47 protein-coding genes (2 of these 47 only partly in view) are annotated in these 57,671 nt (G+C 50.3%); 40 read left to right on the forward strand and 7 right to left on the reverse strand.

The genetic code is table 11. From position 1 onward, the window contains the following. The 9 genes from NSB25_RS05340 to NSB25_RS05380 all read left to right on the forward strand — a co-directional run. Positions 1-1,670, forward strand: partial view of an ABC transporter ATP-binding protein gene (locus NSB25_RS05340; RefSeq protein ID WP_103238389.1) — the 3' portion only. The gene continues 67 nt to the left of window position 1, outside the view; the window shows 1,670 of its 1,737 coding nt (coding positions 68-1,737); its start codon lies off the left edge, out of view; its stop codon occupies positions 1,668-1,670. 341 nt (positions 1,671-2,011) lie between these two features. Next, on the forward strand, positions 2,012-3,964 hold the full coding sequence (locus NSB25_RS05345) for an ABC transporter ATP-binding protein (protein ID WP_103238390.1): 1,953 nt from the start codon (positions 2,012-2,014) through the stop codon (positions 3,962-3,964). A 274-nt stretch (positions 3,965-4,238) separates the two neighbouring features. Beyond that, positions 4,239-5,765 (forward strand): carboxylesterase/lipase family protein, encoded by a 1,527-nt coding sequence (locus NSB25_RS05350; protein WP_103238391.1) that lies wholly within the window; start codon positions 4,239-4,241, stop codon positions 5,763-5,765. After that, positions 5,762-7,531 carry a sensor histidine kinase gene (locus NSB25_RS05355; protein WP_103238392.1) on the forward strand — a complete coding sequence of 590 codons (1,770 nt, stop codon included), beginning with the start codon at positions 5,762-5,764 and terminating at the stop codon, positions 7,529-7,531. Before NSB25_RS05350 ends, NSB25_RS05355 begins: the two co-directional genes overlap by 4 nt. A 203-nt stretch (positions 7,532-7,734) precedes the next feature. Continuing rightward, positions 7,735-8,556, forward strand: coding sequence for a response regulator (locus NSB25_RS05360; RefSeq protein WP_103238393.1), 822 nt, complete (start codon positions 7,735-7,737; stop codon positions 8,554-8,556). Positions 8,557-8,575: 19 nt separating this feature from the next. Further along, complete coding sequence (locus NSB25_RS05365) at positions 8,576-9,253, forward strand: helix-turn-helix transcriptional regulator (protein WP_103238394.1); 678 nt, start codon at positions 8,576-8,578, stop codon at positions 9,251-9,253. A 167-nt stretch (positions 9,254-9,420) separates the two neighbouring features. After that, positions 9,421-11,202, forward strand: a complete 1,782-nt coding sequence (locus tag NSB25_RS05370) for an extracellular solute-binding protein (protein ID WP_103238395.1) — start codon at positions 9,421-9,423, stop codon at positions 11,200-11,202. Between the two features lie 63 nt (positions 11,203-11,265). Further along, positions 11,266-12,186, forward strand: a complete 921-nt coding sequence (locus tag NSB25_RS05375) for an ABC transporter permease (RefSeq protein ID WP_103238396.1) — start codon at positions 11,266-11,268, stop codon at positions 12,184-12,186. Positions 12,187-12,199: 13 nt separating this feature from the next. Further along, positions 12,200-13,117 (forward strand): carbohydrate ABC transporter permease, encoded by a 918-nt coding sequence (locus NSB25_RS05380; protein WP_103238397.1) that lies wholly within the window; start codon positions 12,200-12,202, stop codon positions 13,115-13,117. A 15-nt stretch (positions 13,118-13,132) separates the two neighbouring features. Here the strand turns inward: NSB25_RS05380 and NSB25_RS05385 are convergent, their stop codons facing one another. Then, the gene (locus NSB25_RS05385) at positions 13,133-14,083 is read right to left on the reverse strand and encodes an AraC family transcriptional regulator (RefSeq protein ID WP_103238398.1); all 951 of its coding nucleotides are present in this window, start codon (positions 14,081-14,083) and stop codon (positions 13,133-13,135) included. A 324-nt stretch (positions 14,084-14,407) separates the two neighbouring features. Between NSB25_RS05385 and NSB25_RS05390 the strand changes: the two genes are divergently transcribed. The 7 genes from NSB25_RS05390 (at position 14,408) to NSB25_RS05420 (ending at position 25,035) form a co-directional block, all read left to right on the forward strand. After that, entirely contained in the window at positions 14,408-15,574 is a 1,167-nt protein-coding gene (locus tag NSB25_RS05390) for a glycosyl hydrolase family 8 (RefSeq protein ID WP_103238399.1), read from the forward strand. A 21-nt stretch (positions 15,575-15,595) separates the two neighbouring features. Further along, positions 15,596-17,281, forward strand: coding sequence for an SGNH/GDSL hydrolase family protein (locus NSB25_RS05395; protein WP_242982305.1), 1,686 nt, complete (start codon positions 15,596-15,598; stop codon positions 17,279-17,281). Between the two features lie 292 nt (positions 17,282-17,573). Continuing rightward, positions 17,574-18,971, forward strand: a complete 1,398-nt coding sequence (locus NSB25_RS05400; RefSeq protein ID WP_103238401.1) for a family 43 glycosylhydrolase — start codon at positions 17,574-17,576, stop codon at positions 18,969-18,971. Between the two features lie 128 nt (positions 18,972-19,099). After that, positions 19,100-19,900, forward strand: a complete 801-nt coding sequence (locus tag NSB25_RS05405) for an alpha/beta hydrolase (RefSeq protein WP_103238402.1) — start codon at positions 19,100-19,102, stop codon at positions 19,898-19,900. Positions 19,901-20,030: 130 nt separating this feature from the next. After that, on the forward strand, positions 20,031-20,876 hold the full coding sequence (locus tag NSB25_RS05410) for an alpha/beta hydrolase (RefSeq protein WP_172454957.1): 846 nt from the start codon (positions 20,031-20,033) through the stop codon (positions 20,874-20,876). Between the two features lie 178 nt (positions 20,877-21,054). After that, entirely contained in the window at positions 21,055-22,791 is a 1,737-nt protein-coding gene (locus tag NSB25_RS05415) for a family 43 glycosylhydrolase (protein WP_103238404.1), read from the forward strand. Positions 22,792-22,884: 93 nt separating this feature from the next. Continuing rightward, complete coding sequence (locus NSB25_RS05420; protein WP_103238405.1) at positions 22,885-25,035, forward strand: glycoside hydrolase family 3 C-terminal domain-containing protein; 2,151 nt, start codon at positions 22,885-22,887, stop codon at positions 25,033-25,035. A gap of 247 nt (positions 25,036-25,282) precedes the next feature. Here the strand turns inward: NSB25_RS05420 and NSB25_RS05425 are convergent, their stop codons facing one another. Continuing rightward, on the reverse strand, positions 25,283-25,438 hold the full coding sequence (locus tag NSB25_RS05425; protein WP_172454958.1) for a DUF6483 family protein: 156 nt from the start codon (positions 25,436-25,438) through the stop codon (positions 25,283-25,285). A 514-nt stretch (positions 25,439-25,952) separates the two neighbouring features. Between NSB25_RS05425 and NSB25_RS05430 the strand changes: the two genes are divergently transcribed. From NSB25_RS05430 to NSB25_RS05455, 6 genes are all read left to right on the forward strand, one after another. Next, positions 25,953-27,878, forward strand: coding sequence for a DUF6020 family protein (locus tag NSB25_RS05430; protein WP_103238406.1), 1,926 nt, complete (start codon positions 25,953-25,955; stop codon positions 27,876-27,878). A gap of 25 nt (positions 27,879-27,903) precedes the next feature. Then, positions 27,904-28,941 (forward strand): acyltransferase family protein, encoded by a 1,038-nt coding sequence (locus NSB25_RS05435; protein WP_172454959.1) that lies wholly within the window; start codon positions 27,904-27,906, stop codon positions 28,939-28,941. 163 nt (positions 28,942-29,104) lie between these two features. Further along, the gene (locus NSB25_RS05440; RefSeq protein ID WP_103238408.1) at positions 29,105-29,746 is read left to right on the forward strand and encodes an SGNH/GDSL hydrolase family protein; all 642 of its coding nucleotides are present in this window, start codon (positions 29,105-29,107) and stop codon (positions 29,744-29,746) included. Positions 29,747-29,787: 41 nt separating this feature from the next. Beyond that, the gene (locus tag NSB25_RS05445) at positions 29,788-30,447 is read left to right on the forward strand and encodes a DUF4867 family protein (RefSeq protein WP_103238409.1); all 660 of its coding nucleotides are present in this window, start codon (positions 29,788-29,790) and stop codon (positions 30,445-30,447) included. Between the two features lie 187 nt (positions 30,448-30,634). Continuing rightward, positions 30,635-32,092 carry a xylulokinase gene (gene xylB / locus NSB25_RS05450; RefSeq protein ID WP_103238410.1) on the forward strand — a complete coding sequence of 486 codons (1,458 nt, stop codon included), beginning with the start codon at positions 30,635-30,637 and terminating at the stop codon, positions 32,090-32,092. Between the two features lie 308 nt (positions 32,093-32,400). Next, positions 32,401-34,122 carry an AAA family ATPase gene (locus tag NSB25_RS05455; RefSeq protein ID WP_103238411.1) on the forward strand — a complete coding sequence of 574 codons (1,722 nt, stop codon included), beginning with the start codon at positions 32,401-32,403 and terminating at the stop codon, positions 34,120-34,122. Positions 34,123-34,291: 169 nt separating this feature from the next. Here the strand turns inward: NSB25_RS05455 and NSB25_RS05460 are convergent, their stop codons facing one another. The 3 genes from NSB25_RS05460 to NSB25_RS05470 all read right to left on the reverse strand — a co-directional run bounded on the left by NSB25_RS05460 (position 34,292) and on the right by NSB25_RS05470 (position 36,639). Beyond that, positions 34,292-35,035 carry an amino acid ABC transporter ATP-binding protein gene (locus tag NSB25_RS05460; protein ID WP_103238412.1) on the reverse strand — a complete coding sequence of 248 codons (744 nt, stop codon included), beginning with the start codon at positions 35,033-35,035 and terminating at the stop codon, positions 34,292-34,294. Beyond that, complete coding sequence (locus NSB25_RS05465) at positions 35,025-35,681, reverse strand: amino acid ABC transporter permease (protein ID WP_242982312.1); 657 nt, start codon at positions 35,679-35,681, stop codon at positions 35,025-35,027. The genes NSB25_RS05460 and NSB25_RS05465 overlap by 11 nt, the downstream gene beginning before the upstream one ends. Positions 35,682-35,838: 157 nt before the next feature. After that, entirely contained in the window at positions 35,839-36,639 is an 801-nt protein-coding gene (locus tag NSB25_RS05470) for an ABC transporter substrate-binding protein (RefSeq protein ID WP_103238414.1), read from the reverse strand. Between the two features lie 274 nt (positions 36,640-36,913). Between NSB25_RS05470 and NSB25_RS05475 the strand changes: the two genes are divergently transcribed. Further along, positions 36,914-37,444 (forward strand): GNAT family N-acetyltransferase, encoded by a 531-nt coding sequence (locus tag NSB25_RS05475; RefSeq protein WP_242982306.1) that lies wholly within the window; start codon positions 36,914-36,916, stop codon positions 37,442-37,444. 84 nt (positions 37,445-37,528) lie between these two features. Here NSB25_RS05475 and NSB25_RS05480 read toward each other — a convergent pair whose 3' ends face one another. Beyond that, positions 37,529-37,834: a DUF3892 domain-containing protein gene (locus tag NSB25_RS05480; protein ID WP_103238416.1), complete on the reverse strand. Its 306-nt coding sequence runs from the start codon at positions 37,832-37,834 to the stop codon at positions 37,529-37,531. Between the two features lie 61 nt (positions 37,835-37,895). Between NSB25_RS05480 and NSB25_RS05485 the strand changes: the two genes are divergently transcribed. From NSB25_RS05485 to NSB25_RS05515, 7 genes are all read left to right on the forward strand, one after another. Beyond that, on the forward strand, positions 37,896-38,831 hold the full coding sequence (locus NSB25_RS05485) for a helix-turn-helix domain-containing protein (RefSeq protein ID WP_103238417.1): 936 nt from the start codon (positions 37,896-37,898) through the stop codon (positions 38,829-38,831). A 158-nt stretch (positions 38,832-38,989) separates the two neighbouring features. After that, positions 38,990-39,961: a sugar phosphate isomerase/epimerase family protein gene (locus tag NSB25_RS05490; protein ID WP_103238418.1), complete on the forward strand. Its 972-nt coding sequence runs from the start codon at positions 38,990-38,992 to the stop codon at positions 39,959-39,961. Between the two features lie 68 nt (positions 39,962-40,029). After that, on the forward strand, positions 40,030-41,076 hold the full coding sequence (locus NSB25_RS05495) for a Gfo/Idh/MocA family protein (RefSeq protein WP_103238419.1): 1,047 nt from the start codon (positions 40,030-40,032) through the stop codon (positions 41,074-41,076). A 32-nt stretch (positions 41,077-41,108) separates the two neighbouring features. Beyond that, on the forward strand, positions 41,109-42,182 hold the full coding sequence (locus NSB25_RS05500) for a Gfo/Idh/MocA family protein (RefSeq protein ID WP_103238420.1): 1,074 nt from the start codon (positions 41,109-41,111) through the stop codon (positions 42,180-42,182). Positions 42,183-42,257: 75 nt separating this feature from the next. Then, positions 42,258-43,034, forward strand: a complete 777-nt coding sequence (locus tag NSB25_RS05505; RefSeq protein WP_257479232.1) for a sugar phosphate isomerase/epimerase family protein — start codon at positions 42,258-42,260, stop codon at positions 43,032-43,034. Positions 43,035-43,167: 133 nt separating this feature from the next. Then, positions 43,168-45,711 (forward strand): DUF4125 family protein, encoded by a 2,544-nt coding sequence (locus NSB25_RS05510; protein WP_146039981.1) that lies wholly within the window; start codon positions 43,168-43,170, stop codon positions 45,709-45,711. 198 nt (positions 45,712-45,909) lie between these two features. Continuing rightward, a complete protein-coding gene (locus NSB25_RS05515) occupies positions 45,910-46,167 on the forward strand; it encodes a hypothetical protein (protein ID WP_103238423.1) in 258 nt (85 codons plus the stop codon). A gap of 3 nt (positions 46,168-46,170) precedes the next feature. Here the strand turns inward: NSB25_RS05515 and ymfI are convergent, their stop codons facing one another. Then, on the reverse strand, positions 46,171-46,902 hold the full coding sequence (gene ymfI, locus NSB25_RS05520) for an elongation factor P 5-aminopentanone reductase (RefSeq protein ID WP_103238424.1): 732 nt from the start codon (positions 46,900-46,902) through the stop codon (positions 46,171-46,173). A 123-nt stretch (positions 46,903-47,025) separates the two neighbouring features. On the opposite strand from ymfI, the gene NSB25_RS05525 reads away from it, so the two are divergent. The 10 genes from NSB25_RS05525 to NSB25_RS05570 form a co-directional block, all read left to right on the forward strand. Beyond that, a complete protein-coding gene (locus NSB25_RS05525) occupies positions 47,026-47,934 on the forward strand; it encodes an NAD(P)/FAD-dependent oxidoreductase (protein WP_172454960.1) in 909 nt (302 codons plus the stop codon). 275 nt (positions 47,935-48,209) lie between these two features. Further along, positions 48,210-49,397: a C40 family peptidase gene (locus NSB25_RS05530; protein ID WP_103238425.1), complete on the forward strand. Its 1,188-nt coding sequence runs from the start codon at positions 48,210-48,212 to the stop codon at positions 49,395-49,397. 251 nt (positions 49,398-49,648) lie between these two features. Continuing rightward, complete coding sequence (locus NSB25_RS05535) at positions 49,649-50,260, forward strand: response regulator transcription factor (RefSeq protein WP_103238494.1); 612 nt, start codon at positions 49,649-49,651, stop codon at positions 50,258-50,260. Beyond that, positions 50,257-51,444 carry a sensor histidine kinase gene (locus tag NSB25_RS29385; protein ID WP_103238426.1) on the forward strand — a complete coding sequence of 396 codons (1,188 nt, stop codon included), beginning with the start codon at positions 50,257-50,259 and terminating at the stop codon, positions 51,442-51,444. The genes NSB25_RS05535 and NSB25_RS29385 overlap by 4 nt, the downstream gene beginning before the upstream one ends. Positions 51,445-51,542: 98 nt before the next feature. Next, positions 51,543-52,307 carry an ABC transporter ATP-binding protein gene (locus NSB25_RS05545; protein ID WP_103238427.1) on the forward strand — a complete coding sequence of 255 codons (765 nt, stop codon included), beginning with the start codon at positions 51,543-51,545 and terminating at the stop codon, positions 52,305-52,307. Continuing rightward, positions 52,297-54,270 carry an ABC transporter permease gene (locus NSB25_RS05550; RefSeq protein WP_103238428.1) on the forward strand — a complete coding sequence of 658 codons (1,974 nt, stop codon included), beginning with the start codon at positions 52,297-52,299 and terminating at the stop codon, positions 54,268-54,270. Before NSB25_RS05545 ends, NSB25_RS05550 begins: the two co-directional genes overlap by 11 nt. Positions 54,271-54,380: 110 nt before the next feature. Further along, positions 54,381-55,079: an HAD family hydrolase gene (locus NSB25_RS05555; RefSeq protein ID WP_172454961.1), complete on the forward strand. Its 699-nt coding sequence runs from the start codon at positions 54,381-54,383 to the stop codon at positions 55,077-55,079. A 646-nt stretch (positions 55,080-55,725) separates the two neighbouring features. Next, positions 55,726-56,331 carry an ABC transporter ATP-binding protein gene (locus tag NSB25_RS05560; RefSeq protein WP_103238429.1) on the forward strand — a complete coding sequence of 202 codons (606 nt, stop codon included), beginning with the start codon at positions 55,726-55,728 and terminating at the stop codon, positions 56,329-56,331. Then, complete coding sequence (locus NSB25_RS05565; RefSeq protein ID WP_103238430.1) at positions 56,322-57,530, forward strand: ABC transporter ATP-binding protein; 1,209 nt, start codon at positions 56,322-56,324, stop codon at positions 57,528-57,530. Before NSB25_RS05560 ends, NSB25_RS05565 begins: the two co-directional genes overlap by 10 nt. 13 nt (positions 57,531-57,543) lie before the next feature. Continuing rightward, on the forward strand, positions 57,544-57,671 hold the beginning of the coding sequence (locus NSB25_RS05570; protein WP_103238431.1) for an ABC transporter ATP-binding protein. The gene runs 1,648 nt beyond the window's last position; only the first 128 of its 1,776 coding nucleotides appear in the window; its start codon is at positions 57,544-57,546; its stop codon lies beyond the right edge, outside the window.

Consider the following 57,671-nt stretch of genomic DNA (forward strand, 5'->3'; position numbering starts at 1 on the left):
TGATCGGGGAAGTAATTATGGAAACCATTATTCCGCTGCTTATGGCGTCTATCATTGATAACGGCGTAACTGCGGGCAACATGAACCACATTTATCTGATTGGCGCCCTGATGGTGGGAACGGCGGTGCTGAGTCTCGCATTTGGTATCCTGGGAGGACAGTTCGGATCCCGGGCCTCCACCGGTTTTGCCAGAAATCTGAGAAAGGCCATGTATGAAAACATTCAGACGTTCAGCTTTTCCAATATTGACAAGTTCAGTACCTCGGGACTGGTGACCAGGCTGACCACAGATGTGACGAACATGCAGAATGCATATCAGATGATTCTGCGTATGTGCATGAGAGCGCCGGCCAGTCTGATCTGTGCCATGGGCATGTCCTTTATTATCAGCCCCCGCCTTGCCAGCGTATATCTGGTGGCGGTACTGCTGCTGGCGGTTGTGCTGGGACTGATTGTGACACAGGCAACAAAGCATTTTACACAGGCATTTCCGAAGTACGATGCCCTGAATGAAAGTGTACAGGAGAACGTATCGGCAATCCGGGTGGTGAAGGCTTACGTGAGAGAAGAGTATGAGGTGGAGAAATTCAGGAAGGCCAGCGGCAATCTCTATAAAATATTCTGCAAGGCGGAGAGCATTGTTATCTGGAATAATCCGGTGATGAATTTTACCGTGTATGCCTGTATCCTGACCATCAGCTGGCTGGGAGCCCACATGATTGTACAGGATACGCTGACTACAGGGCAGCTGATGAATATGCTGACTTACTGTATGAACATACTGATGAGCCTGATGATGCTGTCCATGATTTTCGTCATGATAACCATGTCGCTGGCCAGCGCCAGGCGTATCTGCGAGGTGCTGGAGGAGAAGGCTGACCTTGGCAATCCGGAAGACCCGGTGAAGGAAGTCAGGGACGGAAGCATTACTTTTGATCATGTTTCCTTCAGCTACAAAAAGGAAGCCTCGGACCCGGTTCTGAAGGATATCAATCTGGAGATCAAATCAGGCGAGACTGTCGGCATTATCGGCGGCACCGGAAGTGCCAAGTCCAGTCTGGTGAATCTGGTGAGCAGGCTGTATGACGTGACGGAAGGGAAGCTGTCAGTAGGCGGCGTGAATGTGAAGGACTATGACACGGAAAGCCTGCGGAACCAGGTGGCGGTGGTGCTTCAGAATAATGTGCTTTTCTCCGGAACGATTCTGGAGAACCTGCGCTGGGGAGACAGGGATGCCACGGAGGAAGAATGCAGACATGCCTGCGAGATGGCCTGTGCCGACGAATTTATTCAGAGGATGCCGAAGGGGTATAACACATACATAGAGCAGGGCGGTACCAATGTGTCCGGGGGACAGAAGCAGAGACTGTGTATTGCCAGGGCGCTTCTGAAGAAGCCCAAAGTATTGATACTGGATGATTCCACCAGTGCGGTGGACACAGCCACGGATGCGAAAATCAGGAAGGCTTTTGCCGAGGTCATTCCCGGCACCACAAAGTTAATTATCGCTCAGAGAATTTCCAGCGTGGAGCATGCCGACAGAATCATCGTCATGAACGAGGGACAGGTGGATGGTTTCGGCACCCATGAGGAACTGCTGGAAAACAATGAGATTTATCGTGAAGTCTATGAAGCACAGACCAGCGGCAGCGGTGACTTTGACGAGTAGGCAACAGATGCGGAACTATACACTTTAGAGCCGTCGCACAGCGACTTAAAACAGCATCAGCCCAACCAGTGCCCCAGAGAAATTACGGACGCAAGGATTTGCGGCCGGAAATTCTCTGCCAATGATCTGGGCACAGGATGGGCAGATGCGGAACTAAAATAAGTAGACAACAGATGCGGAACTATACACTTTAGAGCCGTCGCACAGCGATTTAAAACAGCATCAGCCGATCCAGTGCCCCAGAGAAATTACGGACGCAAGGATTTGCGGCCGGAAATTCTCTGCCGGGGATCCGGGTACAGGATGGGCTGATGCGGAACTAAAATAGGAGGTATATAACAATGGCTGAAGAGAGAAACAGCAGAACAGATAGAGGTCCCGGCCCGGGGCATGGGCCGGGCGGACCCAGAGGCCGGGGACCCAGGCCTAAAGTAGAGAATCCCGGTAAGATATTCAAACGGATTATGCGCTATACCCTGAAAGATTACGCCCTGGGCTGGGTGGTGGTGGTGATCTGCATTTTTGCGGCCGTATACAGCAGGCTTCAGGGAACCATGTTCATGCGGACACTGATTGATGACTATATTCTGCCCCTGATTGGACGTGAGAATCCGGAGTTTGACGCTCTGAAAGCAGCAATTCTGCGCGTGGCCGTATTCTATGGCATAGGGGTGGCGGCCGCCTATATTCAGGCCAGGGTCCTGATTAATATAGGGCAGGGAACCCTGAGAAACATCAGAAATGATCTGTTTGAGAAGATGGAGGCTCTTCCCATCAAATATTTTGACACCCATGCCCACGGTGATATCATGTCCATCTACACCAACGACGTGGATACGCTGCGGCAGATGGTCAGCGAGAGTATTCCGCAGATGTTCAACAGTGTCATCACAGTGGTGAGTGTCTTCGGCTGTATGCTGGTTCTGGATATTCCGCTGACCATAGTGACACTTCTGATGGTAGGGCTGATGCTTTTTTCCACGAAGAAAATCGGAGCCCAGAGCAGCCGTTATTTTAAGGCACAGCAGAAGGCCATCGGGGCGCTGAACGGCTGTGTGGAGGAGACTATGACAGGGCAGAAGGTGGTAAAGGTATTCTGTCATGAACAGGAGAGTATGGACCAGTTCAACGCCCTGAACGATCAGCTTTTTGAAAGCGCCTATCAGGCCAACCGTTTTGCCAATATTATGATGCCGGTCAATGCGCAGCTGGGGAATCTGAGCTATGTGGTCTGTGCCGTGGTAGGCGGTGTGCTTACCATTACCGGCATATCCGGCCTGACGCTGGGCGGACTGGCCAGCTTCCTGAACTTTAACAAATCCTTCAACATGCCCATCAACCAGGTGAGCATGCAGTTTAACAGCATCATTATGGCATTGGCAGGCGCGGACAGAGTGTTTAAGCTTATGGATGAGAAGCCAGAGGTGGATGAGGGCTATGTGGAGCTGGTGAACGCTGTGAGAAAGTCGGATGGAGAGCTGGCGGAAAGCAGAGAGAGAACAGGACTCTGGGCGTGGAAGCATTATCACAAAGCGGATGACACGACTACATATGTGGAGCTGACAGGGGATGTGGTGTTCGATCAGGTGGACTTCGGTTACAATGACGACAAGATGATTCTCCATGATATCGTGCTCCACGCGGAGCCCGGGCAGAAGATTGCTTTTGTGGGTGCCACAGGTGCGGGGAAGACTACCATCACCAACCTGATTAACAGATTCTATGATATTCAGGATGGGAAGATACGATATGATGCCATTAATGTAAATAAAATCAAAAAGGCGGATCTGCGGCGCTCCCTGGGCATTGTGCTTCAGGACACGCATCTGTTCACGGGAACGGTTATGGAGAATATCCGCTACGGCAAGATGGATGCCACAGATGCGGAGGTGAAGAAGGCGGCGGTGCTGGCCAACGCTCACGGCTTTATCCGGCGTCTTCCGGAGGGTTATGATACCATGCTTTACGGGGATGGGGCGAACTTAAGCCAGGGACAGCGGCAGCTGCTGGCCATTGCCAGAGCGGCTATTGCAGACCCGCCGGTACTGATTCTGGATGAAGCCACCAGCTCCATCGACACCAGAACGGAGAAGCTGGTGCAGCAGGGCATGGACGCGCTGATGAAGGGACGTACTAATTTCGTCATTGCCCACAGGCTTTCCACTGTCAGGAACAGCGACTGTATCATTGTGCTGGAGCAGGGCCGCATTATTGAGCGGGGTACTCACGATGAACTGATTGAGCAGAAGGGAAAATATTATCAGCTTTACACAGGCAATGCAGTTGCGGTATAATATGCACATACTCATGGCAGAGAACGGACGAATGGCCATCCATAGCATGTGCGGGCTGTGCACATACTATAATAAACGCAAAGGGCCGGGTTTCCTGCCGGGCATGGAGCCGGTCCTTTTACAGAATGAATGCTATGACGATTGAGCAACATGCAGTGCAGCAGAAAAGAAAGTTATGTACCGGAGAAAGCTGTGGCTCAGAACAGATGTGCAGAGAATATAGCAACATCAGAAAATAACAGCGAAAAGCTAAGAGAAAGAGAGGGTGTTACATATGCTCAGGAAAGTGAAGACGGAAAACGGCTGGGTCAGAGGCATAGAGGCAGCGGATCCCAGAATTACGGCATTTAAAGGGATTCCCTTTGCGGCTCCGCCCACGGGGGAGAACAGATGGCGTGCGCCGCAGCCGGCGGCAGACTGGGAGGGCGTCAGGGAGGCATACCGTTTTGCTCCTATTGCGGTACAGGACACCCCGGGGCTGGGGGACGATATCTACTGCCGCGAATGGCATGTGGACCCGGAGATTGCCATGGGGGAAGACTGCCTGTATCTGAACGTGTGGACAAGTGCGAAGCAGCCGGAGGAGAAGCAGCCAGTGCTGGTGTGGTTCTATGGCGGCGCTCTCCAGTGGGGGTATCCTGCGGAGATGGAATTCGACGGAGAACGGCTTGCGCGGAGAGGCGTAATTGTGGTAACCGTCAATTACCGGATTAACGTGTTCGGATTCCTGTCACATCCCCAGCTGACCAGGGAACAGCCGGATGCCCCGGCCAATTTCGGCAGTCTGGACCAGCAGGCCGGCATTAAGTGGGTAATACGCAATATTGCGGCCTTCGGGGGAGATCCGGAGAATATCACCATTGCGGGACAGTCCGCGGGAGGCGGAAGTGTCTTAAGCCAGATGGCATGTCCCGGCAATAAGGGCCTGTTCCAGAAGGCCATGATTATGAGCGCCATGATCAGAAGTCCTTACAATGAAGGAAGAATGGGTAAGGCGCAGGATATGAAGGCAGCGGAGGAAAACGGCAGCAGATTTTTTGAATTTCTCGGGGTGGATTCTCTGGAGGAGGCAAGGAAGCTGGATGCCATATTTATCCGTGACAAATATGCCGAATATGCCAGGACCTGTCCGAGAATGGGCGTGGTGGCAGACCAGCAGTTCTGTATGGGAGATCCCCTGAGACTGTTCATGGAAGGAAAATGTGTGCCGGTTACCGTTATGGCCGGCAACACTGCGGATGAATTCCCCAATTTTCTGACCGCGTCTTCGGAAGAAGAGCTGACAGAGAAGGCAAAAGCCTGCTTCGGAGACAGGGCGGATGAGTTTCTGGCTTTCCCGGAAGCCAGGCAGCAGGATGGCCAGGGACATTATGCCCGGATAAGCGGCATAGAATGTACGGCAAAGAGCCTGTTCCGTTACCGTGAGAATGACGGAAAGGACTGCTATTACTACTGCTTTACACCTGATATTCCAGGATGGGATAACCCGGGCACATTCCACTCCGTGGATCTGTGGTTTTTCTTTGAGACACTGGCAAAATGCTGGAGGCCGTTTGTGGGAAGGCATTATGACCTGGCCAGACAGATGTGTAATTACTGGGCTAATTTTATCAAAACGGGGAATCCCAACGGTGCGGATGCGGACGGAACACCCATGCCGGAGTGGCGGCCTTATAATGAGGAGGAACCCTGCGCCATGAAATTTACCGCAGGCGGCCCTGTGGCCCTGAAGTCCGAAGAGACACCGTTTAAAGCGTTCCTGATGGAATTCGTCAGAGACAGCATTTCCGTTTCCAAATGATCAGGCGCTATACCTTTCTACAGAAAATATTGATTCTGTTTCTGGGTGGTGTAATGATTCCCATGCTGATTCTGAATGTGGTGTATTATCGGCAGACAGAAGTCAATATACAGGAAGAAATGCTGGAAAAAATCAACGAAGCCCTGGACGATAAAGCAGAAAAAATAGCAGGTGCGTTGTCCGGGGTACTGTCACTGGCAGGCAATTATTACAATAATGAAATGTTGTACCGATATCTGGACTTAGAATATGGCGGAGATTTGGAATATCTGATTCAGTATCAGGAAGAATTGCGCAGAATCTTTACGGACAGCAGTATCTATCTGTATCAGGTGAAGAATGTTATGGCCTACACAGACAATAATACTTTGTTCAACAGTTCGTTTATCAGGAAAATAACGAACCCGGAGGACGGGACATTGGGGGAGAATCTTTCTTACCTCAATGTCCTGCCTATGGGCACGGATGGCAATGCCTGGTTTCGGGTCGCCCATGAAGATGTGAGATTTCAGAAGGTCTATGACAGCAGGAGTATCAGCATTCTTTACCATTTGAATCATTACAGACAATATTCCGAATACCGGAAGCTGCTGCGGATTAACCTTGACCTGGAACGTATGGAAGAAATCCTGCTGGAGAGCAATCTGTTTGACAATATGCTGCTTACCGACAGTAACGGGAGAGTGTTCGCAGCTGCGAAGCAGTACAGTAATAAAGGAGAAATGGAGATTTTTGCCGCCGCTGAAGAAGAAAAGGACGGCAGAATGGTTCTGCGCAGGAAGATTCAGGACTTTCCTGTAATATTGTATGGGATTTATGATACGAAAATGATTTCTGAAGAATTCAGACAGAGCAGGCGGCTTTCCGGGAGTATTTCCCTGGTGTGTATGTTGTTTGCTCTTGTTTGCGTGTGCGCGGTGGCGGGGAGCATTAACAGGAGACTGCGCAGACTGGTGGCGCAGTCAGAAGAAATTGCCAGGGGAAATTTTGTCCGAACCGAACTGGCGGAGGCAGGCAGGGATGAATTTACGATTCTGGAGAAAAGTCTGAATCACATGAGCGCACAGCTGCAGGAGCTGATTGAGAAGGAATATGAAGCCCGGATTTCTCAGGCGGAGCTGGAAAAAGAGACAAATCAGGCGAAGCTGCTGGCACTTCAGGCCCAGGTAAATCCGCATTTTATGTTCAATGCCCTGGAGAGTATCCGGCTGAAGGCAATGATCAAGGGTGAGCGGGAGACGGCGGGCATGATTAAGTACATGGCGAAAATGTTCCGGAATATTCTGGACTGGCAGGATAATATCATAACCATCAAAGAGGAGATCGGATTTCTGGACGAATTTTTCCATATTCAAAATTATCGGTTCGAGGATGAATTTTCCTATGAAATCAATGTGACTGATCAGGCATATGAATGCCTGATTCCTAAAATGACGCTGCAGCCGCTGGCAGAAAATGCCTGTGTTCATGGGGTGGAAGCGGTCTCGTCAAACAGAAGAGTGCGGGTGGAGGCTTCCGTGGAGAAAGAGTGGCTGAAGCTGCGGGTGGAAGACAATGGCGGGGGCATGTCCCCGGAAAAGCTTAGAGAACTGAAAGCAATGCTCAAGGGAGAAGCGGAGGCGGGGAAAAGCGTGGGTTTGTGGAATATTTACCGCCGCCTGGTTCTGTATTACCAGGAGAATTTCCGTTTTGATATTGACAGCGTTGTCGGGGAAGGAACGACCTGTACCATCCGGATACCGGTGAAATATGCGAACAGTGACTAAAACCATAAATTTACGATATGCAATTGTCATGTGCGGCAATTTGGGCCGATCGCGCAGCGACTATAATCAGTCTCGAAACGCACCATGCCCGGGAGAATTTTCAGATGTCTATTATACAGCTGAAAATTACTCCCCTGAAGGGCATGGAAGAGAAGAGACGGGACTGGAGTGCAGTTACGGAACTGGAATAGGAGAATTTTGCTATGTTTCCTCTTATGATTGTAGATGACGAGAAGGCGATTCGGGAGTATCTGCCGGCGCTTATAGATTTTGAAGCCTATGGATTTAAAATATGTGCCACGGCAAGAAACGGACAGGATGCCCTGGAAAAATGGGCACATTGCCGGCCGAAGGTGATTTTCCTGGATGTGTGTATGCCGGTGATGGACGGGCTGGCCTTTCTGCAGGAGCTGAAAAAGCAGGATGAGGATATGCCCTATATTGTGATGCTGTCGGGATACAGTGACTTTGAATATGCCAGGACGGCAATCCGATACGGTGTCAGGGCCTATCTCACAAAGCCTGTGGAGGAGGAAGAGGTGTGCTCTATTTTGCAGGAGCTTGCCGCTGCCCTGAGGGAAAGGGGAAAGCAGACGAAAAAGGAGGATATCCGGGAGCAGGTGAGGGCTGTAATACAGCTGTATCACAGCGGTGACGGAGACCGGACGCCTTTTGAGGAATGCCGTATGATGCATTGTGTGGTGCTGAACGACAGCGGAGCGCAGGAGGAGGCTTACGGGGCGGTGAGGGAGATCATTGAAGAGAGACTGTACGGCGGAGAGAGCGCTTTCTGCAGGAGCCGCGGCAGTGTTCTGAGCTATCTGATTTCGCCGAAAGCGCTGGAGGAATATCAGCACAGCGTTACTTTGCTGGGACGGCATCTTCTGCACAATCTGAAAAAGGCAGGGATAGAATGTGCTTTGCTTTTTGACGAAAATCTGTTCAGAAAAGGAGAGGGCAGTTTCCGGAATGATTTCGACCTGCATCTGTATCAGATGATGACGGAAGTATTCTGGGGGGGGTAATTCTCTGCAGAGTAATCCGATGCCGGAGGCGGATACAGCGGACGGAAGGCTGGACAGGGAAGAAAAATATCTGGAACAGATAAAGCGGGCAATGACAGACCGAAATCACACCCTTCTCAGGGAGACATATGACAGTATGACGGAAGCGGTGAAGAACAGGAGGCTGAATCTGATTTTCCTGCAGGAGATCAGCTACAGAATTTACTATATGCTGATGGATTTAATCCCGGGAGACAGAGGGGAGGGCGTATGCCTGGAAGCCCTGGATTGGAGAAATCAGACCTGCTTCAACCGCTTTGAGGATTGGAGCAGACTGCTGTGGGAGCAGATTGAAGGGGTGTTTTCCCATGTGGAAGGGCAGGAGGAGCGAAACCAGGGAATCACGGTGAAGGTGATTGCCTATGCCAGACAGCATTTTCGGGAACCCATTACTTTAAAGGAGGTGGCAGAGCGCTTTTTCATAAGTTCTTCCTATCTGGGAAGAAGCTTTCAGAAAGCCACGGGAGTTCCGTTTAAGCAGTATGTAAATGAGCTGAGAATCGAGGAAGCCAAACGGCTGCTGCGGCAGACTGACAGGCTGATTTATGAGATTGCGGAGGAGACAGGATTTGCAGAGAGTAAATATTTTATAGCCAGATTTACGGCCATGGTGGGGATGTCTCCCATGGAATATCGGAAAATGTCGGAGAAGGGATAGAGCAATATCTGTCGAAAGAGCAATATCTGCGCAGTCACAGGTGTAAAAAATGGAATATCCGGGATAGTTTTGGGAATGAAAGAGTACCTTCCTTTTTGTACAATAAGGATATAAAAAGTAAGGATTGACGTTTTTATGTGTCAAATCCTGGAGAGGAAGGTAATTTTATGAAAATGAAAAAGTTGTGTGCAATGCTGCTGGCTTCCAGTATGATTCTGACTCTTGCGGCATGCGGTTCCGACAGAGGGACAGAACAATCCGGTCAGGACAGTTCCGCGCAGGAGTCTTCCGGCGGGCAGTCGCAGACACCGGAAAGTCCGGCGGAATCCGGCAGTGAGAGCGGAGCGGAGGACAGTCAGGGAGGGCAGACCGGCTTGGTTCCCATGGAGGACGCTGATGATCCCATCACCTATACGTTCTTTGTCCGTGACCCCGGTCAGGCACCTGCGGATGACAATCCTGTGATTCAGAAGATTACAGAGCTTACGGGTGTCACTCTTAAATTCGAATTCCTGGTTGGCGATCTGGACCAGAAGCTGGGTACCATGATTGCGGGCGGCGATTATCCGGATGTGATTTTTGCCGGTGATGCGGCTACCAAGCTGATGGACGCAGGCGCGTTTATTCCGCTGGAAGAGGAGATTCCGAAATATCCAAACCTGAACGCCATGTACGGAGATGTGCTGAAATATCTGACCCAGGCGGACGGACATGTGTATAATATGGAAATTTACGGAACATTCCTGAACGATGTGACGGAGGTGGCACCTCCCTTTGAGTGCGCTATTGGCTTCTACATTCAGAAGGCCGTGCTGGAGGAGGCAGGATATCCGGAGATTCACACGCTGGATGAGTATTTCCAGGTCATTGAAGATTATATGGAGAAGCATCCCGACATTGACGGTGTGAAGACCAGCGGCTTTGAGATTCTGGGAGATGGATGGCGTAACTGGGCCCTGCTGAATCCTGCACAGAACCTGCTGGGGGCAGGTAACGAGGGGGCAATTTTTGTAGATCAGCAGACCTTTGAGACCTCTTTCTATCAGATCAGCGATACTGCTCACGACTTTTACAAGAAACTGAACGAAGAATATCTGAAGGGTGTCATTGTGCCTGAGACGCTGACCCAGAGCTATGATGAATATATCTCCAAGATTACAACGGGCTCTGTACTGGGCTTCTATGACCAGAACTGGAACTTCGGAAGCGCACAGAATCTGCTGAAGGCGGACGGTAAATTTGAACGTACCTATGTATGCCTGCCGATTACAAATCCCGGCGTGAAGGACGGTTATCTGGATAAATCCAATGGAATCCCCACTGCCACCAACGGTGTGGGCATTACCATCAACTGTGAGAATCCGGAGCGTCTGCTGAGATTCTTTGACTGGATATGCCAGAGAGAAGTACAGGATTATCTCCAGTGGGGAGAGGAAGGTGTTGACTGGAACTATACAGAAGACGGCGGAAAGGTCCTGACGGCCGAGAGACGTGCCATCGTATATGACACCGCCAGAAATCGTGACGAAACCGGACATACCCTGTGGAATTACTGCCCGAAGTGGCAGGGGATCTATAAGGCGGACAATATGCCCTGCGGAGCAGGTGAGTCACCGGATGAATATCTGGCATCTCAGTCCGATTATGACAGACAGTTCCTGGAGGCGTATGGAATCAAATATCCTGCGGAACTATTCTCGGATCCCATTATACGTCCTCAGTATTATCCTGTGTGGGCCATGAATCTGGAGGACGGAAGTCCTGCGGCGGTTGCCAGCACGAAGATTACGGATGTGACCATGAAATGTTATCCCAGACTGATTCTGGCAAAGGATGAGGCGGAATACGAATCCCTGTGGGCGGATTTCCTGAAGGAGTTCAATGCCATCGATCTGGAAGCTTATCAGACGGAAGTGGACAGACAGATTGCGGAGAAGATGGGAAGATAAGTTCAGGATAATGGGAGGGCGTGAGTCCCTCCCATTGCCGGTTTTGGGAAGAGAGGTCGCGGGATGAGCAAATTTCAGAAAACATTGAAAAAAGCCGCAGGGCAGAAAATGCTGTATATCATGATTGTGCCCTGCATGATTTATACTTTTATTTTTTCTTATTATCCGCTGAGCGGATGGATTATGGCATTTCAGAATTATAAGCCTGCAAAAGGATATTTCAAGTCTCCTTTCGTGGGATTTGACCAGTTTATGTTCCTCTTTAAAGATGTGGAATTCTGGCGGAGTGTGCGCAATACACTGGCCATGTCTCTGATGAATCTGATATTCAGTTTTGTCTTTGCCATTGTGTTCGCACTTCTGCTCAATGAGATTAAGTCTCTGGGAATGAAGCGTATTACGCAGACTGTGTCATATCTGCCGCATTTCCTGAGCTGGATTATCGTCTGTTCACTGGTGTCCAACGCGCTGTCCACCAGTGACGGTATGCTGAACAATGCACTGATGGCTCTGGGTTTTATTGATAAGCCGGTTCTGTGGCTGGGTGACCAGAAGTATTTCTGGTGGGTGACCACTTTCTCCAGTGTATGGAAGGAGACAGGATGGAATTCTATCATTTATATAGCGGCCATCTCCGGTATCGATCAGGCCCTCTATGAGGCGGCGGAGCTGGACGGCGCCGGCCGTTTCCAGAAGATGTGGCATGTGACGCTGCCGGGAATCAAGTCCACCATTGTAGTGCTGCTGATTATGAATCTGGGCTGGGTGTTGAATGCCAGCTTCGAAGTTCCCTATATTCTGGGCAACGGTCTGCTGCAGGATGTGTCCCAGACCATTGACATTTTCGTTCTGAAATATGGTATGAGTATCGGCAACTATTCCCTGGCCACGGCGGCAGGTATCTTTAAATCCGTCATTTCCTTAGGCCTGGTGTTTGGAACCAATGCCATTGCCAATAAGCTGGGCGAAAACAGTCTGATGTGAGGAGGGAGAGCAGATGAGAAATTTTTGGAGTATAAGAATTGGAAGGTTCAGGCTCGGCGATATCTTTTTCCATGTAATCAACGGCATTATCATGGTGTTTGTAATTGTTATCATGCTGTATCCCTTCTGGAATACCATAGCAGTATCCTTTAATGATGCCCAGGATACTCTGCGGGGCGGCATTACATTCTGGCCCAGAGTGTTTTCCACATACAGTTACAAGTCTGTCTTTAAAAACAAGCTGATGGGAACCGCAGCGGTGAACTCCGTGCTTCGTACCGCGCTGTCCACCATACTGGGGGTACTGGTGGGATCCCTGATTGCCTATGTGCTGTCCCGGAAGGAGCTGGTTGGCAGAAAGGCGATTACCGTCTACTTCCTGGTGACCATGTACATTTCCGCCGGCCTGATTCCCAATTACTTTCTGATCAAGAACCTGGGGATGCTGAATAAATTTGCAGTCTATGTAATACCGGGACTGGTGAGTGTATACAACATTATCGTGATTAAGTCCTTTATACAGTCTCTGCCGGAGAGCCTCACGGAGGCGGCCATGGTGGACGGCGCCGGACATTTCCGATGCTACTGGCAGATTGTGCTGCCCTGCTGCAAGCCCGTTCTGGCCACGGTAGCGCTCTGGTGTGCCGTGGGTGCATGGAACCAGTGGTTTGATACCTTTTTGTACGCTTCGGGAGCCGATCACCTCACCACGCTGCAGTATGAGATGATGAAGCTGCTTTCTTCGGCCATGCAGTCCGGAAGGGATTTGTCCAGTATCTATGGAGAAGGACAACAGATGGCCAATACGGTTACACCCACATCCATTCGGGCGGCGGTGACCATTGTGGCCTCTGTGCCTATACTGATCGTGTATCCCTTCCTGCAGAAATATTTCGTGAAGGGTGTGACATTGGGGGCTACCAAGGAGTAAGTGCAGCGTTATGGTTCAGGTACCGTGTCCGTAGAGACTGCGGTATCTGGAGGGGGAACATTCCCGATATCTGCGGAAAGTTCTGTTGAAGGTAGAGACATTTGCATATCCGCAGGCGGCCGCCACCTCCGAGACAGGGATAGAGGTATCCTTCAGGAGAACCTCGGCCGCCTGAATCCGCAGAAAGCTTAAATAGTCATAGAAAGTCTGACCGGTCTGCTGTTTGAAGATTCTGGTAAAGTAGAATTTGGACAGAAGCGTCTGTCGGGCGGCTTCTTCCAGGGTAATACTTTCCGCGTAATGGTGCTGCAGATATTCCAGCAGACGGATTATTTTTTCTGAAGGCGTACCGGTTCTGGGGCGGACCGGTGCCTGGCCGGGAGCGGGGCTCTGTCCGGTGCGATAATCTGTATAATGAGCGTAAAAATTCATCAGACAGGCATAGATCAGGAGCAGTTTTGAAGGACTGGCCCCCCAGTAATGAGCTGCTGTCTGCATGATCAGAGAGATTTCCGTCTCGTATATTTCCGGACAGGTGTCCGCGGTAATCAGTACCGGCCTGGACAAAAGCGCGCGGGTGCGGAGAAAATCTCCGAACTGGCTGAAGAGAGTCAGCTCCAGAAGGAAGATGAATCTGGAACCGGCGGAGGGCGCTTCGATGGAATGCAGCTCTCCCGGAGGAATCAGCAGAATGTCGCCGGGCTGCAGACGATAGGAAACATTCTGAACAGTCACGAGAAATTCTTCCTCCAGAGGGATGATGATTTCCTGCGCGTCGTGCCAGTGGGTGGTAAAACTGCCGTTCTGGGTATTGTACCAGAATCGGAGAGTGGTTTTGTCCACATAGGGAGTGAGCTCATATTCTTCCATTGTATCATTGTGGGTGAAGCCGGGAAATTCGTCCGGCTGTATCTGATAAGCCTTTTTCTGATCTTCGGTCAGAGCAAATAATTTTCTGGGATTCATATTAGTACCCTGCCTTTCTGTAGTCTGTATATGCTCCCTTCTGCCGGTTGTATGAAAATAAAGCTGTGATATGGAAACTTAAAGTTTAAAAGTCAAAGTTTTTTTCACAGATACTTGTTTTTCTGCTGTATTTATTATATCATATTCATAGAAAAGCACGCAAACAAAACAGAAGGGAAACAGAGACAGGGCATGAGAGAATGCTGTTTTTTATTTCAGTTTTGCTAAAACGATATAGCTTATTTAGCATGAAACGCTGCAGGGCGCTGCGCAGGCAGGCTTCAGAGCGTTCAGAGAAATAACGGTGATAGAAAGGAGAAAAGAATGGGAGCGTTTGACACAGGTGAGTACCGCAATATATTTGCGGAAATCGGAAAGAGCGAAGAAGAAATTGAAGCAAAGCTTCGGGACGCGGTGAATACCTTCTTCTATGGAAGCGAGGAGGAACGCATTTATCATCCGGTTGGAGAGGACATGGGGTATCTGGAGGATACCGGGAATCATGACGCCAGAACGGAGGGAATGTCCTACGGAATGATGATGTGCGTTCAGCTGGACATGAAGGAGGAGTTCGACCGCATCTGGAAATGGTCTAAAACGTACATGTACATGGAAGAAGGAGAAAACGAGGGATACTTTGCCTGGAGCTGTAAGGTGAACGGGGAGAAAAACGCTCACGGGCCTGCGCCGGACGGAGAGGAGTATTATGCCATGGCGCTGTTCTTCGCTTCTCACAGATGGGGAGACGGTGAGGGGATTTATGCTTATTCCCGGGAGGCCCAAAACATTTTGAAAGCCTGTGTACATAAGGGAGAAAACGGCAGGCCGGGAGCAGCCATGTGGAACCGGGAGAATAAGCAGATTCTGTTTGTGCCTGGCAGCCCTTTTACGGATCCTTCCTATCATCTGCCTCATTACTATGAACTGTTCGCGCTCTGGGCGGACGAGGAGGACAGGGAGTTCTGGAAGCAGGCGGCCCGGGCCAGCAGAGAGTACCTGGTGAAGGCCTGTCATCCTGTGACGGGACTGAATCCGGAGTACGGAGAATTTGATGGAAGTCCCATGAACAGGAAAATGCCCTGGGGGCATACACACGGGCAGTTCTACAGCGATGCCTACAGGACTGCGGCGAATATCGGTCTGGACTGTGCCTGGTTCGGGAAAGACGAGGGACATTACGCAGCGCCCCTTCGGATGATGCGTTTCCTGGGGACAGATCTGGAGGCGGCAAGATGTGTGTTTGAGGTGGACGGCACGCCGGTGGACAGAACGGTACTGCATCCGGTGGGGCTGCTTGCCACGACTGCACAGGGCGCGCTGACGGTAGAAAAGGACGATTCCACAGACCCTGAAAGCGACTGGAATGTGGCGAGGCGATGGGTGGAATGGTTCTGGAATCAGCCGCTGCGCAAAGGCGGCAGAAGGTATTACGACAACTGTCTGTACCTGTTTGCTCTGCTGGCGCTCAGTGGAAAGTATAGAATTTATTAAAATATGCGGAATTGGAATTATATGAGAGAGAGACAACAGTTTTATATTGTTCGGAACAAGGAAATTGTCAGCAGATTTTTCCCGCCTGTGGGTAAGAACGTTCAGTTCCTTTTTATGGACAGTGAAAGGCTTGCAGGCAGCGCGCGCATTGTGGGAAATGTTACAGATGAGAATATGCTGAAGCTGCTGGCCACGGCGGAGGGATTCCGCAGACTGGTGTACGGCATGGGAATCTCGGTGGAAATGACAGAGGGAAAGAGCGACACAGTGGATTTTGTCTTTCGGATGTCGGCAGAAGATGCCGGGCAGTCCGGAACAGAGCTCAGAATTCCGCTGCCTGTGGACGGAACGGAAAAAAGGGTGTGTCTGGCGGACTTCCAATGGTCGGAGAAGGATGACAGGCCAGGAATGATGGGATTTGAATTCCCGGTGGAGGGAGATCTGGCCAGGGCGACGGTGAGGCTCTATCTTCAGGATGGCTATGAGGCCCCGGAGGAAATCGCAGAGGGGACGGCGGATCTGGAATCAGAGGCATATGCTGAAATGCTGCGGAAATCCCTGATGCAGACAGGGAATCCTGCCAGGCTGCAGAAAGCATTGGAAAAGGCCAGGCGGGGTGAGCCTGTGACCATGGCCTTTATCGGCGGCTCCATTACCGAGGGAGCAGGAGCGATTCCGAATCACACGGGATGCTATGCATTTAAGACGTTTCAGCGGTTCTGTGAGCTGGCCGGAAAGAGCACAGAGGAAAATGTGCACTACATAAAAGCCGGCGTGGGAGGAACGCCTTCCGAGCTGGGAATGATACGGTATGAGCGGGATGTGCTTCGAAACGGCAGCGTGGAGCCGGATATTGTGGTGGTGGAATTTGCGGTGAACGATGCGGATGACGAGACCGGAGGAGCCTGCTATGACTCTCTGGTGAGAAAGATATTGTCGGCGGAGAACAGACCGGCCGTGATCCTGCTGTTTGCGGTATTTGACGACGACTGGAATCTGCAGGAGAGACTGTTCCCTGTGGGGAAAGCCTATGATCTGCCCATGGTGAGTGTAAAAAATGCTGTGGTGGAACAATTTTACCTGGGTCCGAATCAGGGAAAAGTACTCAGCAGGAATCAGTTTTTTGCAGACTGTTATCACCCTGCAAGCCTGGGACATACGGTTATGGCGGACTGTATTGATTATATGATGCGGGCAGTCGACAGACTTCCCGCCCGGGAGGATACTCTGGAGCTGAAGGAGATGACGCCTCCTCTGGGCGGAGACTTTGAGAGGGTGAAACTGTTCGACAGGGAAAAAGAGGAAGAGGGGATAAAGGTGAACTGCGGAAGCTTCTGTCACAGGGACGAGGAGCTGCAGTTTGTGCCTATGGACAGAGATGTGACCTGGACAAAACTGTTTCCCTTTAACTGGATGCACAGAGCCGGGGAGGAAGGCGGCGGGGAGGCCTTTGCCATGGACATTACCTGCAGCGCCCTGGTGCTGATCTACAAGGATACCCCCAATCCGGCCGCCGGCCGGGCGGAAGTCCGTGTGGACGGGGAGAAGGTGCTCACGGCGGATTCCCATGCAAATAACTGGAACCACTGCCACCCGCTGATCTGCTTCCGCGGCAGAGAGTGCAGACAATACCATGTGGAGATATCCATGGAGCCGGGATGCGAAGAAAAAGAATTTACAATCCTGGGCTTTGGATATGTGAGATAGCATCTGCGGAACTAAGATAATAAAAATAAAAAACAGCAGTGTTCCCGAACAGTGCCCGGAAGAATTTACGGACGCCAAAGCGGCCGGAAGTTCTCTGCGGGAAAAGGGGCTGGAAGGGCATCATAGCGCGAAGAACACGCGCATTGCGGAACTAAGATAATAAAAATAAAAAAACAGCAGTATGCCCTTCCAGCCCCCAGAGAAATTACGGACGCTGAAGCGGCCGGAAGTTCTCTGTGGGAAAAGGGGCTGGAAGGGCATCTGCGGAACTATAATAAGGAGGACAAAAGGAATGAAGAAACAGGCATTTAACCCCTACCTGCCGTCATGGGAGTACATACCGGACGGCGAACCCCATGTCTATGGAGACAGAGTGTACGTTTACGGGTCCCATGATTTTTACAACGGATATGTATTCTGTATGGGAGACTATGTATGCTGGTCGGCTCCGCTGGACGATCTGGGGAACTGGCGCTATGAGGGGGTGATCTATCCCAGGAATGAGGACCCGCTGAACAAAGAGGGCAAGGCGTGTCTCTATGCGCCGGATGTGACTCAGGGACCGGACGGAAGATATTATCTCTACTATGTGCTGGATAAGCAGCATATCGTCTCCGTGGCCGTGTGTGACACTCCTGCGGGAAGATATGAATTTTACGGTTATGTCCATTATCCGGACGGCACTTATCTGGGAGATAAGGAAGGAGATGAGCCGCAGTTTGACCCGGCGGTTCTGACGGAAGGAAATGTGACTTATCTGTATACCGGTTTCTGCGGCAGATGGGATAAGGACCGTTCCGGGGCCATGGCGGTGGTGCTGGATGCGGATATGCTGACCGTGCTGGAGTCTCCTCTGTGTGTGGTGCCGGGATATTCCCATGCTGCAGGAAGCGGATATGAAGGACATTCCTTCTTCGAAGCACCGTCTATCCGGAAGATCGGGGACACCTACTATTTTGTCTACTCATCCGAAGTGATGCACGAGCTGTGCTATGCCACCAGCAAGAAGCCCAGAGAAGGATTCGTCTATAGAGGCGTTCTGGTGAGCAACTGCGATCTGCATATCGACAGTGACAAGCCGGCGGATATGCCCATGGCTTACGGGGCCAACAATCACGGCGGCCTGGTGGAAATGAACGGCGAGTGGTATATTTTCTATCATCGTCACACCAACGGCACCTGGTACAGCAGACAGGGCTGTGTGGAGAAACTGACCCTGGCCGGGGACGGAAGCTTTGCACAGGTGGAGCTGACTTCCTGCGGTTTAAACGGCGGACCCCTGGTGGGAAAAGGAGAGTATCCTGCCTATATCGCCTGCAGACTGTTCACAGATGAGCCCATGGGGCATGTGGGCGGCGACAAGCAGCCCAGAGTGATGCAGGACGGCAGAGACGGCGACGAAGAGCCGGGATACATTGGAAATATCATGAATTCGGCCACCGCAGGATTCAAGTACTTTGACATGCAGGGCGTGAAGAAGATACGCATCACGGTGCGGGGATACGCCAATGGCAACTTTGAGGTGCGGACGAAATGGGACGGCGAGGTTCTGGCTCAGATTCCGGTGGTGTACACCAATGTATGGGAGACCTATGAGGCGGATATTGCCATGCCGGACGGCGTACAGGCGCTGTATCTGACCTATCGCGGCCAGGGCAAGGCGGCACTGCTGTCGTTTGAACTGGTGTAAGGTCAGCCCCCGGAGAAATTACGGACGCCGACAGCGGCCGGAAATTCTCTGCGTGAAAAAGGGCTGGCCGGGGAAATAGCGCGAAGAACACGCGCTTTGCGGAACTTTAATTAGGAGATAAATTAACTATGGCATACATCAACATAGAGTATTTTTCAGACTGTCTGAAACGGCAGACAACGGTAAAAGTAATTCTGCCCAATGACGGCATGACCCAGGGCAATCCCCATTATGATCGCCCCATGAAGACTCTGTATCTGCTCCACGGTTACACGGGAATCGGCGAGGACTGGATCTGGAACAGTCAGGTCATGGAATACGCCGGGCGCTACAACCTGTGCGTTGTGCTGCCCAACGGGGAGAACAGCTTTTTCCTGGACGGTGTGGAGACCGGACGCAAATACGCTTCCTTCGTGGGGAAAGAACTGCCGGCCTATCTGCAGAAGACTTTCGGCCTGTCTGCCGCGCCGGAGGACAATTTCACCGGCGGACTGTCCATGGGCGGTTTCGGAGCCCTTCATACGGCTCTGGCTTTTCCGGAGAATTTCGGCAAGGCAGTGGGGCTGTCATCCGCGCTGATATCCTATAGAATTGCAGAGATGAAGCCGGGAATGGACAATGCGGCGGCCAATTATGAGTACTATCGTCTGATGTTCGGCGATCCGGATAAGTTCAATGAGAGCGGCAACAATCCGGAGGAGCTGGTGCGGCGGATTCAGAAGACGGGTGGGAAAGTGCCCGGAATTTATATGGCCTGCGGCACGGAGGATTTTCTGTTGAGTTCAAACCGAACCTTTGCAGATTTCCTGCGGGAGAGAAATGTAGATTTCATTTATCACGAGAGTACCGGGATTCATGACTTCCGATTCTGGAATCAATATCTGGAGCCGGCCATTCGGTGGCTGGTGACGGGTTCTGAGGAAGCGTGAGCTTTTTTCGACAGAGAAAGGTCTCTGTCTGAGGAAGGTACCCGGCAGTAAGAGGCAGAAGCAGTTCTGCAGATTTTAGAGTAAGTAAATGGAACATTGGAATAAGAAAGTGAAAAGAGGAGAAACGAAAATGGAATATATTTATGAAATGCCGGCGGAGATGACAGTGGAAAATGCGCAGCACGGCGAGGTCAGAAGATTTGAGTATGATACACAGACCTATGACAGGGATAACAGCCGGCCCATGCACAAGGGGGCCTGGGTATATCTGCCCTATGGCTACAGCGAGACGCAGAAGTACAATGTGCTGTACCTGCTGCACGGCGGCGGTGTAAACGAGGACTGGTGGTTTAAGACATTCCCGGACACTGTGACCATACTGGACAATATGATCGCGAAGAAAATCTGTGATCCCTGTATCATTGTGACGCCCACTTATTATCGGGGAGACGAATCAGACAATAATATGGACATCACGGAGCAGTTTCAGTACGAGCTGCGCAGGGACCTGATTCCCGCTGTGGAAAGCACTTTTTCCACCTGGACAGAGGGAGACGTGTCCGAGGAGAATCTGATTAAGACCAGGAGTCATCGGGCCTTTGCAGGGCTTTCCCTGGGCTCCATGACCACTTACCGTGCGGCTTTCTATACCAATTTCGACCTGTTTGCCTGGTTCGGACCTTTCTCCGGCTGCTGCGGGCCTCAGGGCAAACGTGACCCGGAGGTGGAGCGCATCCGCAGAACCCTTGCAGAGCAGGAGAAGAAGGGCTATAAGCTGGGGTATCTGTTCTGCTGTAACGGAGACAAGGACATCGCTTACGAAGAGCACAAGGAGATTATGGATAAGGTGGTTCTGGACTGCCCTCAGCTGGTTCGCGGGGAGAATTATGACTTTTACACCATTCCCGGAGGCGTTCATGACATGAAGGCATGGCAGCTTCACCTGTATCATGCGCTGCAGTTATTCTTCAAATAATTTTTTCCGCGACATACGCGGAGAATCACAGAATCCGGGAAAGGAATATTATAATGCGTTTCCGGACATCTGGGAATAAACAGGAAAGAAATAGATGAGAGGCTGCCGCAATAAGAGACGAATGCAAGATTGATACCCCGTTGCTTGCAGCGGGGTATTTGATTGCGGCAGCCTTATCATGCAGGAAGAAGATTCGGCAAAAGGAGAAATCAGGCATATGTTTGTCTATCAGAGAGAAAAAGCAAAGCTTCTGGTCTATACGCGGGAGGTTTCCCAAAAGGACTATCCGGACGGTCTGGCCCGCAGTGTGCACCTGGCTGTCAGCAGGGACGGAGAGCACTGGCAGGCGTTGCATCAGAATTATGGAATTCTGTTCGCGGAGGCAGAGATCTCCCCGGAGGACACAATTGTGCCAAAATGCGTGGCAAATCCCAGAGTATTCCGGCTGTCGGAGGGGGAGTACGGCATTCTGGCGGACCGGGTAAACGAGGACGGTAGCCCGGAGTCCGACCGAAGCCTGGTTTTGCTCTGGAAGACCCGGGATTTCAGGACCTTTGATAAGGGGATGCTGCTGGAAAAAACGGGACCGGAATGGGAGAAACTACAGAAAGCTGTGGAGGGAGCGCAAGGGGTACATTGCCTTGTGGAAGGAGAGACCACAGAGGGCTCTGTCATTGAAATCGGGGCGGAATTCTGCGACCGGGCAGTGCAGAGCTGGACACAGATTCATCATGTGGAGACCCGGGTGCCGGAGACGGTGTACGCCTCCGGGGCGGAGGATGTGAGAAGGGTAAAGGCCGAGGCAGTCTATTCGGACGGTTCCGTGGCTTTGAAAAAGGTAGCATGGGATACAGAGGGAGTAGATTTCCATAAACCTGGCGCATATGTGGTGACAGGGACGGTATGTGGCAGACATTTTTCCTTCCCGTTGGCAAAGGGGTATGGGGACCCTGTGATTTTTCCCTGGGAAGGGAAATGGTACTTTCTGAGCACAAGCGACAACCGGAAGGATATCGGCATCTACGTGCGGGAGGCAGAGAGTGTGGAAGCACTTTTTGCGGAAGGTGCAAAAGAACATCTGATTCTGGATGTGGATGAGGAAAAAGGATTTGTACAGACCTTCTGGGCGCCGGAATTTCATGTGATCGGCGGAAGGCTGTACATCCTGTTTGCAGTGGGCGGGAAAGTGTGGGGGCCGCAGTGCCATTTGATGCGTCTGAAAAAGAGCGGGCGCATTGCGGAAGCCGAAAGCTGGGAGGAGCCGGTCCGGGTGATACAGGCGGATGGAAATCCTCTGGGCGCGGACGGCATTACTCTGGACATGACTTATCTGAAGGCAGGAGGGCGCTCCTACATGGTCTGGTCCTGCCGCAGGCATATCGGAACGCCGAAGGACACCGGATCCATGCTGTATATCGCGGAGGCGAGAGAGGAAGAACCCTGGCAGCTGGCCGGGGAGCCGGTACTGCTTTCCCGTCCCCTTTTCGGCTGGGAAAATGTCAGCGGCACCATCAATAACGAGGGGCCCTACGGCTTTGTTAAGGACGGGAAGGTATATCTGACCTATTCGGGAGGCGCGGCCAACAGCTATACGTATGTGCTGGGGCTTCTGACCGCGGAGGAAGGGGCTGACCTGACAGACACGGGCGTATGGGAAAAAAGTGCCGCTCCCGTACTTTCTTTTTATTCCGTAAAGGGAGAATATGGGCCAGGGCACAATTCCTTTTTCCCTGACGGGGAAGGCAGCCTGATGATGGCCTATCACGGGGAGACCACACTGGAATCCAGGCTGCGCTGCGACGGTATCCGGCGGGTCCATTTTAATATAGAAGGACGGCCTGTCTTTGACCTGTCAGCGGAGAGAGACCTGAATCCGGAGCTGGGGGAGGTTTCCATGCAGGTGATTGTGAGGTAAAGGGCAGGCGGCCAGAGGAATTTCAGGGAAAATAATTGTCATACAGGAAATAACAGGATATAATAGCTTTATTATATACGGAGGTATTACAACATGAGAGACAGAGAAAAAGCAAGAAAGCGGGCCCATGAGCTGGTGGGCAAGATGACGCTGGAGGAGAAGGCTTCCCAGCTGCGGTTTGACGCGCCTGCAATTCCCAGGCTGAATGTTCCCGCCTACAACTGGTGGAATGAGGCGCTGCACGGCGTGGCCAGAGCCGGTGTGGCCACCAGCTTTCCTCAGGCGATCGGGATGGCGGCCGCTTTTGATGCGCCCATGATGGAAGAAGTGGGAGAGGCTATCGCAGTGGAGGGCCGGGCGAAGTACAATGCCTATAAAGAGGAAGGCGACAGGGACATTTACAAAGGCCTGACCTTCTGGTCTCCCAATGTGAACATTTTCAGAGATCCCAGGTGGGGGAGAGGACATGAGACCTACGGAGAGGATCCCTATCTCACAGGAGAGCTGGGCAAGGCGTTTGTGGAGGGCCTGCAGGGAGACGGCGAGTATCTGCACGCGGCGGCCTGCGCGAAGCATTTCGCAGTGCATTCCGGCCCGGAGGGTCTGCGCCATCAATTTGATGCCAAAGCGTCGAAGAAGGATATGTGGGAGACTTATCTTCCCGCTTTTGAAAAGCTGGTAAAAGAAGCCGATGTGGAAGCGGTGATGGGCGCTTACAACAGAACCAACGGGGAGCCCTGTTGCGGCAGCAGCACGCTGATGCAGGAGATTCTGAGAGGGAAATGGGAATTTGAAGGGCATTATGTGTCGGACTGCTGGGCTGTCCGGGATTTTCATGAGCATCATATGGTCACCGACACGGCCGAGGAATCCGCAGCCATGGCGCTGAAAGCGGGCTGTGATGTGAACTGCGGCAATACATATCTGCACATGATGAAGGCATATCAGGATGGCCTTGTGACAGAAGAAGAGATCACCCGGGCGGCGGAGAGACTTTTCACCACCAGGTTCCTGCTGGGACTGTTTGACGAGACCGAGTATGACCGGACCGGCTTCGACAGAATCGAGTGCAGAGAACATCTGGAGCTGGCGGACAGAGCCGCCGCAGAGGGAATTGTGCTGTTGAAGAATAACGGCGTTCTGCCTCTGAAGAAGGAAAGTCTGAAGGCGGTGGGTGTCATCGGGCCCAATGCCAACAGTCGTGCGGCGCTGATTGGCAATTATCACGGGACCTCTTCCCGGTATGTCACAGTTCTGGAAGGCATTCAGGACGCGCTGCCGGAGGATACAAGGGTGTACTATTCGGAAGGCTGCCATCTGTATCGTGAGAAGGTGGAAGGTCTGGGCCAGAGGCAGGACAGAATTGCGGAGGCAGTGAGCGTGGCGAAGAACAGCGACGTGGTGGTGCTGTGTGTGGGACTGGACGAGACGCTGGAAGGAGAAGAAGGAGATACGGGCAACAGCTATGCTTCCGGAGACAAGACAGACCTTCTGCTGCCTCAGGTTCAGAGAGAGCTGATCGAGGCGGTTATAAAGGTGGGCAGACCGGTGATTGTACTGAACATGACAGGCAGCGCCATGGACCTGCGTTATGTGCAGGAGCATGCGGACGCTGTGGTTCAGGTCTGGTATCCGGGCGCCAGAGGGGGACGCACGGTGGCGCAGATTCTGTTCGGTGAAATCTCACCTTCCGGAAAGCTGCCGGTGACTTTTTACAATAATACCAAGGAGCTGCCGGACTTTGAGGACTATTCCATGAAGGGCAGAACCTACCGGTATTTTGAAGGAAAGCCGCTGTATCCTTTCGGGTACGGTCTGACCTACGGCGACGTGACGGTAGACTCTGTGAGCTGCGCGGGCAATGTGTGGAAAGCCGGCGAGGACAATACCATGGAATGGAATCCGGAGGAGGAACTGACTGTAAAAGTCAGCCTCACCAACAAGAGCCGGACCGCCACGGGAGAAGTGGTGCAGATTTATGTGAAAGCGTCTGAGTCTGCGCATGCCACACCCAACGGAAAGCTCTGTGCATTTTCACGTGTCTTCCTGAACGGTGCAGAGACGAAGGAAGTAGAGTTGAAAATAGGAGCAGACGCCTTCACTGTGGTCAATGAGGAAGGCGAAAGGCTGGTGGATGGCCGCCGCTTCCTGTTCAGCGCGGGACTGGGCCAGCCGGATGAGAGGACCAGAGAGCTGACAGGCAGAGAATGCGTTGCATTTACACTGCAGAGGAAGGATGGCTGACAACCGGATGGAACGGCTGAGCTTCAGCTATGTATTGTTATCTTTACTCATAAATCAAATCTGCTCATTTACAATAACAGAGCGTATAGACCTGTTCTATACGCTCTGACGCTATTTTGTTATGAATGACAGTGCTTATATTTCTGACAGAAAAATCTCTGCCATTCCCGTTAATCCGTATCGGGATATCAATTCCTTTATGCCTGATTTTATCTCATCCCGGCAAAAGTCATTCTTCTGTAAGAAATCATCCCATATCCAATAACTTTTCCAATGTATCCCGGCTTTCCTTTTCCTCTAATAAATCTTTGACAGGATTGTCGGTATCAATATGGAATAGCAGCTTCAATATGGTACGTATCATTTCTCTTATCAGCCTTATAATATAATCCTGCTCAAACACATAGATGCTCCTTTCCGCATATATATTCCATTATGCTCTTCTCTGCTCTCATTTGCAACAACTAAAGTTTTCAACTTGTCAAATAAATCATAGCCCCGGCACATAAGTATATGACATTCTTATAATCTGTACTTGTCATTCCGGCACTACTGAATAGAGAGCAGCATATCTGTTTGACCGGGAACCTCCTGCAAAACGGAAAAATTGGAAAGCAGAGCTGGAATTAGAACAGTATCGCCGTGTTTTAGATATTGACAGTAGAAAAATAGATTGAGGAGATTGCTGGTTTGATGTATAATAATCTAAAAGAAACGGCTTTCCTTATCATTTGATGCCCTCTGGTTCTGCTCTGGTTCTAAAAGCAGTTGAAACGACATGGAAACTGTGTATTTTGCAGATTTGAGAGATGAAAAAAGGTGGAAAAGGACCGGAATATAGCAGAAAAGACTCTCATGTGAGACGATATAGAATAAGAAAAAGGAATGTATAATGAAGTAATAAAAGGGGGATTTTCATGAAATCCGCAAAGGACTTACCTTCATCTTCAAGAGCGGCTTTTATCCCGTTGTTTCTTAAAAGCTTTCTGACCGCATATGCGCTATGCGTGGTTTTTCATGCCCCTTTGGACCCTTCCTGGTATGAGACCGGTATTGATTATGCCATTGCATCTGTCTATGAGCTTTTGGGTAACTATGATATCAGGTTTTTACTGGTGTTGATTATCACATACGCTCTTTATTATATGGAAAATCGGAAGCGGATGGCCGGGAGAGTTCTTCAAGGGAAATCTTCCCGGGTATTGGCTGTTTTTCTGGCGTTTTGTCTTCTTGCGGGACAGAGCTATGATGTGGTGGGCACTTCTGAATGGTGCTTTGGAAGTGTGGTTAATTTTATCAAATTTGTTCTGGCGCTGGCAGGATTTTCCATACTGTTTCATACATTGATCACCTGGTTCTGGTTCTTTCTGGAAATTCATGATTTCACTGCCGGAAAGGAGCATTTTTTCAGCCGATATGCTTTTCGGAAAGCCTTTCTGATTATTTTTGGAGCGTATCTTCCCTTTTTGCTGGTCAGCTTTCCCGGGAATCTGTGCTGGGATGCCATCGGTCAGATTGAGCAGGTTCTGGGCGGTGCCGGATACAGTACGCATCATCCGCTGGTGCACACGTTGATTATGGGTGGTCTGGTGAATGGCGGACAGGCATTGTTCCATTCGCCCGAAATCGGTTTGTTTCTCTATATGATTTTACAGGACATGCTGCTGGCAGGAGCACTGGCGGCAACCATTGCGGTTCTTTCAGAGCGGGGAGCCGGCATCGGCCTGCTGAGGTGTCTTCTGTTGCTTTACTGTATTACGCCGGTCTATTCCAATATGGCTTCTACAGCCATTAAGGATGTGCCTTATGCCGCCTTTGTGACAGGGTATGTGATTTGCCTTGCTCTGGCTTTGGAGAGACCGGAACGGCTGAATGGCAGATTTGTACTTGTGTTTTTGGGACTTCAGATTGGGGTGATTTTGTTTCGGAATAATGGGCTGTATGTGATATTGTTCAGCGGCCTGGCAGGATTTTTCTTCCTTTATCGGAAATACGGGTGGAGGGGAAGAATTCGATTTCTGGCAATTTCTTTTGCGGGAAGTATTCTGACAGCGAAACTGCTTCTTCTGGTGATTGCCGGTCTCTGCGGCGCGCAGTCCGGCAGTATGGGGGAGATGCTCTCGGTTCCTTTTCAGCAGACGGCCCGTTATCTGCAGCTATACGGAGATGAGATCAGTCAGGAGGAAAAGGAGGCCATCCAGGGAATATTGGGAGATACGGAGGAAGTGGCTGCTGCTTATAATCCGGCCAGTTCAGATCCGGTGAAAGCGAGATTTCGAAAGGATGCATCCGGAGCGGAGCTGGCGACATACCTGAAGGCATGGTTTCAGGGATTTTTAAAACGGCCGCTGTGTTATATAGAGACGTTTTATATTCATGTCTATGGCTGGTTTACGCCGTCCGTCAGCAATACGATTCGCTATGAAACGGAAGGATATGAGGCTGTCAGCCAGGGAGGTCTGTTTCCCAATGCGGAAAAGCTGCTGATTTTCTATTATCGGTTTGCGGGACAGTTTACATTGCTGGGGGTTCTGGAAAATGTGGGTGCGGCTGTGTGGGCTTTGCTGATACTGACCGGATTTCAGAGGCGACAGAAGCGGAGTGCTGCCATCTGTGCCGGTGCGCCGCTCTGGGTCAGTCTGCTGGTCTGTATGGCATCTCCCGGATTTTTCAGTCATCCCAGATATGCATTTCCGATTCTGTTTACCCTGCCCTTTTTGTATGGATTTACGTTGACCGGACTGCAGCAGAATGTTCATTCGGAGGGACTGGCTGTGAGACGGTCGGGGAAGGAAATCGGGAATTTGTCCCCGGCGGAAAGTGATGAAGGCAGCAGGGCTTAGGACGGAAAGGAAAGGCAGGTGCGCAATGGGCAGGACATTTACGCTGAATCACACCAACAAGGCAAAAGGGCTGGCTATTCTTTTGCTGTTGATATATCATCTGTTTGAAAATGAGGAACTGATTGCGCTGACAGAGGTAAATTATGCGCCTTTTTCTCTGGAAGGGTTTCTGACTTTTACCGGGTTCGGAAATGTCTGTGTGGCGATTTTCGTCTTTCTCACGGCATTCGGTATTGCTTCCGGTCTGCTTGCGCAGGGAGAGCTGTCGCCGGCTGATACTTACAGACAGGCAGCAAAGCGGTTTGTCCGCCTGATGGTGAATTTTGCCGTACTTTACCTGAGTGTCAGTCTGCTGTGGTGGTATCTGTTCGACTATCAGTCTCTGTACGGCCCGGGGAAACAGGGAATTCTGTACCTGCTGACGGATGCCGCAGGATTATCCATGTTTTTTGACACACCTACTTTAAACGAGACCTGGTGGTATATGGAGATTGCCTACCTTCTGATTTTCCTGGTGCCTTTTCTCACATGGCTTATTAAGAAAATCGGGTATCCTGTTTTGCTGATTGCCGTCTTTTTCCCATATCTTGTAGAGATTCCGCCGGATGTAAAACGATATCTTTTTGTGGCGGTTTTCGGAGTCTGTGCCGCTTACGGGAAATGGCCGGACAGGCTGCTGAATCTGAGAGTTCATCCTGCGCTGCAGTGGCTGATTGGACTTCTGGGGGTTGTGCTGTGTGTGTTAATCCGGCAGAATTACGTGGTGTATGAAACGTATGTTCATCTGGCTGATGCGCCCATTGCACTGTTATTGATTTACTTTGGAGGGGCGCTTGTGGGAAGTGTCCCCATACTGGGGAGTGTGCTGGCTTTCATCGGAAAGCATGCCATGAACATTTACCTGGTGCATACGTTCTTTTATATGACGCTGTGGCGTGAATATATCTATTATTTTCGGTATGCAGGAGTTACCTTTGTGCTGCTGCTCGGGGTGAGTCTGCTGTATTCGGTGGTGCTGGAGCTGGTGAAGAAGGCGGTGGGCCTGAAGCGGCTGCTGGTGTGAGCGGTATGAGAAGACTGCTGATATAAGAGAAGACAGAAGCTCTGCGGGGAAAGGAACCGCGGAGGAAAGTAGAGGTTCTGCCTGAGATTTCCCGGGAAAGAGACGGAGAAATGGAAGGAAAAAATAAAAACTGGATGAAAGAATCCGGAAAGGCTGGTGTAACATGAAGTATTTATTTCAGGGAGACTCTATCACGGACTGCGGAAGGGGAAATTATGAAGACCCTTATGCCACAGGACGAGGCTATGTACGGCTGCTGGAGGCGGAGCTCATGGCTATGGACGGAGACTGTAAGGTGCAGAACGGCGGGGTCAGCGGGAACAGGGTGACAAGCCTCCTGGCCAGATGGAAGAAGGATTGTCTGAATCTGAAGCCGGATGTGCTGACAATTCTGATTGGCGTGAATGATGTATGGCATGAGCTGGGAGAAAACCACTGCGGTGTGGCCCCTGCACTTTTTGAGGAGGTATATCGGATATTGCTTCGGGAGACGAAAACGGCACTTCCTGAGACCCGGATTATTCTGATGAGTGCATATTTGACTCATGGCACGGCCACAGATCAGTTGTGGGATACCTTTTATGGGGAAGTGAAGACCCGCAGAGAGACTGCACGCAGGCTGGCGGAGGAATTCGGCCTGGAATATGTTGACCTGCAGCAGGCGTTTGACGAGGCGGAGAAGAAGTTCCCGGCCAGGCACTGGACAGTGGACGGCGTCCATCCCACTGCCGCAGGACATTGGCTGATTGCCCAGGCATGGAAAAATTGTGTTACCCCTTTTCAAACGCAGGGAAAGACTTTATAATGGAATTCAGATAACAGAAGCGAAAACAGGAGGAAGAGAGAATGAAGATTTTAAAGGTGACAGATCCTGCGTTTAAAAGGTACGGCAGGGTAGTGGAGAATGTGGATTTTTCCGGTCTGGTGGAAGAGCTGAAGAAGACACCGGTTCCGGAAGGGGTGGTCTATGAGCCTTCAGTGGAAGCGCTGGAAGCGCAGCCTGTGATGGAAGAGCTTTCCAGAGTGGTATATGGGGAAATGCCTATTCAGATTGGCTACTGCAACGGACATAACACCATGCTGAATGCGCTGGAGTATCATCGTGATTCCGAAATCAATGTGGCGGCAAAGGATGCGGTTCTGATGCTGGGACTGCAGACAGACGTGGAAGAGGATCATACATATGACACGTCCAGAGTGGAGGCATTTCTGGTACCGGCAGGTACCGCAGTGGAAGTGTATGCCACAACCCTGCATTATGCGCCCTGCCATGTGACGGAAGAAGGCTTCCAGGTGGCGGTGGTGCTGCCCAGAGGGACGAATTATCCGCTGAAGGGCAGTCATACCAAAGTGGAGGACGCACAGTGCGGCGCAGGTGTCTCCAACGAGGATGCCATGCTCACAGCTGTAAATAAATGGCTGATCGGCCATGCGGAGGGCGGACTGGACGCCGGAAGCTTCCTTGGCCTGAAGGGAAAGAACCTCTGCCTGACAGAAGAAAACTGACTGCGGAACTTAAAACAGCAGCTGAACCTCAGGGGAAGTGCATCGAGGAGCAGCTGCGGAACTTAAAACAGCAGCTGAACCGAAGATGCACAGATTCAGTTACGGCCGCATGGTCTTGCGTCCGTGACTGAATCTCAGGGGAGTGCATCGAGGAGCAGCTGCGGAACTTAAATGGAGGGAACCAAACATGTTTTACATAGGTGTAGATTTGGGGACATCTGCCGTGAAGCTGCTGCTGATGGACAGTGACGGTAAGATTGTCAATATTGTATCAAAAGAATATCCGCTTTATTTCCCCCATCCGGGCTGGTCGGAGCAGAAGCCCGAGGACTGGTATAAGCAGACTGTAATCGGGATTAAGGAGCTGATACGTGATGTGGATAAGAGCCAGGTGGCCGGTATCAGCTTCGGCGGACAGATGCACGGGCTGGTGATTCTGGATGAAAATGACCAGGTTATCCGTCCTGCCATTCTCTGGAACGACGGCAGAACCACAGAGGAGACGGAATATCTGAACACGGTAATCGGTAAGGAGAAGCTGTCCGAGTATACGGCCAATATTGCTTTCGCCGGATTTACCGTACCGAAGATTCTCTGGGTGAAAAATAAAGAGCCGGAGAATTTCGCCAGAATCGCAAAGATTATGCTGCCGAAAGATTACATTGCATATAAGCTGACAGGCGTACACTGTACGGATGTGTCCGATGCGTCGGGTATGCTTTTGTTTGATGTGAAGAACCGTAAGTGGTCCCGGGAGATGTGCGATATCTGCGGCATCAGTGTAGATCAGCTGGCGAAATGCTATGAGAGCTATGAGACTGTGGGAACGGTACTTCCGCAGGTGGCGGAGGAACTGGGTGTCAGTGCGTCCGTAAAGGTGGCCGCGGGAGCGGGAGACAATGCGGCGGCGGCGGTAGGAACAGGAACCGTGGGCGACAATATGTGCAACATTTCCCTTGGAACCAGCGGAACCATCTTCATCTCCTCCAAAAATTTTGGGGTGGATAAATACAATGCCCTGCATTCCTTTGCCCACGCGGATGGAAGCTACCACCTGATGGGCTGTATGCTCAGTGCTGCAAGCTGCAACAAATGGTGGATGGACGATATCATCGGTACGAAGGATTACGTGGGGGAACAGCAGTCCATTGAGAAGCTGGGTGAGAATCATGTGTATTTCCTTCCCTATCTGATGGGAGAGCGTTCTCCTCACAACAATCCCAATGCCAGGGCGGTGTTTCTGGGAATGAGCATGGATACCACCAGAGCGGACATGACTCAGGCGGTGCTGGAAGGTGTGGCATTTGCATTGAGGGATTCCCTGGAGGTGGCAAAATCTCTGGGCATTGAGCTGACCCGGACGAAAATCTGCGGCGGCGGCGCGAAGAGTCCCCTGTGGAAGAAGATCATCGCCAATGTGCTGAATCTGAAGGTGGATGTGATAGAGAGCGAGGAAGGTCCTGCCATGGGCGGCGCCATGCTGGCGGCTGTGGCCTGCGGAGAGTACGACAGCGTGGAGGAAATCGCCGCAAAGGTAGTGAAGGTGGTGGAGACCGTGGAGCCGGATGCAGATCTGGTGGCGAAATACGAAGAGCGCTATGGGCAGTTTAAGGAGATTTATCCTGCCTGCAAGCCGCTGTTCTAAGGGGAACTGACGGTCGCGTGTAACATAACAGTTCAGACAGGGCACTGAACTGTTACCGCGTAACAATATGGAGATTTGGCTGGAGGATTTCAGCATAGAATTATGAAAAAGCTGCTATACCGGGGATTGTTTTCATTTCCGGTGTGGCAGCTTTTTATGTACACTCCGGTGCGACAGCCCTGTGACTTGTCTGAACAATACTTTTTGCGGAAATGTGAATTGTAATTTTACCGTGAATCAGTTATACTGACAGCAGAGGAAGCAGCAGAGGCAAGGGCAGAAGGTGACGTCGGTTTTGGGAGGCAGATATGGCGAGAACAGTAGGAATCGGAATCCAGGATTTCGCAAAGATGATTATAAATAACTGCTTTTATGTGGACAAGACGGACTTTATCCGTGAGTGGTGGGAGAGAAAGGATGATGTAACCCTCATTACCCGCCCCCGCCGCTTTGGGAAGACGTTGAACATGAGCATGCTGGAGCAGTTTTTCTCTGTGGATTATGGCGGACGGGGAGACCTGTTCCAGGGGCTTTCCGTGTGGAAAGATGAGAAATACAGACAGCTTCAGGGGACATATCCGGTAATCAGCCTGTCCTTTGCCAGAGTTAAGGAAATGAACTATCCGGATACCAGAGAGAAAATCTGTGAGATTCTGAGAAATCTTTATATCAAACATACTTTTTTAAAGGAAAGTCAGGCGCTGACAGATGCGGACAGAGCTTATTATGACAGAATTCTGGAACCGGAGATCAGCAATACCGACGCCACCTCCGCACTGTATCAGCTGTCCGATTACCTGTACCGTTATTACGGCAAAAAAGTGATCATTCTTCTGGATGAATACGACACGCCCATGCAGGAAGCGTTTGTGGGCGGATACAGGGAGGAAGCAGTGGCTTTTATGAGAAGTCTGTTCAATTCCACTTTCAAGACCAATCCCTGGCTGGAACGGGCGGTTATGACGGGCATCACCAGAATCAGCAAAGAATCCATCTTCTCTGATTTGAATAACCTGAAGGTAGTGACCACTACTTCGGATGAATATGCCACATCCTTTGGATTTACGGAGGAGGAGGTATTTGCGGCGCTGGAGGAATGCGGACTTTCTGAGAAGAAGGCAGATGTGAAGTGCTGGTATGACGGCTTTATCTTTGGAGAGCACAGAGATATCTATAATCCCTGGTCCATCATAAATTTTCTGGATACAGGGAAATTGGGTACTCACTGGGCCAATACCAGCTCCAACGGCCTGGCGGGGAAGCTGATCCGGGAGGGAAGCCGGGCGGTGAAGGAGAAATTCGAGATCCTGATTCAGGGAGGAACCATCCAGTCCCCCATAGACGAGCAGATTGTGTATAACCAGTTAAAAGGGAATGAGGAGGCGGTCTGGAGCCTGCTGCTGGCCAGCGGATATTTGAAAGTACTTTCCTATGAGGACTATTCTGAGATTCCGGAGGACGCACAGCCTGTGTATGAGCTGACCCTGACCAATCTGGAGGTAAGGCGGATGTTCCAGAGCATGATCCGGGAATGGTTCAGAGAGGCGGAGCCGGACTACAATGATTTTATCAAGGCGCTGCTGCAGGATGATCTGGATGCCATGAATGAATATATGAATCGTGTGGCACTCAGGACGTTCAGTTATTTTGATACCGGAAACAGTCCTTCCGGGGCGGAACCGGAACGCTTCTATCACGGCTTTGTACTGGGACTTCTGGTGGATTTACAGGGCAAATATCTCATTACTTCCAACAGGGAAAGCGGCTTCGGCCGGTATGATGTGATATTGGAGCCGAGGGACTCCGAGAGGGATGCCTCCATAAATAATTGCAGTAGGGATGCAATTATTATAGAGTTCAAGGTGCGGAATCAGAGGAGGGAAGGCAGTCTGGAGGACACGGTGCAGGCCGCTCTGCAGCAGATCCGGGAAAAGCAGTACGCGGCCCGGCTTCTGGAGCGGGGGATCCCTGCGGAGCATATCCGCTGTTATGGCTTTGCATTTGAAGGGAAGAAGGTATTGATAGGGTGAAGAAAGTGGATTCACAGTGTTCAGGTATACTTTAGAAAGATGAGCAGAGCTGTCAGGATAAAAGAGAAACATCCCTGTGAGAGGATACGGAGGTCAAAAAGTTCCGTATCCCCTTACAGGGATGACTTTTTTAAAGCTCAGACAGATCATCAAAGTACCGGGAGGCTGTTCACAGCACCTTCGCCAGAAATTCCTTCGTCCGCCCCTGTTCCGGTGCGGTGAAAATTTTCTCCGGTGAGCCTTCCTCCACGATCTTCCCGTCTGCCATGAAAATGACCCGGTCGGCTACTTCTCTGGCAAAGCCCATCTCGTGGGTGACCACCACCATGGTCATACCTTCTTTTGCCAGTTCTTTCATGACTTCCAGCACTTCGCCTACCATCTCCGGGTCCAGGGCGGAAGTGGGCTCGTCAAAAAGCATTACTTCCGGGTCCATGCAGAGCGCCCGGACAATGGCGATTCTCTGCTTCTGACCGCCGGATAACTGGCTGGGATAGGCGCCTGCCCGGTCGGCCAGTCCTACCCGCTCCAACAGCTTAAGGGCCTGGGATTCCGCGTCTGCCTGGGATTTTTTTAACAGTTTTACAGGAGCCAGCGTCATGTTTTTCAAAATGGTCATGTGAGGGAACAGGTTAAAATGTTGGAACACCATTCCCATTTTCTGTCTGTGGAGATTAATATCGGCACTTTTTGCAGTGATATCCACTCCCTCGAACAGCACCTGACCGCCTGTGGGAAGCTCCAGCAGATTCAGACAGCGCAGAAAAGTGGATTTTCCTGAGCCGGAGGGCCCGATGACCACCACCACCTCACCTTTACGGATAGAAGCAGTTACGCCGTCCAGGGCTTTGATCTCTCCGCCGTCAAAATGCTTCTGCAGGTTGTTGGCCTGAATGATATAGTCAGCGTTCACTGTTTCTCAGCCTCCTTTCCAGTCTGCCCACCAGGAAGGTGAAGAACATAACCAGTATCAGATAAATCAGTGCGGACATCAGCAGCGGGAACAGATAATCGTAACTTGTGCCGCCGATGATATTGCCCGCATATGTGATGTCGGTGAGACCCACATATCCTGCCACTGCGGTTTCCTTGAGCAGAACGATGAATTCGTTGGCCAGGGTGGGCAGTACGGCTTTGAAGGCCTGGGGCAGAATGATATAGCGCATGGTTGATACATAGCCGAAGCCCAGACTGCGTCCTGCTTCCATCTGTCCCTGATCGATGGACATGATACCGCCCCGGATGATTTCTGCCACATAGGCTCCGGAGTTGATACCGAAGGACAGAGCGGCTACCATGACCTTGTTTCGGCTGGTGGCGAAAATGACGAAATACATGATCATCAGCTGTACCACCATGGGCGTACCGCGGATTACCGTGAGATACACTTTGGATACGGCATTGAAAAAGCCCAGAAACGCTTTGCCGGGCCCACGCATTTCCGTGTGGTTTTTATCCCATGAGACACGGATCAGGGAGATTGCCACACCCAGGGCCACGCCTATGAGAAGGGCCAGAAAGGTCAGCAGCAATGTGTTGCCCAGACCTTTTATGTACATTTGATATCGGTCGTCAAACAGAAAGCTTTTGTAAATGTCATATCCCAGATCATTCAGCCAGTCGGGACCGTTTTGAAGCCAGTCCGGCGCTACCAGAGGCCAGGATTGAGAAGCAGAAGGTCGCATTGTATCATTCTCCTGATTTTAATTCCGCAATTTAATTTGCGTTGATGTACTTGTCGATGATGCCCTGTATGGTGCCGTCATCGATGAGCTCCTGCAGAGCAGTGTTTACTGCTTCATACAGAGCGGGATTTTCCTTGCTCATAGCGGCGGCGTAATCTTCAACGGCATATTCCGTATCCAGAATTTTCAGACCTTCCACTTCGGCCACAAAAGCTTTGGCGGGCTCATTGTCAATGATAACACAGTCAACTTTGCCGGTCTTCAGGGCCTGTACGGCGTCAGCTCCTTTGCTGTAACGGTCAACGGTACCTTTCCCCTCACTTTCTATATCGTCGGTGGCAAAAATATCTCCTGTCGTATTGCGCTGTACTCCGATGACATGACTGGCGTTATCTGCAAACAGATCATCCACACTGGTGATGGTGCTGTCTTCGGTGACGATGACTACCTGTATGCCTGTGGCATAGCTGACAGTGAAATCCACTTCTTCCTGACGGTCAGGGGTAACGGTCATGCCTGCAAGACCGATATCGGCCTTACCTCCCTTGACGGTCTCTGTGATGGAATCGAATTCCATATCGTCGATCTGCAGTTCCAGACCCAGTTTCTCTGCAATGGCAGCAGCGATTTCCGCATCAATCCCGGTAATCTGCCCGCCTTCCACATACTCATAAGGCGGGAACGCCGCATTGGTTGCCATGGTAAGCTTGCCTGCTACGGCGGTGGTGAAATCGCCGTTCTGTTCGGCATTGCCGGACGCAGGTGCTTTGCCGCAGGCTGCCATGGACAGTACCAAAGCGGAAGTCAACAGTGACATGATAAGTTTCTTCATTATAATATCCTCCCCGGATGTAATAGTGTTGTTACGTAACCAATGGTGAGATACTAGCACTTTGTGCATAAAATGTCAATGGATTTGCAGAGAAAAACAGGAAAAAAATCATAAAATGAATAAATTGTGGAAATATGCACCATTTTATGCATAAATAATGGAATCGTTCAGACACACGGCTGTATTGACAAAGAAGGAACAGATTGCTATACTTCCAGTCAGTTGTTCCGAAAGGGCTGTTCAGACAGGCCTCAGACTGCAGGAGGAGAGAAGAATGATTCAATATCGAGAGATAAAAGCGGACGAACTTTGTCGGGAACTGTTCGATGACTTTATACGCCGCCAGAATGTAACTAAATGCTGGAGAAGAGAAAATGACGAATGGGTCATCAGAGACGATCCCTTCATTGACGACTGGACGGAGGAGGAATACATGGAACTGGTGTCTCTTCTGAAGAGGACTATAGACAGAGGCGGCTTTGTATACGGGGCTTTTTTTAAGGGCAGTCTGAAAGGATTTGTGTCGGTGGAAGCCGGAGTGTTTTGCAGGGAGCAGGGATACCTTGATCTTTCCAGCATTCATGTGTCGGAAGACATGCGCGGCAGAGGAATCGGAAAAGTATTGTTTCAGGCTGCCGGGGCGTGGGCAAAGGAAAACGGAGCCAGGAAATTGTACATTTCTGCACATTCCGCTGTGGAAAGCCAGGCTTTTTACAAGGCGATGGGCTGTGTGGAAGCACAAGTTTACCAGAAGGAGCATGTGGAAAGGGAGCCATACGACTGTCAGTTGGAATGCGTACTGTGAAATGTCCGGGCCGGCCAGAACCATACTCGTGAGCACAAATTCTGAGCTGACCCGGACAGATTCTGAAATGAGATGGGCAGTGTATTATCCTGAAACAGAAGGAAGACTGCCGAGATTATTGTTTTCGGAATCATCAGGAATGGATTTCAGGTATTCGGTCTCTCCCCGGTGGGCGACTCCCACACCTTTGATTTCTCCATTTTTTGCCATCCGGACACCTTCTTCTTTACTGACGGTAGAACCATTGGAAAGCTGATAGCCGTCAATTCTGCCGCTGTGCTTTACCAGGCCGACGATTTTGCTGGCATTGGCTTTTGCCCGGGGAATCTCATCCAGCGTGTTTTTCGCCAGTGCGGCGGTCAATTCCGTGTCCTTTTGTCTGTTTCCCATAAAAATCACCTCCGCAATCAGTATTGCCGGTTCGGCGGAAAATTAACAAAATGTGCGGCAGATGGAAGCTTCCATAATCAGGAAAGCCCTTGACGCATACACACAGATGAACTATCATGAGAACAGAAGCGGCAGATTCGGACATGGTCCGGAGGAGATGACAACAATGCAATCACTTGACTTATACGAACAGAAAGTTCTGGCGGACCCGGAATTTCCGGTGCAGGTGTTCGTTAACAGGGGAGATAAAAAGAAATGGTATTTTGCGCCTCACTGGCATGAGCATGTGGAGCTTCATTATGTGCTGGAGGGGAAGACTTTGCTGCACCTGAATCAGAAAGAAATACCGGCCGGAAAGGGAAGTCTGGTAATTGTCAACAGCAATGAGCTGCATGCGGGTTACTGTGACGGAAGCTACATGGAAGTGCTGGTGATCATTTTCAGGATGGAAGATTTTTCCAGGGAACTGGCAGACAGAGATATCCTTTTTGAATCGCTGATAGAAAAGGATGAAGTCATAGAGCAGATTATGTCTGTGATTAATGAAGAGTTTCGCAGAAAGGAGATTGGCTACCATCTCAGCTGCAGAGGGGAGCTGCTGAAGCTGATTGTCCATCTGGCGCGCAGATATGCGGTCAGAACTCTGACAGAGCGCGAGAGCGATAAGCGGAAGAAGCAGCTGGAACGGCTGAACACAGTGCTGGATTATATCAAGACAAATTATCCCAGACAAATCTGCAACAGAGAACTGGCAGAGCTTGTCTATCTCAGCGAGGGCAGATTTCTGCATCTGTTTAAGGAAAGCATGGAGATGCCGCCGCTGCAGTATATAAATGAAGTAAGAATTAAAAAGGCCATGAACCTGCTGAAAAGGGGAGAGGGAACTGTGGCGGAAATTGCAAACAGCGTGGGATTTACGGATTATAACCATTTTGCGAGACAGTTCCGCAAGTACTATAATTGTGCGCCCTCTGAGATCCTAAAGAAAAATAAATAGCAGAATCGTATGGATAAACAGCAAAAAGAATCTATCTTATTTTGCTGTTTTTTTTTATCATGAAGTAAAGGAATCATGAACGTTACGGAACTGAAATCAGCAACGTTCCGAAGTGTACAGGAGGAACATTGCGGAACTTAAATAAGGAGGTACATATAATGAAACTGGGAACATTCACGGTAGCGCTGGGCGATCTGCCCTTTGAGGAGGCCTGCAGATTCCTGGCGGAGAGAGGTGTCCAGATGGTGGAAATCGGGTGCGGAGGATTTCCGGGGAAGGCCCATTGCGACGGGGCGGAGCTTCTGGCAGATGAGAGGAAAAGAGCGGCTTTTCTGGAGACGCTGGATAAGTACCATCTGGAAATCAGTGCTCTGAGCAGTCACGGAAATATGGTGCATCCCAACCCCAAAGTGGCACAGCATTTTGAGGAGGATTTCACCAATGCCATTCTTCTGGCGGAGAAGCTTAAGGTACCGGTGGTGAATACATTTTCCGGCTGTCCGGGCGGCAGCAGGGAGGATGTGACTCCCAACTGGGTGACCTGTCCATGGCCGGATGACTTCAGCGAGATTCTGGAGTATCAGTGGAATGAGGTATTGGTTCCATATTGGAAGGAGAAGGCAGCTTTTGCGGAGGCTCACGGGGTGTCGAAGATTGCACTGGAACTGCACCCGGGCTTCTGTGTGTACAATACGAAGACCCTTCTGAGACTTCGCAGGGAGGTGGGACCGCAGATCGGAGCTAATTTTGATCCCAGCCACCTGATCTGGCAGGGAATGGATCCCGGTGTCTCTATCAGAGAGCTGGGGAAGGAAGGCGCCATCTTCCATTTCCACGCAAAAGATACCGGAATCGATGCGGTGAACACGGCGATGAACGGTGTGCTGGATACCACACATTACGGAGAAGAGCTGGAACGCTCCTGGATATTCCGCACAGTGGGATATGGACATGGCGAGGACTACTGGAAAAATATTATCTCGCAGCTTCGTATGGTGGGATATGATTATGCCATCAGCATAGAGCATGAAGATGGTCTGATGTCCGGAAAGGAAGGTCTGGAAAAGGCAATCCGCTTCCTTCAGAATGTGTTGATTCATGAGGACAGAGGGGCTATGTACTGGGCCTGAGGTGTCGGAGTCGGCAGCGGGAAGAGTACATGTGGAACTGAAGTATTCACGAAAATAGAGGTCGAGTTATGAAACATAAAATGTCAATCATTGGATTCGGCGGAATGGCCGGATGGCATTACAGCCAGGCTCAGAAAATCGAGAACCTGGACATTGCAGGAATTTGGGATATTAAGGAAGAACGGCGGACTTATGCGGCCGGGAAGGGAATCCATGTATATGCCGGACTGGAAGATCTGCTGGCTGATCCGGAAACGGATCTGGTGCTGATTGCCACGCCGAATGATGTACATAAACCGGCAGCCATTGCTGCCATGAAAGCGGGAAAGAATGTAATCTGCGAGAAGCCCATTACTCTGAGCTCCGGGGATTTGCAGGAAATGCGGGATACGGCGGCGGAGACAGGACGTTTTCTGACGGTTCATCAGAACAGACGCTGGGATGAGGATTATCTGACAGTGAAGAAGATTCTGGAGGAGGGAAAGCTGGGAGAACTTTTCCGGCTGGAATCCAGAGTACAGGGCTCCAGGGGCATTCCCGGGGACTGGCGGCAGGAAAAGGAGCATGGCGGCGGAATGATTCTGGACTGGGGGGTACATCTTCTGGATCAGCTGTTGCTGCTGTTCCCGGGTGTTCCCATCCGCAGTGTCTACGGCGCGGAGACCAATGTGACCAATCAGCTGGTGGATGACGGTTTCCGGGCAGAGATTGTCTTCGAAAATGGGGTCAATGCGCTGGTAGAAGTTGGGACAAGTAATTTTATCTCTCTTCCCAGATGGTATGTGCTGGGAACCGACGGAACGGCTGTCATCGAGGACTGGGAAATGAATGGTAAAATAGTGCGGGCTTCCGGCGTGGATGAGAAGGATGTGACACCTGTTATCACCGCAGCCGGCCTGACCAAGACCATGGCTCCCAGAAGGGAAGACAGCATTTTTACAGAAGAGCTTCCTGTGGTAGAAAGCGATGTAAGAGAATTCTACTACAATGTGATGGCAGTGCTGGAAGGCCGGGAAGAAAGCAGAATCCGTCTGGATGAGGTGGCAAGAGTGATGCGGCTGATGGAGGCAATCTCAAAGTCCGCGAAAACCGGAGAAGTGATTTCCTTCGAATAAGTTGCAGATATTTTAAAGGAGGACTGACATAAATGAGGAAACTGAGAGTAGGGGTCGTCGGCTGCGGCGGAATTGCAAACGGAAAGCATCTGCCTGCCATGAAGAAAAATGGAAATTTCGAGATTGTGGCTTTCTGTGACCTGATAGAAGAAAGGGCCCAGAAGGCGAAAGAAGAATATGGAACAGAGGATGCAGGAGTTTATACTGATTATAGAGAACTTCTGAAGGAGGATGTGGAGGCTGTTTATGTGCTGACGCCCAACAGTTCTCATGCCCCTGTCAGCATTGCGGCGCTGGAAGCGGGCAAACATGTCATGTGCGAGAAGCCCATGGCGAAAACCTATGCGGAAGCCAAAGCCATGGTGGAGACAGCAGAGCGCACCGGGAAGATTCTGACCATCGGCTATCAGAATCGTTACCGCACCGATTCCATATATTTGAAGAAAGCCTGCGAGGCCGGAGAGCTGGGAGACATCTACTATGCCAGGGCCCATGCAGTCCGCAGGAGAGCCGTTCCCACATGGGGGGTATTTCTGGATGAGGAGAAGCAGGGCGGCGGTCCGCTGATTGACATCGGAACCCATGCGCTGGACCTGACTCTGTGGATGATGAACAATTATGAGCCTGAGATGGTGACAGGTTCTGTGTACCGTAAGCTTGCGGACCAGACAGAGACAGGCAATGCCTGGGGAGACTGGGATCCAAATGTATTTACGGTGGAGGATTCCGCCTTTGGATTTATCAAGATGAAGAACGGAGCGACCATTCATCTGGAGGCATCCTGGGCTCTGAACAGCCTGGATGTGAGAGAAGCCCAGACCACGCTGTGCGGCACCAAAGCGGGAGCCGATATGGCGGATGGGCTGAGAATCAACCGTGTCAACCACGGCAGGCAGTGTGTGGAGAAACCGGACCTGAAGGCAGGCGGTGTGGCTTTCTATGACGGAAAGGAAGAGAAAGGCAGCGATGTGGAGCAGAGAGTATTCTACAATGCGGTGGTTAACGGCGAGCCGCTTACGGTGGAGCCCAGGCAGGCCATGGTGGTGACACAGATTCTGGAAGCTGTCTATGAGTCCGGCAGAACCGGGAAAACGATTTATTTCTAAATTCTCATGCGGCTTACAGTAAATGATATTTAAAGTAAAAGAAGCGGGAACCGAGGAGAAAGGACGGACGGAAAAATGAAGCTGGGAAGAATAGCATGGTTTGAAGAAGCAGATTTTCAAAGTGCGAAAGAACAGGGAATGGAATTCATCGAGCTTGATGTGAACAGCAGGGCACAGGATTTTCTGGATAACCTGGAAGTGATCCGCCGGAGGAGTCAGGACTATGAAATGCCCGTGGGTGCTGTGGGAAGATGGGGAAGCAACCGTATCGGGAAGGACGGCATCTGTCAGGAGGAACTGGAGCTGGAGTACAGACTGATTGAGGCGGCGGCCAGCTTAAACTGCGGCGTATACATTACCGGCTGCAATTATGTGGAGGAGCTGTCTTATTATGAGAACTGTGGGCTGGCAATTTCCTATTTTGAGAAGCTGATAGCCTTTGGCGCGGAAAAGGGCGTCAGGATTGCTGTCTACAACTGCAGATGGAACAATTTTGTCTGCACGCCCATGGCATATACCATGATTCACGGATATCTGAAGGATTTATATATCAAGTATGATCCTTCTCACTGTATCTATGACGGCGGGGATTACCTGAAGGAGACCAGAGACTGGGGAGACCGTTTCCTTCATGTGCATCTGAAGGGCTCTCTTGTAATCGGCGGAGAAAGGTTTGACGATCCGCCGGCGGGTCTGGATCAGACCAACTGGGGAGCGTTCCTTGCAATCCTCTATGCAAAGGGATACGACAGGTGCTTAAGCATTGAGCCTCATTCCGCTAAATGGACGGGTGAGCTGGGCGACAAAGGTGTTGATTATACCATTCGGTATTTTAAAAATCTGATCCTGTAAGTATAAGGCAGAGAAATAAAAGCCTCGCGGAGAACCGGGTTCCGCGGGGCTTTTGCAGCTTTTGGAAGCGCTGCAGAAAATCCTTTCCAATTCCCCGATAATTATATATAATATAAGTCGGAGAACTGGATTCGTGAAGGAGAGCAGAACATTGGATATCAATGAGATTTTAAGACAGGTGGACAGATATTTTGAGGAGAATAAGGGAGAGGAAGCGGAGACGCTGATGTGCAGATCCCTGGAGCAGGCTGCGGAGGAAGGAGACGAGGCCGTCCAGTTGCAGCTGCTGAATGAGCTGCTGGGGTATTACCGGGAGGTCAGCCGGAAGGAAGAGCTGGAACGGACGGCGGAGCGGGCCATAGCACTGGCAAAGCGTATGGGCCTGGAGGATACGATTCCCTATGCCACCACGCTGCTGAATGTTGCCACAGGATATCGGTCCTGCGGGAAACTGCAGGAGTCCATGGGGTATTATCTTCAGGTGCAGGAGTTATATGACAGACTGCTGAAGCCGGATGATATGTTCATGGCAGGATTGAAAAATAACATGAGTCTTCTGTATCAGGAGATGGGGGATTTTCGGGCGGCAAAGGAGAGGCAGCTGGAGGCGCTGGCCATTGCGGAGAAGAATCATGCCGTCTATGAACTGGGCGTTACCTGTGCCAATCTGGCGGGAAGCTGTATGGGCCTGGAAGAGCGGGAAGAAGCTTATAAGTATGCTATGAGATCAGTGAAACTGTTTCAGGCGGGAAATGTGGAGGACAGCCATTATGCGGCGGCTCTGGCCACACTGGGCGCATATTTTTATGCCGGAGAGGAATATGAGAAAGCGCTGCAATATTATGGGCAGGCAATGGATATCGTGGAGAGAAATCTGGGCAGAAATGCGTATTATCACAGGCTGAAGGAGTATGTGGAAGCCTGTGAGAAGGATATGGCGGCAAGTGTACGGAAGAATGCCGGGGGGACGCAGGCAAAAGGAGAAGACAGGGGAGGGAAGGCGGCAGAAATGAGACATGCAGGGGAAGAGACTGCTGAGAAGGGAAGTGCCGGAGAGAAGTCTGAGGGCACAGGACTTAGGCTGGCCAGGGATTACTATGAGACGTTCGGAAGGCTCATGATAGAGAAGGAATTCCCAGCCTATATGGGTAAGATTGCCGTGGGACTTGCAGGAAGAGGCTCCGACTGCTTCGGATACGACGACGAGGCATCCCGGGACCATGACTGGGGACCGGATTTCTGTATGTGGGTGACGGATGAGACCTGGCAGGAAATCGGGGAGGCGCTGCAGCAGGCTTATGAGAAGCTGCCGGAAGAATTTCAGGGCTATAGGAAAGCACCCCATAAAAACGGGCGCAACAGACGGGGAGTAATCAGAATTTCCGATTTTTACCGGGGATTGGTTGGGACGGATGTGTACAGTCAGATAGACTGGCGCAGCGTTCAGGACAGTTCCCTGGCAGCGGCTGTGAACGGTGAGATTTTCCGGGATGAGGAAGGGATTTTCTCCGCTTTCCGGGAGGCGCTGCGGCAGGGATATCCGGAGGAAATCCGTTATCTGAAGCTGGCGGAGAGCGCTGCGCGGTATGCCCAGACGGCTCAGTATAACTATCCGAGAATGCATCGGCGGGGAGACCTGCTCACGGCCCGCATGATGGTGTGGGACGGTATAAAAGAGGCTATGAAACTGCAATATTATATAGAAGGGAAATACCCGCCCCATGACAAATGGCTGTTCCGGGGCCTGCAGGAATCCGCGGAAGGCAGGGCTGCTGCGGCACTGCTTGAGAAGATTGCGGGCGGCGGGAATAGCCCGGAAAGAGATGACAATCTGTGTTCCGGGACGGAGGAAAGTTCCGGGAATAACAAGGCGGAAGCGGGGAAAGGCGCATGGGCTGGTGACAGGGAAAATCCGGATGCTGTTCTCCGGCAGATAGAACAGGCAGGGGAATTCTTCGCTATGGAGATGTACAGAAGGGACCTGATCAGTGACACGGACAGCTATCTGGACGCCCACAGCGAAGAGCTGGTATATAAGGCTTCTCTGGCGGTGAAGTCTGAAAAGGAGCTGGTGAAGGACATTGCCAGACTGGAGTTCGAAGCTTTTGACAAGGTGAAAAACGAGGGAGGACGGGCAAGCTGTCAGGATGACTGGCCTACCTTTTATGTGATGCGCAGCAGTCAGTATCTCACCTGGAACAGGACTATGCTGATGCAGTATCTCTATGATTTTTATCGGGAATATCACAGGGGACATAATCTGATAGAGGAAAAATACGGAAGGATGATGGAGAGCACTGCACCGGAGGAATATGAGAAAATCAAGGCGCATTTCCCGGAACTTTCTCCGGAGAAGAAGCAGATTATCGAGCAGATTGTGGGAATGCAGGTGGGCTGGATGGAGGAATTTGCCGAAAACTATCCGGCGCTTGCCCAAAATGCAAGGAATATCCATACCACGGAAGATAATCCGCTGGATACTTCCTATGAGACTTATCTGAGAGGCGAGCTGGGAACCTATTCCGACAAAATGCTGGAGCTGTATGGCAGATATGTGGTGGATTATGCCCGCACCGGAAGAAACCTGACCTATGCCATTATGGAAAACAGTGTAAAAATGTACGGGTATGGCAGCGTAGAGGAGGCGAACAGGACCGGTGGGAGAGGGGAATCATAAACAAGGAAAGATCAGTTGACGCTGGAATTTTTTAGAAGAAATTCCAGATGATGAATATCGTAAAAGCGTCAACTGCGGATAAGTGTCATAAAAATTACACACACTGAAATCAGTCTGTAGATTCCGGTGACGATTTCTCTGACGGAGCGTTTCCGGAACGTTCAGACAGTCGAATGACAAAGGAAAGGAGTGTGTGTAATGGATTTTTATGGAATGAACGGATATTATGGCGGGCTGCCATTTACAGATCTGCCTCTGGGCCTCGGAATGGGGCTGACAGCAAACGAGGCTGCGCTCAACGGTTACGCGGGGCTGACGGAAGCCCAGAAGGAGAAAGTGATTCTGCGCTGTAAGGATGCCAGGACAAAGGGAGAAATGCAGCATATTGTGGATTCTCTCGTGCCCGGGACGGATGTGCAGGAAATTGTGGAAGAAGAGAAGGACAGCTTTTCGTGACACTCAGGTCTGCCATCCTCCATCCAGGGTGATAATCTGGCCGGTCATGTATTCGGGGGCATGGGCCACCTGGTAAATCAGCCGGGCGGCCTCGGCAGGAGTACCGGCTCTGCCTGCGGGAATTTCCTCCTGAAGTGACGCCATGTCTTCCGGAGACAGGCAGGCGTTCATGGCAGTGTCGATGAGACCGCAGGCCACGGCGTTGACCTGAATATTGCTGGGGGCCAGCTCCTTTGCCAGAGCTCTGGTGAAGGCGTTCATGCCGCCTTTGGAGGCAGAATAGGCTGTTTCCATGGAGGCGCCCCTGGCACCCCAGACAGAGGACACATTTATGATTCTGCCCCGGTGCTTTTGCAGCATAAGCGGGATGGCGGCACGGCAGGTATAGAAGCACGAATCCAGATTGACTGCCATAATCTGATGCCATTGAGCGGAGGTCATCTGGGACAGCAGACCGAAATGAGCCATGCCGGCATTGTTCACCAGTATGTCGAGGGCATGGACATGGGCAAAAAGGCGTTCCACATCGGCTTCGCAGCCCATATCTGCCTGAACGGGCAGGCAGGTGATACCGTGGGTGCGTTCCAGCTCCACTGCCAGAGTCTCCAGCTCCTTCACGGAACGGCTGCAGGTGAGAATCAGGTGATAGCCATGGGCGCTGAAAAGCTCCGCTGCGGCTTTGCCGATGCCTCTGGAGGCGCCGGTGATAAGTGCATATTTTTCAGGAACAGACATGTGCGGGAATCTCCTCTCAGGACGTTTTGGATTCAGTATATCATTGCCCGGAGAATTTTTCCACTGTTCCCTGTGATAAAATGCGGAAATCAAATAATATATGAAATGGAGACGGAGGGTAAAATGTACGATTTAATCATTATTGGTTCGGGTCCTGCGGGACTTTCAGCAGCTGTATATGCCAGGCGGGCGGGGCTGAATCTTCTGGTGCTGGAGAAGAATCCCATGAGCGGCGGTCAGGTGCTGAATACTTATGAGGTGGACAATTACCTGGGGATGCCGGGTATGGATGGATTTGACATGGGGGTGAAATTCAGAGAACATGCGGATAAGCTGGGGGTGGAATTTAAGGAGGCTCAGGTGCTGGCTCTGGAGGATAAGGGAGACCGCAGGGTGCTGCACACAGACAGCGGCGAGATGGAGAGCAGAGCTGTGATTCTGGCCACAGGTGCGGTGCATGCTCTTCTGGAGGTTCCCGGGGAGGAGAGACTGACCGGAAGGGGAGTCTCCTACTGTGCTACCTGTGACGGCGCCTTTTTCCGGGGGAAGACGGTGGCTGTCGCAGGGGGCGGCGATGTAGCTCTGGAGGATGCCATCTATCTGGCCCGGACCTGTGAGAAAGTCTTCCTGATTCACAGAAGAGACGAACTGCGGGGAGCCTTTATCCTGCAGGAGGAACTGAAAAAGCTGCCCAATGTGGAGGTTCTGTACAGCCATGTGGTGGAAGAAATCCTGGGAGAAGACAGCGTGGAGGGCATCCGGATTAAGGACAGGAAGACCGGCGAAACGGCGATTCTGTCTGTGGCAGGGATTTTCGTGGCGGTAGGAATCCGGCCCGGCACTGAGCTGGTACGGGAACTGGCCGACTGTGACGAGAACGGTTATGTGCTGGCAGGGGAGGATTGTGTCACCAGCGTCCCGGGACTGTTCGCTGCAGGGGACGTCCGGAAGAAGCCCCTTCGTCAGATTTCCACCGCCGTGTCAGACGGCGCGAACGCCGCCGTATCTGCAGGAAATTTCTGTAAACAGTAATTTGAAGTAATAATTAAAAAAAAGAAAAGATTTTTTGAAGAAAGAATTGCCTGATTTAGGCAATTCTTTTTTGAAATATGCCGGAAAGACCGAAAAACAGGCATTTCTGGAAAGCAGACATATTTTTTACATGGGTTGACAAAATTAAGAAACAGTGTTATATTTATTAACAGATTTAATAACTTTGTAATAAATTATAGATAAAGGCGTAATTTTTCCGGCAGATAAAAGTCCCGGATGTACATATTTTTCAGAGACGAAAAGAGGAGATTAAGATGATACGTAATGTGAAAAGGATGTCAGCTTATGTGTTAACCGCAGCAATTGCTTTTTCCGGAATGAGTATCACGGCCCAGGCCTCCGGCTCCATTTTGCCGGGCGGCGGTGTGAGTCTGGCCCTGTCCAATGGGAATAAGCTTGAAGATATAACCACAGATGTACCTACAATGCCCATTCAGTCCATTATGGAATGGATGCAGGAAGTGGATGAGGATGTTCCCTCGCAGCCCACGGAAGAGGATCTGTTCAAAAATCTGGTGATTGCGCAGGTGACGAATTACGTGAACGTCAGAAGTCTTCCCAGCGAAGAAGGAGAGATATTAGGTAAGCTTTACAATAATTCCGTGGGAACCTTTATTCAGGAGGAAAACGGATGGTATCAGATTACTTCGGGCAGTGTGACCGGATATGTGAAAGCGGAATACTGTGTTACCGGTGAGGCGGCTGTGGAGATTGCAAAGCGGGTTGGTAAGCGGATTGCCACAGTGACTACCGAGACTTTGTTCGTACGTGTGGAACCCAGCACGGAATGTTCCATCATGGGAATGGTTCCCGAGGCTGATGATCTCCTGGTGCTGGAGGAGACCGAAGGCTGGGTGAAGGTTGATGTAGAAGAAGGTACAGGCTGGGTATCCACGGAATATGTGTCTTTACATAGCGAGTTTGTCCAGGCTGAATCTAAGGAAGAGGAAGAGAGACGTCTGGCAAAGGAAGCTGAGGAGAGAAGAAAGGCGCAGGAAGCAGCTGCAAAGAAGGCGGCACAGAATGCGGCTTCGCAGGGTACTCAGAACAGTGTGCCCGCGCAGGAGTCCGTCTCCTACAGTGTCAGCGGCGGCAGCGAAATGGGAGCGGCAGTGGCACAGTATGGACTGCAGTTCGTGGGAAATCCTTATGTATACGGCGGTAGCAGCCTGACCAACGGCGCCGACTGTTCCGGATTTGTCATGAGTGTCTATGCGAACTTTGGTGTGAGTCTGCCCCACTCTTCTTCGGCAGATCGCTCTCAGGGATATGCGGTAGACGGTCTGGCCAATGCACAGCCCGGAGACATCGTGTGCTACTCCGGACATGTGGGCATTTATATCGGAGACGGACAGATTGTACATGCGTCCAACTCCAAGACCGGAATCATCGTTTCCAATGCAGGCTACAGAAACATTCTGGCAATCAGAAGAATCTTCTAAGTCGGAATGCACTCGGATTTCAATTTCAATGTGATATCACAGGCCGTACCCGGCGGGGTACGGCCTTTTAAAATGGCAGAAGTTTCATATTTTGCTTGCTTCCCGAGTGGAAAATGTGTAAAAATAGTAGAATAGAGGCAGCAATAAATATCATTTATACACAATTTTATACACAGTATCCACAGGAAATTGTGAGATTTGTCCACATACAGAAGAAGCGGAAGAGAAAACGCGGAGAGAGGAAGGAAGCTATGGAGAAGATATTGGTGATAGAGGATGACGAGAGCATACGCCGGGAGCTGGTGACACTGCTGGGGGCAAACGGTTATGAAACGGTGGCAGAACCGCCCTGCGATCTGGCTCTGCTGGATGTCAATCTGCCCGGTGAGAGTGGCTTCGAGCTGTGCCGTCAGCTGCGGCAGCATTCGGATGTGCCGGTGATTTTCCTGACGGGCAGAGATTCTGCGGAGGATGAGATTCTGGGATTCGGTGTGGGGGCGGACGATTATATCCGCAAGCCCTACCATTCGTCCGTGCTGCTGGCCCGCATGGCCAGACTTCTGAAGCGCAGGAGCAGTCCGGTGATGACAGCCAGGGACCTGACGCTGAATTTAACGGAAATGACGGTGAGCCGGGATGGAAAAAGTCAGGAGCTGACGAAAAACGAGACCCGGATTCTGGCCTGTCTGATGAAAAGGGGGCTCTGTACCAGGGAGGAGATTGTGGAGGATTTGTGGGAGAATAGTCTGTATATTGATGAGAACACTTTGTATGTCAATATCAATCGTCTGAGGGAAAAGCTGGGCAGGCTGGGGGCAGAGGAGTATATCCGGACAGTCCGCGGCGTGGGGTATCGCCTGTGAAGGGCGGGAAGGAGCGGGAAAAACAGAGGGTGTTGTGGGAATGCTTTCTCAGTGCGGTGCAGTCCAGGGCCGTCACGTTATGTTTTCTGGGCATAGGCGGAATTCTGGTGGCCGGGATTCTGGCCGTCGCGGGGACAGACGGAGCGCTGATGGGCATTCTGGCAGTCACCTTCCTGACAATAGTGCTGCTTTGGCTTCTGGTGAGCGGACTGCTGGAATGGAAGCGTTTTGCCGAACTGGAGCGTCTGTTGGAAGGCGTTTCGGAAAGGTATCTTCTGGGAGAAATGCTGCCAAAGCCCGTAAATCACATGGAGAGGCGCTACTTCCGGATTATGAAGGAGGTGTCCCGCTCTGCCATAGGGATTGCGGAACAGACCCGCAGAGAGAAAGAGGAATACTGTGATTATGTGGAGAGCTGGATTCATGAGATGAAGACGCCGCTGACTGCCTGTACCCTGATTCTCGACGGCGCGATTTCCGGCGGCAGCATGCTTTCCGGTGACAGAGAGAGGGAGAAGCCGACAGACACAGGATTCCCGGGCGATCCTTCCGGAGAGAAACCGGATGCCGGGGAGCGGATGTGCGAAAGGGGATCAGAATTGCGCAGACCGCGGCGGGAATTGAAACGGGCCGATAACCTGACGGAAAGCATCCTGTATTACGCCAGACTGCGCACGGCGGAAAAAGATGTGAAGATCAGAGCATTTTCCGCTGCTGAGAGCATAGGAGAGGCCGTGCGGAGCCAGATGGAACTGCTGATCGGAGCCGGTATCAGTGTGGAGACGGAAGGCGATTTCACAGTTTACTCAGATGAGAAATCTCTCTGCTTTATACTGAAACAGCTTCTGGTCAACTGTGCGAAATATTGTCCGGGCTGTCATATCAGGATTCGGGCAGAGGAAGGCGTGATTTCCGTATGGGACAATGGTCCCGGCATTCCGGCTCACGAGCTTCACAGAGTGACAGAGCGGGGATTTACCGGAAGCGTCGGAAGGGCGGCGCCGCTTTGGAGGTCGGAAGGGAAGGAAGATATCGCTGCGGATGCGGGAAATCCCGGGAGAGGAACCGGCATGGGACTGTATATCGTGAAGGAACTCTGTGACCGCCTGGGAATCACCATGGAGATTACGTCGGAGGAAGGGGCGTTTACCTGTGTTGCACTGGGGTATGACAGCCGCGCATAACCTTACAAAACCGTAAGAGAAACGAAGAATTACGTTAGAACACTCTCGTCATCTGTGTGTTAAGATAAAGGCAAATAAAAGCATGAGAGGTGACAGGGATGAATGGAATTCTGGAAATCGAAAATGTGACAAAATATTACGGCAGAGGCAGCGTGGTTACGAAGGCACTGGACGGGATTTCCTTCTGTGTAAAAAAAGGGGAATTCACCGCGATTATGGGAGCTTCCGGCTCCGGGAAAAGTACGTTGCTGAATGTGATTTCCACTATTGACAGGGTCAGCTCCGGGACCATACGTGTGGACGGCAGGGAACTGACGAAAATGAAGGAAAACGAGCTCTCCATATTCCGGCGGGACAGACTGGGATTTATCTTTCAGGAGTATAATCTGCTGGACACCCTGACCATAGGGGAGAATATTGTGCTGCCCCTGAATCTGAGGAAAATGAATTATGAGGAGAGCGATGGCAGGCTCCGAAAGGCGGCGGAGGCGCTGGATGTGGCGGCCTGGCTGGACAAATTCCCACGGGAGTTGTCCGGGGGACAGAAGCAGCGGGCTGCCTGTGCCAGGGCCATGATCACGGACCCTGCGCTGGTGCTGGCAGATGAGCCCACAGGCGCGCTGGACTCCGCGAATGCCAAAAACCTGATGAAGACCTTTCAGATGATGAACCATTCTCTGGGTTCCACGATTCTGATGGTCACTCATGACGCTTTGATGGGCTCCTATGCGGACAGGGTGCTGTTCTTAAAGGATGGCAGGATTTGGAATGAAGTCCACAGAGGCGTAAGAAGCAGACAGGATATGTACAGAGAAATCTGGTCGACCTGCGCGGCGTTGGGAGGTGAGACGGATGTATTTTAAGCTTGCATTCAGGAATGTGAAACGACAGCTGGGAAATTATCTGATTTATTTTATGACTGTCGCAATGACAGTGGCGCTGCTTTTTGCTGTAAACAATATTATCTACAGCAGGAATCTGGCGGTGTTCGTGGATCGGGGCGAGAGTGCGAAAACAATGCTGCAGATTATCGTGGTCATGATTTCCATGGTGGTGGCTTTCGTGTTAAGCTATGCCACTTCCTTCCTGCTGAAACGCAGAAAACGGGAATTCGGCACTTACCTGACGCTGGGGATGACCAGGGGGGATCTTCTGACTCTCTTCCTTGCAGAGACAATGCTGATCTGTATGATTGCCCTGGGTGCGGGACTGGCGGCGGGAAGCTTTCTCTTTCAGGGACTTATGGCGGTGATGATGAAACTGCTGGAGATGCGTTTTGCCGTGGGGGCCTATTCCGCGGAAGGATTTTCCCGGACAATTCTGCTGACAGTGGGTATCTTCCTGACGGCTTCCATTGCTTCCGCAGTGTACCTGAAGCATGTCAGTATTTTTGACCTGATTCAGGGAGAGAAAAAGGTGGAGAAAGGGGTACGGCATCCCATGGGCTGTTTCCTTCTGGCACTGGTGTCCCTGGCAGGAATGACTGGCTGTATCGCATTCTTTTTCCGGGAGGTGGACCAGATGCTTTCCGGCGGTGGGAAGCTGGAGAGCACAGGCATATTGCTGAGCGGATTTATCCTGTCCGTAATGGGTTTTCACTGGGGAACAGCGAAAAGTATGGTGGCGTTATTCCTGCGTATGCGCGGCTTTCGAAACCGCGGCGCCAATACCTTTGTGCTGAGGCAGCTGTCGGGAAGCTTAAGTGCAAATTCGATGATGCTCGGCACATTGGCGCTTCTGATGACCTTTGCGGTGGTGGGGACCAATCTTTCCTTCATTCAGAAGGCAGGCCGGGAGGAGGCGCTGCTCAGCGAATACCCTTATGACATTATATATTATTCCGGCAAATATGATCCCGGCAACAGTACCTTACCTCCGGAGGAGGCAGAATCCGTCATTGAGAAGTATGCGGGAATCCAAGAGAAAATTCCTTATCGTATCTTTGAAACGGGAAGACAGGATTTTTACAGCAGGACGAAATGGTATGAGGAGCGGATGGCACCCGGAGACAGCTTTATGATGGTGAGCGATTTCAACGCTGTCATGGCACCCCTTGGAGTGGAGGCTGTCACGCTGGAAGGACAGTACATGATCGTGGGGAATGACCCGAAGGCGGGGCAGTCAGACTGGTCGGATATGGTATATGAATGGGGAGGAAATTCCTACACATTTCACAGTTGCCGTCTGGACTATCCGAAAATAAGCTATCTGTATTTCTATGTGGTGGTACCGGACGAAGCTGTGAAGAGTATGAAATGTGTGGAACAAAATGTTGCCTATCTCACAGAGCAGAGCAGGTACGACGGGATGGCATTGGAACAGGCGCTCAGGCAGGTGATTTACGCTTCCCGGGAAGGGGAGGATTCTTCGGAAGACAAAAGGCATGCATTTGAGATCAGGGAGTATCACAGACAGGAGGAGAACAATGTATCGGCAATCCTGGTGGTGAGCGCGCTGTTCGTATCCGCGGTATTCCTGCTGCTGGTCATGGCGATTCTGGCGTTGAAGACCCTGTCCTCTCTGGGAGAGGACAGACAGCGCTATGAGATATGCTTCCGGCTGGGAATGGGGGAGAGGGAACAGTGCCGTGCATTGTTCCGGCAGACCTTCAGTTTCTTCCTGTTTCCCTTTATTCTGCCCTGTGTCATGAACATTCCGGTGGCCTGGTTCGGCAGGCATGTGATGCGGCTTGCACAGATGGAAGCTGCGGCGGAGACCGTTCCGCTGATTACCGGAATTGTGGCGTCGGGCATGGCGCTGCTGTATCTGCTGTATTATACGGCTGCATATCTGATTGCGAAGAGGACGGTGGTCAGGGGAGGATGAGGTTTCAGGAGCTTTTTGCCGATAAAGCAACCGTTTACAAAATAATCCTCCGACTGTATAATGATGCCATACAAATGTGCCGCCAGGCTGCGAAAGGAGTCCGAGTGCTTATGATACGTGCAGTTATTTTTGATGTGGACGGAACTTTATATAATGAAACGGATGTGAAAATGCTGGCAGAATTATCCATCGCAGAGTATTTGTGCAACCGTTCCGGAATAAATGTGGATTCCATATATTCTACATTCCGCAGAGTAAAAAGGCAGGTGATTCAGACGCACAGGGGGCTGCCTGAAGCAAACGACAGAAACAAATGGTACCGGGAGCTGCTGAGGGAACTGAATATCAGCGGCATAACCGACGAAGAGCTGAGCGGGCGCTACTGGCAGGTGATATATGACAACATGAAACCCTTCGAGGACTTTGTATATATTCTGCCGGAACTGGTGGAAAGGTATCAATTGTATATTCTGACCGATGAACTGCTGGATATTCATAAGCGTAAGCTGAAGTGCCTGGGACTGGACAGTATTTTTAGAAAGACTTTTTCCGCGGAGCAGGCGGGCGTCACGAAGCCGGATAAAAAGCTGTTCCGGTATGCCATAAGTGAAATCGGCGAGCCGGAGAGCAGCATCCTGATGGTGGGAGACAATCCTGTGGCGGATATCCGGGGAGGAAAACGGGCGGGAATCAGAACAGCATGGTTAAAGAGAGGAAAGTATCATTATTATCCCCAAAGCGAAGAGGAAAAGGCGGATATTGAATTTACGAGTTATGTACAGCTGGTGGGGAAGATTGAAGGGCTGTAACCGATATTTTAAGTTAATCCAATAATGTGGCCGAACTGTTGAGGGTATATTTGAGGATACAATTTCGCAGTATCAGCGAATGTCTGGTTAACTTTTCGTTTTTTCTTTCAGGGAAGCGAGTATCTGCGCATCCCTGAAATTTATGCTTTCCAGGTATTTCAACCGATGGCTCATGAGTACTTTATGATCATATAGGATGTGAAATAATCTGAAATCAATTTTAGTATTGTCCTGTCTATTCAATCGATCCATCAGGTAATCATAATATTTCAATCCGAATATGGCAGTTTTATTATAGGCTCTGCCGGGGGCGGGGCGAATGATCAACTGTATAAAATGATCGCCGAGCCAGTGTGACTTTTTACTTCAAAAAGCAGGTATGCTACTTTTATGCTATTTGGTTGTAGCATTTTGTTGCATACTCTTTTATTTTGTCATATAATGTTACTGTAAATCAAAATTCTGTCATGTTACTGCTTAAAGCAGAACAGATCATGGGCAATATCCGGAAGCTGAAAGAGAAAACCATCATGAAACTGCATTATGCTAATCGATACCAGGTGAAGTACTGTGAAAAAAGACTTAGAAAACCGCTAAAAAATAAACAGCAATTATGAGATCTTTCGTAATATTGTAAGGAGAGGACATGCAAAAGGAAAAGATAAAAATTTCATTTGCCTTCATTTTGAAAAATATTTCATATATGATTCGTTATAGCTATAGTAATTGCAGAATGCGTGTAATAGGCATTTTTATAATAGCGTTGTTTAGCGGTATCAATGCGGCGAATGTTACGTTGTTTTATAAATATGCAATAGAATCTTTTGAGCGCGAAAATCCTCTCCTTTTTCTATTAATCACAATAATGGTATATTTACTGATACATTTATTTAATGTGACAGTAAGCAATATCTTTACAAATGTAAAATTTCCAATATGGGATTTGAAAATTAAGAATGGACTTTCCAAAATACTTTATGACAAATATATTTCTATTGATCTTTCTGACATAAATAATGCAGATTTTTATAACAGGTATGTCAGGGCATTAAATGAAGCAGACCAGCGTGCTGTGCTGATTCTTAATACATTACAATATTTTCTGTCTAACCTGTTTTCAGTTTTGGGAATTGTATCAGTAGTAGCAATATTGAATCCGATCCTGATCCTTTTTTCCATTATTCCCGTGATAAGTTCTACTTTTATTAATATGAAAATAACAAAAAAAGATTTGATTATGAAATGGCTCTAACCAGGGAAAACCGAAAAGCAGATTATATAAAACGAATATTTTCTTTGCCGCAATTCAGAGAGGAAATCAGGACACATGATTACAAAGAATTGTTGTTTCATAAATATTCAAGTTCAAATGAAGAAATTATTAATACTATAAAAACGAAAATGCCTTCTATTGTAAGGATATCTGTATTTGGAGCAAATCTGTTTTCGCTGATAAATTATAGCATCCCTGCTGTGTATTTGGGATGGCAGGTATTGGACAGGATAATTGATATTGGCAATTTTACCACACTTCTTATCGGGACGGCTAATCTGAGCAGTTCACTTTTTTACATGGTAATTTTAATACCACAAATGGCGGAGCATTCTCTGTTTGTCAACAATTTAAGAGAGATATTAGAGTATAAATCTTCAATGGAATCGACAGAAGATTTAAAAATCGTACAAAAAGAAAAGAATCATTCCATTTTACTGGATAATGTGTCATTCAGATATAACAGCAGTGCGGACAACATTTTAAAGAATATATCGTTAAGAATAGACAAAGGTGAAAAAATTGCATTAGTGGGAGAAAACGGTGCAGGAAAGTCAACTTTGATAAAGCTGATTTTAAGGCTGTATGACCCACAGAGCGGCAGCATGTATTTAGACGAAGAGAATTATAAGGACCTGGATGTAAGTTCCTTAAGACAGGAAATCGCAGTTGTTTATCAGGACTTTCAGGCCTTTGCATTTTCCATTGGAGAGAATGTGCTCACAAAGGAACTGGGGGGAAGGGAAGATGAGGACAAGGTATGGGAAGCCTTGAAGAAAAGCGGACTTTCTACTAAAATTGAAAATCTTCCAGATAAATTAAATACACCATTGACAGATGAGTTTGAAGAAAATGGAATTAGTTTTTCGGGGGGTGAGAACCAGAAACTGGCTATTGCAAGAGCAATGTGCAAGGACGCAGGTGTGATTATAATGGATGAACCATCCAGCAGTTTAGACCCTTTGTCGGAGTATGATATGTATTTACAAATGCTTAATATGTGCAGAGACAAGACATTGATTTTGATTTCGCATCGATTATATTCCACGAAAATGGTGGATAAAATTTATTATATGGAAAGCGGTTCCATATTGGAATGTGGAAGTCATGAGGAATTGATGAAACAAAATGGAAAGTATGCGAGAATGTATCATATTCAGGCTGAACAATATAGATAGGGTGGTGAGATGAATGCGAGTTATTAAAAACAACTTATATATACTCAGAATGGTTTATGCCGCCGATAAAAGAAGAATAATATTTATGATTTTTCTTTCGTTGATTTCAACTTCAAAAAATATTATCAACGTTTTATTAAT

This window comes from Acetatifactor muris (assembly GCF_024623325.1).
In the GTDB taxonomy this organism is placed as follows: domain Bacteria; phylum Bacillota; class Clostridia; order Lachnospirales; family Lachnospiraceae; genus Acetatifactor; species Acetatifactor muris.

Coding starts and splice junctions, on each gene's coding strand:
- NSB25_RS05465 (WP_242982312.1), bottom strand. CDS start 35,681: ATGTACATAAAAGGTCTGGGCAACACATTGCTGCTGACCTTTCTGGCC.
- NSB25_RS05430 (WP_103238406.1), top strand. CDS start 25,953: ATGAAATCCGCAAAGGACTTACCTTCATCTTCAAGAGCGGCTTTTATC.
- NSB25_RS05560 (WP_103238429.1), top strand. CDS start 55,726: ATGCAAAAGGAAAAGATAAAAATTTCATTTGCCTTCATTTTGAAAAAT.
- NSB25_RS05480 (WP_103238416.1), bottom strand. CDS start 37,834: ATGGGAAACAGACAAAAGGACACGGAATTGACCGCCGCACTGGCGAAA.
- NSB25_RS05395 (WP_242982305.1), top strand. CDS start 15,596: ATGAGAGAGAGACAACAGTTTTATATTGTTCGGAACAAGGAAATTGTC.
- NSB25_RS05550 (WP_103238428.1), top strand. CDS start 52,297: ATGTATTTTAAGCTTGCATTCAGGAATGTGAAACGACAGCTGGGAAAT.
- NSB25_RS05495 (WP_103238419.1), top strand. CDS start 40,030: ATGAAACATAAAATGTCAATCATTGGATTCGGCGGAATGGCCGGATGG.
- NSB25_RS05535 (WP_103238494.1), top strand. CDS start 49,649: ATGGAGAAGATATTGGTGATAGAGGATGACGAGAGCATACGCCGGGAG.
- NSB25_RS05375 (WP_103238396.1), top strand. CDS start 11,266: ATGAGCAAATTTCAGAAAACATTGAAAAAAGCCGCAGGGCAGAAAATG.
- NSB25_RS05440 (WP_103238408.1), top strand. CDS start 29,105: ATGAAGTATTTATTTCAGGGAGACTCTATCACGGACTGCGGAAGGGGA.
- NSB25_RS05565 (WP_103238430.1), top strand. CDS start 56,322: ATGGCTCTAACCAGGGAAAACCGAAAAGCAGATTATATAAAACGAATA.
- NSB25_RS05530 (WP_103238425.1), top strand. CDS start 48,210: ATGATACGTAATGTGAAAAGGATGTCAGCTTATGTGTTAACCGCAGCA.
- NSB25_RS05380 (WP_103238397.1), top strand. CDS start 12,200: ATGAGAAATTTTTGGAGTATAAGAATTGGAAGGTTCAGGCTCGGCGAT.
- NSB25_RS05525 (WP_172454960.1), top strand. CDS start 47,026: ATGTACGATTTAATCATTATTGGTTCGGGTCCTGCGGGACTTTCAGCA.
- NSB25_RS05545 (WP_103238427.1), top strand. CDS start 51,543: ATGAATGGAATTCTGGAAATCGAAAATGTGACAAAATATTACGGCAGA.
- NSB25_RS05455 (WP_103238411.1), top strand. CDS start 32,401: ATGGCGAGAACAGTAGGAATCGGAATCCAGGATTTCGCAAAGATGATT.
- NSB25_RS05515 (WP_103238423.1), top strand. CDS start 45,910: ATGGATTTTTATGGAATGAACGGATATTATGGCGGGCTGCCATTTACA.
- NSB25_RS05345 (WP_103238390.1), top strand. CDS start 2,012: ATGGCTGAAGAGAGAAACAGCAGAACAGATAGAGGTCCCGGCCCGGGG.
- NSB25_RS05490 (WP_103238418.1), top strand. CDS start 38,990: ATGAAACTGGGAACATTCACGGTAGCGCTGGGCGATCTGCCCTTTGAG.
- NSB25_RS05360 (WP_103238393.1), top strand. CDS start 7,735: ATGTTTCCTCTTATGATTGTAGATGACGAGAAGGCGATTCGGGAGTAT.
- NSB25_RS05435 (WP_172454959.1), top strand. CDS start 27,904: ATGGGCAGGACATTTACGCTGAATCACACCAACAAGGCAAAAGGGCTG.
- NSB25_RS05365 (WP_103238394.1), top strand. CDS start 8,576: ATGCCGGAGGCGGATACAGCGGACGGAAGGCTGGACAGGGAAGAAAAA.
- NSB25_RS05500 (WP_103238420.1), top strand. CDS start 41,109: ATGAGGAAACTGAGAGTAGGGGTCGTCGGCTGCGGCGGAATTGCAAAC.
- NSB25_RS05420 (WP_103238405.1), top strand. CDS start 22,885: ATGAGAGACAGAGAAAAAGCAAGAAAGCGGGCCCATGAGCTGGTGGGC.
- NSB25_RS05555 (WP_172454961.1), top strand. CDS start 54,381: ATGATACGTGCAGTTATTTTTGATGTGGACGGAACTTTATATAATGAA.
- NSB25_RS05400 (WP_103238401.1), top strand. CDS start 17,574: ATGAAGAAACAGGCATTTAACCCCTACCTGCCGTCATGGGAGTACATA.
- NSB25_RS05350 (WP_103238391.1), top strand. CDS start 4,239: ATGCTCAGGAAAGTGAAGACGGAAAACGGCTGGGTCAGAGGCATAGAG.
- NSB25_RS05355 (WP_103238392.1), top strand. CDS start 5,762: ATGATCAGGCGCTATACCTTTCTACAGAAAATATTGATTCTGTTTCTG.
- ymfI (WP_103238424.1), bottom strand. CDS start 46,902: ATGTCTGTTCCTGAAAAATATGCACTTATCACCGGCGCCTCCAGAGGC.
- NSB25_RS05475 (WP_242982306.1), top strand. CDS start 36,914: ATGATTCAATATCGAGAGATAAAAGCGGACGAACTTTGTCGGGAACTG.
- NSB25_RS05385 (WP_103238398.1), bottom strand. CDS start 14,083: ATGAATCCCAGAAAATTATTTGCTCTGACCGAAGATCAGAAAAAGGCT.
- NSB25_RS05505 (WP_257479232.1), top strand. CDS start 42,258: ATGAAGCTGGGAAGAATAGCATGGTTTGAAGAAGCAGATTTTCAAAGT.
- xylB (WP_103238410.1), top strand. CDS start 30,635: ATGTTTTACATAGGTGTAGATTTGGGGACATCTGCCGTGAAGCTGCTG.
- NSB25_RS05390 (WP_103238399.1), top strand. CDS start 14,408: ATGGGAGCGTTTGACACAGGTGAGTACCGCAATATATTTGCGGAAATC.
- NSB25_RS05470 (WP_103238414.1), bottom strand. CDS start 36,639: ATGAAGAAACTTATCATGTCACTGTTGACTTCCGCTTTGGTACTGTCC.
- NSB25_RS05415 (WP_103238404.1), top strand. CDS start 21,055: ATGCAGGAAGAAGATTCGGCAAAAGGAGAAATCAGGCATATGTTTGTC.
- NSB25_RS05405 (WP_103238402.1), top strand. CDS start 19,100: ATGGCATACATCAACATAGAGTATTTTTCAGACTGTCTGAAACGGCAG.
- NSB25_RS05410 (WP_172454957.1), top strand. CDS start 20,031: ATGGAATATATTTATGAAATGCCGGCGGAGATGACAGTGGAAAATGCG.
- NSB25_RS05445 (WP_103238409.1), top strand. CDS start 29,788: ATGAAGATTTTAAAGGTGACAGATCCTGCGTTTAAAAGGTACGGCAGG.
- NSB25_RS05370 (WP_103238395.1), top strand. CDS start 9,421: ATGAAAATGAAAAAGTTGTGTGCAATGCTGCTGGCTTCCAGTATGATT.
- NSB25_RS05485 (WP_103238417.1), top strand. CDS start 37,896: ATGGAAGCTTCCATAATCAGGAAAGCCCTTGACGCATACACACAGATG.